This is a genomic window from Paenibacillus humicola, assembly GCF_028826105.1.
Taxonomy (GTDB): Bacteria; Bacillota; Bacilli; order Paenibacillales; family Paenibacillaceae; genus Paenibacillus_Z; species Paenibacillus_Z humicola.
Genome location: NZ_JAQGPL010000001.1, coordinates 5,564,377 through 5,621,471, shown reverse-complemented (window position 1 = coordinate 5,621,471; position 57,095 = coordinate 5,564,377). Strand labels below are relative to the sequence as shown.

At 59.1% G+C, this 57,095-nt stretch carries 55 protein-coding genes (2 of these 55 only partly in view); 33 read left to right on the top strand and 22 right to left on the bottom strand.

Annotated elements, in window-relative coordinates:
- A protein-coding gene (hmpA, locus tag PD282_RS25785; RefSeq protein ID WP_274654507.1) for an NO-inducible flavohemoprotein crosses the window boundary here: on the bottom strand, positions 1-1,051 show its 5' portion. Its footprint begins 173 nt before the window's first position; only the first 1,051 of its 1,224 coding nucleotides appear in the window; its start codon is at positions 1,049-1,051; its stop codon lies beyond the left edge, outside the window.
- A gap of 186 nt (positions 1,052-1,237) precedes the next feature.
- Positions 1,238-2,398 carry a WD40/YVTN/BNR-like repeat-containing protein gene (locus tag PD282_RS25780; RefSeq protein WP_274654505.1) on the bottom strand — a complete coding sequence of 387 codons (1,161 nt, stop codon included), beginning with the start codon at positions 2,396-2,398 and terminating at the stop codon, positions 1,238-1,240.
- Between the two features lie 176 nt (positions 2,399-2,574).
- Here PD282_RS25780 and PD282_RS25775 point away from each other — a divergent pair, with 176 nt between their 5' ends.
- Entirely contained in the window at positions 2,575-2,781 is a 207-nt protein-coding gene (locus PD282_RS25775; protein WP_274654503.1) for a YwbE family protein, read from the top strand.
- A 73-nt stretch (positions 2,782-2,854) separates the two neighbouring features.
- Here PD282_RS25775 and PD282_RS25770 read toward each other — a convergent pair whose 3' ends face one another.
- Together PD282_RS25770 and PD282_RS25765 are read right to left on the bottom strand one after the other, a co-directional pair.
- On the bottom strand, positions 2,855-3,283 hold the full coding sequence (locus PD282_RS25770; RefSeq protein ID WP_274654501.1) for a DoxX family protein: 429 nt from the start codon (positions 3,281-3,283) through the stop codon (positions 2,855-2,857).
- Between the two features lie 37 nt (positions 3,284-3,320).
- On the bottom strand, positions 3,321-3,677 hold the full coding sequence (locus PD282_RS25765) for an ArsR/SmtB family transcription factor (RefSeq protein ID WP_274654499.1): 357 nt from the start codon (positions 3,675-3,677) through the stop codon (positions 3,321-3,323).
- A gap of 498 nt (positions 3,678-4,175) precedes the next feature.
- On the opposite strand from PD282_RS25765, the gene PD282_RS25760 reads away from it, so the two are divergent.
- Positions 4,176-4,727, top strand: coding sequence for a DinB family protein (locus PD282_RS25760; RefSeq protein ID WP_274654497.1), 552 nt, complete (start codon positions 4,176-4,178; stop codon positions 4,725-4,727).
- Positions 4,728-4,851: 124 nt separating this feature from the next.
- Here PD282_RS25760 and PD282_RS25755 read toward each other — a convergent pair whose 3' ends face one another.
- The gene (locus PD282_RS25755; RefSeq protein ID WP_274654495.1) at positions 4,852-5,166 is read right to left on the bottom strand and encodes an MGMT family protein; all 315 of its coding nucleotides are present in this window, start codon (positions 5,164-5,166) and stop codon (positions 4,852-4,854) included.
- Positions 5,163-5,858, bottom strand: coding sequence for a DNA-3-methyladenine glycosylase family protein (locus PD282_RS25750; protein ID WP_274654494.1), 696 nt, complete (start codon positions 5,856-5,858; stop codon positions 5,163-5,165). The genes PD282_RS25755 and PD282_RS25750 overlap by 4 nt, the downstream gene beginning before the upstream one ends.
- A 178-nt stretch (positions 5,859-6,036) precedes the next feature.
- Between PD282_RS25750 and PD282_RS25745 the strand changes: the two genes are divergently transcribed.
- Complete coding sequence (locus PD282_RS25745) at positions 6,037-6,492, top strand: SRPBCC family protein (protein WP_274654492.1); 456 nt, start codon at positions 6,037-6,039, stop codon at positions 6,490-6,492.
- Positions 6,493-6,510: 18 nt separating this feature from the next.
- Complete coding sequence (locus PD282_RS25740) at positions 6,511-7,071, top strand: DUF1697 domain-containing protein (protein ID WP_274654490.1); 561 nt, start codon at positions 6,511-6,513, stop codon at positions 7,069-7,071.
- Positions 7,072-7,096: 25 nt separating this feature from the next.
- On the opposite strand, the gene PD282_RS25735 is transcribed toward PD282_RS25740, so the two are convergent.
- The gene (locus PD282_RS25735; protein ID WP_274654488.1) at positions 7,097-7,915 is read right to left on the bottom strand and encodes a helix-turn-helix domain-containing protein; all 819 of its coding nucleotides are present in this window, start codon (positions 7,913-7,915) and stop codon (positions 7,097-7,099) included.
- A gap of 148 nt (positions 7,916-8,063) precedes the next feature.
- Here PD282_RS25735 and PD282_RS25730 point away from each other — a divergent pair, with 148 nt between their 5' ends.
- From PD282_RS25730 to PD282_RS25710, 5 genes are all read left to right on the top strand, one after another.
- Positions 8,064-8,234, top strand: coding sequence for a hypothetical protein (locus PD282_RS25730; RefSeq protein WP_274655491.1), 171 nt, complete (start codon positions 8,064-8,066; stop codon positions 8,232-8,234).
- A 77-nt stretch (positions 8,235-8,311) separates the two neighbouring features.
- Positions 8,312-8,806 carry a CcdC family protein gene (locus PD282_RS25725; RefSeq protein WP_274654486.1) on the top strand — a complete coding sequence of 165 codons (495 nt, stop codon included), beginning with the start codon at positions 8,312-8,314 and terminating at the stop codon, positions 8,804-8,806.
- Positions 8,807-9,129: 323 nt separating this feature from the next.
- A complete protein-coding gene (locus PD282_RS25720) occupies positions 9,130-10,185 on the top strand; it encodes a Gfo/Idh/MocA family protein (RefSeq protein WP_274654485.1) in 1,056 nt (351 codons plus the stop codon).
- Positions 10,182-10,946, top strand: a complete 765-nt coding sequence (locus PD282_RS25715) for a sugar phosphate isomerase/epimerase family protein (protein WP_274654483.1) — start codon at positions 10,182-10,184, stop codon at positions 10,944-10,946. The genes PD282_RS25720 and PD282_RS25715 overlap by 4 nt, the downstream gene beginning before the upstream one ends.
- Before the next feature lie 287 nt (positions 10,947-11,233).
- A complete protein-coding gene (locus PD282_RS25710) occupies positions 11,234-11,716 on the top strand; it encodes a hypothetical protein (protein ID WP_274654482.1) in 483 nt (160 codons plus the stop codon).
- A gap of 227 nt (positions 11,717-11,943) precedes the next feature.
- Here the strand turns inward: PD282_RS25710 and bioB are convergent, their stop codons facing one another.
- Complete coding sequence (gene bioB, locus PD282_RS25705; RefSeq protein WP_274654480.1) at positions 11,944-12,939, bottom strand: biotin synthase BioB; 996 nt, start codon at positions 12,937-12,939, stop codon at positions 11,944-11,946.
- Positions 12,940-13,306: 367 nt separating this feature from the next.
- Here bioB and PD282_RS25700 point away from each other — a divergent pair, with 367 nt between their 5' ends.
- The 3 genes from PD282_RS25700 to PD282_RS25690 all read left to right on the top strand — a co-directional run bounded on the left by PD282_RS25700 (position 13,307) and on the right by PD282_RS25690 (position 16,472).
- Positions 13,307-13,807, top strand: coding sequence for a glutathione peroxidase (locus PD282_RS25700; RefSeq protein WP_274654479.1), 501 nt, complete (start codon positions 13,307-13,309; stop codon positions 13,805-13,807).
- Between the two features lie 197 nt (positions 13,808-14,004).
- Positions 14,005-15,054, top strand: coding sequence for an adenosine deaminase (add, locus tag PD282_RS25695; RefSeq protein WP_274654477.1), 1,050 nt, complete (start codon positions 14,005-14,007; stop codon positions 15,052-15,054).
- 101 nt (positions 15,055-15,155) lie between these two features.
- The gene (locus PD282_RS25690; RefSeq protein ID WP_274654475.1) at positions 15,156-16,472 is read left to right on the top strand and encodes a deoxyguanosinetriphosphate triphosphohydrolase family protein; all 1,317 of its coding nucleotides are present in this window, start codon (positions 15,156-15,158) and stop codon (positions 16,470-16,472) included.
- A 142-nt stretch (positions 16,473-16,614) separates the two neighbouring features.
- On the opposite strand, the gene PD282_RS25685 is transcribed toward PD282_RS25690, so the two are convergent.
- Positions 16,615-17,046 carry a cupin domain-containing protein gene (locus PD282_RS25685; protein WP_274654473.1) on the bottom strand — a complete coding sequence of 144 codons (432 nt, stop codon included), beginning with the start codon at positions 17,044-17,046 and terminating at the stop codon, positions 16,615-16,617.
- 398 nt (positions 17,047-17,444) lie between these two features.
- Here PD282_RS25685 and PD282_RS25680 point away from each other — a divergent pair, with 398 nt between their 5' ends.
- The 6 genes from PD282_RS25680 (at position 17,445) to PD282_RS25655 (ending at position 21,905) form a co-directional block, all read left to right on the top strand.
- On the top strand, positions 17,445-17,585 hold the full coding sequence (locus PD282_RS25680) for a helix-turn-helix transcriptional regulator (RefSeq protein WP_274654471.1): 141 nt from the start codon (positions 17,445-17,447) through the stop codon (positions 17,583-17,585).
- 471 nt (positions 17,586-18,056) lie between these two features.
- Positions 18,057-18,668: a YIP1 family protein gene (locus PD282_RS25675; RefSeq protein ID WP_274654469.1), complete on the top strand. Its 612-nt coding sequence runs from the start codon at positions 18,057-18,059 to the stop codon at positions 18,666-18,668.
- Positions 18,669-18,681: 13 nt separating this feature from the next.
- Complete coding sequence (locus PD282_RS25670) at positions 18,682-19,764, top strand: efflux RND transporter periplasmic adaptor subunit (RefSeq protein WP_274654467.1); 1,083 nt, start codon at positions 18,682-18,684, stop codon at positions 19,762-19,764.
- Positions 19,761-20,453 (top strand): ABC transporter ATP-binding protein, encoded by a 693-nt coding sequence (locus PD282_RS25665; RefSeq protein WP_274654465.1) that lies wholly within the window; start codon positions 19,761-19,763, stop codon positions 20,451-20,453. Before PD282_RS25670 ends, PD282_RS25665 begins: the two co-directional genes overlap by 4 nt.
- Entirely contained in the window at positions 20,450-21,658 is a 1,209-nt protein-coding gene (locus PD282_RS25660) for an ABC transporter permease (protein ID WP_274654463.1), read from the top strand. Before PD282_RS25665 ends, PD282_RS25660 begins: the two co-directional genes overlap by 4 nt.
- The gene (locus tag PD282_RS25655) at positions 21,651-21,905 is read left to right on the top strand and encodes a hypothetical protein (protein WP_274654461.1); all 255 of its coding nucleotides are present in this window, start codon (positions 21,651-21,653) and stop codon (positions 21,903-21,905) included. The genes PD282_RS25660 and PD282_RS25655 overlap by 8 nt, the downstream gene beginning before the upstream one ends.
- Before the next feature lie 75 nt (positions 21,906-21,980).
- Here the strand turns inward: PD282_RS25655 and PD282_RS25650 are convergent, their stop codons facing one another.
- The 3 genes from PD282_RS25650 to PD282_RS25640 are packed head-to-tail and all read right to left on the bottom strand — an operon-like array spanning position 21,981 to position 26,198.
- The gene (locus PD282_RS25650) at positions 21,981-23,969 is read right to left on the bottom strand and encodes an ABC transporter ATP-binding protein (RefSeq protein ID WP_274654459.1); all 1,989 of its coding nucleotides are present in this window, start codon (positions 23,967-23,969) and stop codon (positions 21,981-21,983) included.
- The gene (locus tag PD282_RS25645; protein WP_274654458.1) at positions 23,966-25,690 is read right to left on the bottom strand and encodes an ABC transporter ATP-binding protein; all 1,725 of its coding nucleotides are present in this window, start codon (positions 25,688-25,690) and stop codon (positions 23,966-23,968) included. The genes PD282_RS25650 and PD282_RS25645 overlap by 4 nt, the downstream gene beginning before the upstream one ends.
- Before the next feature lie 16 nt (positions 25,691-25,706).
- A complete protein-coding gene (locus tag PD282_RS25640) occupies positions 25,707-26,198 on the bottom strand; it encodes a MarR family winged helix-turn-helix transcriptional regulator (protein WP_274654456.1) in 492 nt (163 codons plus the stop codon).
- A gap of 228 nt (positions 26,199-26,426) precedes the next feature.
- On the opposite strand from PD282_RS25640, the gene PD282_RS25635 reads away from it, so the two are divergent.
- A complete protein-coding gene (locus PD282_RS25635; RefSeq protein ID WP_274654454.1) occupies positions 26,427-28,088 on the top strand; it encodes a glutamine--tRNA ligase/YqeY domain fusion protein in 1,662 nt (553 codons plus the stop codon).
- A gap of 82 nt (positions 28,089-28,170) precedes the next feature.
- Here PD282_RS25635 and PD282_RS25630 read toward each other — a convergent pair whose 3' ends face one another.
- Together PD282_RS25630 and PD282_RS25625 are read right to left on the bottom strand one after the other, a co-directional pair.
- Positions 28,171-29,274: a copper amine oxidase N-terminal domain-containing protein gene (locus tag PD282_RS25630; RefSeq protein ID WP_274654452.1), complete on the bottom strand. Its 1,104-nt coding sequence runs from the start codon at positions 29,272-29,274 to the stop codon at positions 28,171-28,173.
- Positions 29,275-29,396: 122 nt separating this feature from the next.
- The gene (locus PD282_RS25625; protein WP_274654450.1) at positions 29,397-30,260 is read right to left on the bottom strand and encodes a helix-turn-helix transcriptional regulator; all 864 of its coding nucleotides are present in this window, start codon (positions 30,258-30,260) and stop codon (positions 29,397-29,399) included.
- A gap of 136 nt (positions 30,261-30,396) precedes the next feature.
- Between PD282_RS25625 and PD282_RS25620 the strand changes: the two genes are divergently transcribed.
- A complete protein-coding gene (locus PD282_RS25620; protein WP_274654449.1) occupies positions 30,397-32,376 on the top strand; it encodes a glycoside hydrolase family 127 protein in 1,980 nt (659 codons plus the stop codon).
- A gap of 168 nt (positions 32,377-32,544) precedes the next feature.
- Here PD282_RS25620 and PD282_RS25615 read toward each other — a convergent pair whose 3' ends face one another.
- Both PD282_RS25615 and PD282_RS25610 read right to left on the bottom strand, forming a co-directional pair.
- Complete coding sequence (locus tag PD282_RS25615; RefSeq protein ID WP_274654447.1) at positions 32,545-33,318, bottom strand: SDR family NAD(P)-dependent oxidoreductase; 774 nt, start codon at positions 33,316-33,318, stop codon at positions 32,545-32,547.
- Between the two features lie 96 nt (positions 33,319-33,414).
- Positions 33,415-33,930, bottom strand: coding sequence for a GrpB family protein (locus PD282_RS25610; RefSeq protein ID WP_274654445.1), 516 nt, complete (start codon positions 33,928-33,930; stop codon positions 33,415-33,417).
- Between the two features lie 419 nt (positions 33,931-34,349).
- Between PD282_RS25610 and PD282_RS25605 the strand changes: the two genes are divergently transcribed.
- The 3 genes from PD282_RS25605 to PD282_RS25595 are packed head-to-tail and all read left to right on the top strand — an operon-like array spanning position 34,350 to position 37,940.
- Positions 34,350-35,336, top strand: coding sequence for an ABC transporter permease (locus PD282_RS25605; RefSeq protein ID WP_274655471.1), 987 nt, complete (start codon positions 34,350-34,352; stop codon positions 35,334-35,336).
- 15 nt (positions 35,337-35,351) lie between these two features.
- On the top strand, positions 35,352-36,263 hold the full coding sequence (locus PD282_RS25600; protein ID WP_274654443.1) for a carbohydrate ABC transporter permease: 912 nt from the start codon (positions 35,352-35,354) through the stop codon (positions 36,261-36,263).
- Between the two features lie 48 nt (positions 36,264-36,311).
- Positions 36,312-37,940, top strand: coding sequence for a type 2 periplasmic-binding domain-containing protein (locus tag PD282_RS25595; RefSeq protein ID WP_274655469.1), 1,629 nt, complete (start codon positions 36,312-36,314; stop codon positions 37,938-37,940).
- Between the two features lie 62 nt (positions 37,941-38,002).
- On the opposite strand, the gene PD282_RS25590 is transcribed toward PD282_RS25595, so the two are convergent.
- A complete protein-coding gene (locus PD282_RS25590; RefSeq protein ID WP_338045231.1) occupies positions 38,003-40,252 on the bottom strand; it encodes a helix-turn-helix domain-containing protein in 2,250 nt (749 codons plus the stop codon).
- A 152-nt stretch (positions 40,253-40,404) separates the two neighbouring features.
- Here PD282_RS25590 and PD282_RS25585 point away from each other — a divergent pair, with 152 nt between their 5' ends.
- On the top strand, positions 40,405-41,283 hold the full coding sequence (locus tag PD282_RS25585) for a sugar phosphate isomerase/epimerase family protein (protein WP_274654439.1): 879 nt from the start codon (positions 40,405-40,407) through the stop codon (positions 41,281-41,283).
- A gap of 22 nt (positions 41,284-41,305) precedes the next feature.
- A complete protein-coding gene (locus PD282_RS25580; RefSeq protein ID WP_274654438.1) occupies positions 41,306-42,340 on the top strand; it encodes a glycoside hydrolase family 18 protein in 1,035 nt (344 codons plus the stop codon).
- 320 nt (positions 42,341-42,660) lie between these two features.
- Here the strand turns inward: PD282_RS25580 and rocD are convergent, their stop codons facing one another.
- Complete coding sequence (gene rocD, locus PD282_RS25575) at positions 42,661-43,881, bottom strand: ornithine--oxo-acid transaminase (protein WP_420832328.1); 1,221 nt, start codon at positions 43,879-43,881, stop codon at positions 42,661-42,663.
- A 345-nt stretch (positions 43,882-44,226) separates the two neighbouring features.
- Here rocD and PD282_RS25570 point away from each other — a divergent pair, with 345 nt between their 5' ends.
- Positions 44,227-44,895, top strand: coding sequence for a molybdenum cofactor guanylyltransferase (locus PD282_RS25570; protein WP_274654437.1), 669 nt, complete (start codon positions 44,227-44,229; stop codon positions 44,893-44,895).
- A 111-nt stretch (positions 44,896-45,006) separates the two neighbouring features.
- Here the strand turns inward: PD282_RS25570 and PD282_RS25565 are convergent, their stop codons facing one another.
- From PD282_RS25565 to PD282_RS25550, 4 genes are all read right to left on the bottom strand, one after another.
- Positions 45,007-47,247, bottom strand: coding sequence for a molybdopterin oxidoreductase family protein (locus PD282_RS25565; RefSeq protein ID WP_274654435.1), 2,241 nt, complete (start codon positions 47,245-47,247; stop codon positions 45,007-45,009).
- 54 nt (positions 47,248-47,301) lie between these two features.
- Positions 47,302-47,442 carry a hypothetical protein gene (locus PD282_RS25560; RefSeq protein WP_274654433.1) on the bottom strand — a complete coding sequence of 47 codons (141 nt, stop codon included), beginning with the start codon at positions 47,440-47,442 and terminating at the stop codon, positions 47,302-47,304.
- A 14-nt stretch (positions 47,443-47,456) separates the two neighbouring features.
- On the bottom strand, positions 47,457-48,686 hold the full coding sequence (locus tag PD282_RS25555) for a nitrate/nitrite transporter (protein WP_274655466.1): 1,230 nt from the start codon (positions 48,684-48,686) through the stop codon (positions 47,457-47,459).
- Positions 48,687-49,035: 349 nt separating this feature from the next.
- A complete protein-coding gene (locus PD282_RS25550) occupies positions 49,036-49,593 on the bottom strand; it encodes an ANTAR domain-containing response regulator (RefSeq protein ID WP_274654431.1) in 558 nt (185 codons plus the stop codon).
- A gap of 311 nt (positions 49,594-49,904) precedes the next feature.
- Here PD282_RS25550 and nirB point away from each other — a divergent pair, with 311 nt between their 5' ends.
- From nirB to PD282_RS25515, 7 genes are all read left to right on the top strand, one after another.
- Positions 49,905-52,331 (top strand): nitrite reductase large subunit NirB, encoded by a 2,427-nt coding sequence (gene nirB / locus PD282_RS25545; RefSeq protein ID WP_274654429.1) that lies wholly within the window; start codon positions 49,905-49,907, stop codon positions 52,329-52,331.
- Positions 52,332-52,408: 77 nt separating this feature from the next.
- Positions 52,409-52,738: a nitrite reductase small subunit NirD gene (nirD, locus tag PD282_RS25540; RefSeq protein WP_274654427.1), complete on the top strand. Its 330-nt coding sequence runs from the start codon at positions 52,409-52,411 to the stop codon at positions 52,736-52,738.
- A 29-nt stretch (positions 52,739-52,767) separates the two neighbouring features.
- Positions 52,768-53,652 carry a uroporphyrinogen-III synthase gene (locus tag PD282_RS25535; RefSeq protein ID WP_274654425.1) on the top strand — a complete coding sequence of 295 codons (885 nt, stop codon included), beginning with the start codon at positions 52,768-52,770 and terminating at the stop codon, positions 53,650-53,652.
- A gap of 43 nt (positions 53,653-53,695) precedes the next feature.
- Complete coding sequence (cobA, locus tag PD282_RS25530) at positions 53,696-54,454, top strand: uroporphyrinogen-III C-methyltransferase (protein WP_274654423.1); 759 nt, start codon at positions 53,696-53,698, stop codon at positions 54,452-54,454.
- A 273-nt stretch (positions 54,455-54,727) separates the two neighbouring features.
- Positions 54,728-56,176 carry a beta-N-acetylhexosaminidase gene (nagZ, locus tag PD282_RS25525; RefSeq protein ID WP_274654422.1) on the top strand — a complete coding sequence of 483 codons (1,449 nt, stop codon included), beginning with the start codon at positions 54,728-54,730 and terminating at the stop codon, positions 56,174-56,176.
- Between the two features lie 173 nt (positions 56,177-56,349).
- Positions 56,350-57,000 (top strand): TetR/AcrR family transcriptional regulator, encoded by a 651-nt coding sequence (locus PD282_RS25520; RefSeq protein WP_274654420.1) that lies wholly within the window; start codon positions 56,350-56,352, stop codon positions 56,998-57,000.
- A protein-coding gene (locus tag PD282_RS25515; RefSeq protein ID WP_274654418.1) for an MFS transporter crosses the window boundary here: on the top strand, positions 56,997-57,095 show its 5' portion. 1,197 nt of this gene lie beyond the right edge of the window; the window shows 99 of its 1,296 coding nt (coding positions 1-99); the start codon lies at positions 56,997-56,999; the stop codon falls past the right edge of the window. The genes PD282_RS25520 and PD282_RS25515 overlap by 4 nt, the downstream gene beginning before the upstream one ends.

Genomic DNA, 57,095 nt, shown 5'->3' with positions numbered 1-57,095 from the left:
GGCCTTCCTTGTCGAAGACGCCTCCGGCGCGGTCCTCGTCCGTGGGCTCGCTGTAACAGAAATACGCGCGGACCCGGCTGCAGCGTTCCGCGATCCGGCGAACGTCTTCGCGGAACGCATGCACCCGGCCGTTTGCGGCCGCATGAATGAACGTAACCGGCCGTTCGCTCTGCGCGGCGGTCAGATGCAGCAGCATGCTCATCATCGGCGTCAAGCCCACGCCGCCGCTCAGCAGGACGACCGGCCTCAGCGGATGCGATTCGTCCAGCACGAAATCTCCGGCCGGTGCCGACAGCAAGAGCGTATCGCCTTCGCCGGCCGAATCGTGCAAGTAATTCGAGACGATTCCGTCCGGGCGTTCGCCGGCATGCGTTTCGCGTTTAACCGAAATCCGGTAATGCGGCTTGCCGGGCGCATCGGACAAGCTGTACTGGCGGATATGCGTATTCGCCTGCCCGGGAATATCCGCTTTGACGCTTACGTACTGGCCGGGCTTGAAGGAAGCGAGCGGCCCGCCGTCCGCCGGCGACAGATAGAACGATGTGATGGCGCCGCTCTCTTTGACCCTGCGCCGGATCGTAAACGGCCGGAATCCGGCCCATCCGCCCGGCTGGGCTTCCGCTTCGCGGTACATCCCGGCTTCGACGCCGATGAAGGCATCCGCGATAACCCCGTACGCCTCCGCCCATGCCGCGAGAATCTCGTCCGTAGCCGCATCGCCGAGCACGTCTTTGATAGCGGCAAGCAGCGTCTCCCCGACGATGGGATAATGCTCCGGCTTAATGCCGAGGCTCCGGTGTTTGTGCGCGATTTGCCGGACGGCGGGCAATATTTCGTGCAGCCGGTCGATGTGGGCCGCCGCCGCGTAAACGGCGTTTGCGAGCGCCGCCTGCTGGCGGCCCTGCTTCTGGTTGGCGTGGTTGAAGACGTTCAGCAGCTCGGGGTGCCCGGCGAACAGCAGCTCGTAAAACCGTTTCGTAATGGCCGTTCCTTTCGTTTCGAGAACCGGCACCGTCGATTTGATGACCGCAATGGCAGAATTGTTCAGCATTTTAAAATCCCTCATTTCCATCATTTTCGTTCTTCTTACCTGCAGTGTACCGGAATAAGCGCGGCAGCGTTGTGATTACGATCACTCCGGATAAGAAGGATTTGTGAATGAAGGGTATGAAAGGCGGGGCAACATCCATGCAAAATAAGCCCCCGGCGCAGCCGGGGGCTTGGGGTACGGATCAGATTACGGCGTTGTCGGAAGCGAAAATTTCTTCGTCCACGTCTTGCCGCCGTCGGTCGTGCCGAATACGGAAGGATATAACGAGTCCGTCACGGCCAAATAGCCGTTATTCGGCGACGTAAACGAGATTTTCGCGTCGCTGCCCGTTACGGACGAAAGATTGGTCCACGTTTTGCCGTCGTCAACCGAGTGTCCGAAGAAGGTTTGCTCGTACCCGGGGCTGCCGGCCGCCAGGAATGCCGCGCTGCGGCCAAAAACCTGCATATCGTCGGGACGGCCCGTCGGTCCGACAAGCGTCCCCGCCTTCGCCTTCGGTCCCGGAGCCGGGCCGCCGCCCGCCGTCGGGTTCGAAATGACCTGCTGCCAGCTCGCGCCCGCATTCGTCGTATGGAAGACGGAATACGAGGTTTGCGTCATGCCGGAGCCGCCAAGCAGGACGACCCAGACGTCTTCGCTGTCCGTACCGTAGATCGAACCGCCGAAGCTGTCCTCGGCTTTGACGGTCAGCGTGTTCGTCCAGTGAAGCCCGCCGTCGGTCGTCTTCTGCACCTGGTAGCCGCCTCCGACCAGGAAGACGACCGCCCAGCCCTTGGTCGGTGTAATGAACTGCGTATACCGGGTGTTGGCCGGCGTCTGCACCTTGGTCCACGTCTGCCCGCCGTTTGTCGTTTTATACGCCCCGTTCCAGGTATAGCCGAAGCCGGTCTCCTGCGTGAAGAAGCGGACGCGGCCGAACGGATGATTGCCGGTCGGAATCCATTTGTACGTCGAACCGCCGTCGGCCGTGCGGAGCAGCGTATTGACCGGTTTGGTCGGGTCCGTCTGCACGAGCACGTAGCCCAGTTTGTTGGTCAGGAACTGCATCTGCGTGAAGACGTATTTGCCTTCGTTATTGATCGCCTGCCAATGGCAGCCGGCGTCCGAGGTCCCGAGCATAAAGCCGTTGCCCGCGGCGCGTCCGATGTTGACGCTCAGGAATTGGACGGACTGGAAATGCGGATTCCCGGTATCGGCGACGGTCTTCAGATCCAGCCCGTTGTCGTCGGCACGGCAGCCGGCGGTAACCGCAGTATCGGCGGAGGCTTGCCCCGGCATATAAGATACGCCTCCAAGCAATGCGCCCGACAGCAGAACGGCGAGTGCAAGGTTTGCCCATTTTTTCATGTAAAGTCACCTCATCTTCTTATTACCCTGTTGCGGATTTCCTTCTCTTGTTAGACGAGGAATATGGTTGTTTTGTTGCGCTGACCGCAGTATTTTTTTAAGCTATAAGAAAGCCTGAAGCGGGCATCACGTGCCGGCACGCAAGCGAACATCAGATGGAAAGCGGGTGAACAAGCATGGACGGAAGAGTGCGTTCCCAGGTCCGGCCGGGCCAGACTGTCGAGATCGTGCTGAAGAAGGATCAGCCGACGGGGAAGACGACGCGCGGCGTCGTCAAAGATTTATTGACGAATTCGCCTACCCATCCGCACGGCATCAAAGTCAGGCTGACGAGCGGCGAGGTCGGCCGGGTGAAGACAATCGTAAGCGGCAGTCCGGAATAAGTCCGGTCATGCGAAAGCGAAAACGCCCGTTCGCGTATGAACGGGCGAAAGCTTTATTCACACATCTCCGAGATTACTCGGCGTATTTCGGATTTCCCGCCTGCAGGCGAAGCTCCCGGGCGCCGGCGCCGAATGAAGCGGCTTTCAGCCTTCTGTGATGGTAAATGTAGGAGCCGGCTATCATCGCGAACCCGAGCAGGAAGAACAGCGATCCGCCGACCGGCCCGCCGCTGGCCAAGGTGGAATACATCGCCCCCGCCAAATCGTAGACGAATCCGGCATACACCCACTCCTTCACCCGCGGAAATCCGGGGATGAACAGCGCGATCACGCCCAATATTTTGGCAACGCCCAGAAACGGGAGCAAATAAGCGGGATACCCCAATTGGTTAAACAATTCGACGGCATCGGGAGTGGAGAGAAGATCCGGAATCGAACCCGAGAACATGAACGCCGCCAGCAGCCCGGTAAACATCCAATACGGAATCGCGATTTTTTTCATTTTACGAACCCTCCGATTTTTTAATTTTCCTCAATCGTCATGACTTCCATCGTTTTGAAATCTTCGCCAGGTCTGCTTCGAAAATCACTGCGGGTCTTTGCAGATCGTGCAGGTAATCGTCCAGCCGGTCCAATCGATCGTCCCCTTCGGCAAGAAAAAGGTCGAGCCAATCGCCGAGCATGCCTAAAGCTCGCGGCTTCAGCTTATAAACGCGCCGGTTGGCGGCCGAATGCGCTTCGACGATTCCGGCAAGTCTTAGAATGCGAAGATGCCTGGCAGCGTGCGTCCGGTTCAGCCTGAGACGAGAGGCCATTGCCCCCGCGGTTAACGGGCCGCCTCTGCGGAGCAGCTCGAGCATGGATAACCGGGCTGGCTCGGCTAATACGGCGAGCATGATCCTGTTCATCGGAGAGTTCGGATAACAAGCTTCATCCTTGAAATCTCCTCCTTCTTACAATGTTTTCTTTGTCTTGCTCTAAATATACCCTTAAAGGAATATTCATGTCAACGTATATTTAAAATATTTCGGCGGATTTTTGTCTGCGCCTTCAACTGACGGTAAGTTACCAAGGAGATCAACCAGTAACCTTCGGCACCGAGGTGTCAAGGTTACAGAGTAAGATAAATCAGTAAACCTTGGCACCGAGGTGTCAAGGTTACAGAGTAAGATAAATCAGTAAACCTTGGCACCGAGGTGTCAAGGTTACAGAGTAAGATAAATCAGTAAACCTTGGCACCGAGATGTCAAGGTTACAGAATAAGATAAATCAGTACCTTGGCACTGGCATCAAGGTTACAGTATAAGAAAAACCTGTAAACCCTGACAGTTAGGTGTCAGTGGTACCCGGTTAAAATGAAACCTGTAGACCTTATGAAAAAAGGAGCGGTTTGAATGGACATTTACGCATTGATTGAGGCGTACAAAAGCGATCTGGAGCATTATACCCTGGAGCAGCTGCAGGCGGGTGCGAGCGAGGATAACTGGTCGCTGGGCCAGCTGTATCACCACCTGATCGGGGCGTCCCTGTTTATGCAGCTTCGGAATGCGGAGGCCTGCGCATCGGCGGACCGGGAGCAGCCGCTCGGCAAGACGGAGGCGGGCGAAGCGGTATTCAGGCTGGACGCCTTTCCGCCGGTCAAAATCAAGGTTCCGGCTTCGCCGCAGTATACGCCGAAAAATCCGGAGAGCAGGGAGGAGCTTGCGGCAGGGCTGGATCTGGTGAAGGTAAAGATGGAGGAGTGGGCGGGCAAGATTGCGGATGTGAACCCGAATATGAAAATGGAGCATCCGCGCCTGGGCTGGCTGAATGCGCAGGAGTGGTACCGCCTCGTGGCGATGCATTTCCGCCACCACTTGCGGCAGAAGGAGGAGCTGGAGCTGCGGCTCGGGCTGCCGGCGGACGTCCGGGCGAGGCTGGCGGCCGTGAAGGCGGCCGCGCAGTAGCGGAAAGGCCGGGCGCGGGCGGTTACCGTCCGCCGCCCGGTCTTTTCAGCTGAATAGGGCCCTGCGTCCGCCGCCCGGCACTTACAGCCGAATTCGGCTCACCGTCCGCCGCCCGGCTTCCGTCTCAGTCCGGCCCCGGAATGTACTGCCGGGCCGGCAGGTCCACGCGGCCCCGGTCGTCGACGGGGACGCCTTCGTCTCGCAGATACATCGCCTGCATCCTGCGTCCTTCCTCGTCCTGCAGGGCGATTTCGCCCTTGCTGTTGACGACCCGGTGCCATGGCAGGCCGTATTTCCGGCTCGAGGAATGCAAGATGCGCACGACCTGCCGCGCTCCCCTGCGGCTTCCCGCGAGCTCGGCGATTTGACCGTAGGTCATGACGGCGCCTTCCGGTATGCTCCGGATAATCTCGATCACGCGCATCGTGAAAGGGGTCATGCGCGGCCCTCCCCTCCGCCGCCGCGCGAACGCGCAGCGGCATCCGGCGATTGCCCGAACGGGCCGGCTCCGACATGTCCGCGGTTGATCGCCTCCCACAGATAGAGCGAAGCGATGCTGCGGTACGGCTCCCAGGTTCGTCCGAGCCGATCGAGCGCGGCGTCTTCCCCTCCGGGCGCATCTTTATACAGCCAGGCGGCAGCGCGCCGCAGTCCGGCATCTCCGAGCGACAGCACGTTTTCCCGGCCGAGCACGAAGATCAGAAACATCTCGGCCGTCCAGCGCCCGATCCCTTTCACCGTCGTCAGGGCGGCGACCGCTTCGGCGTCGTCCATGCCGCTGAAGCGCGCAAAATCGAGCTCCTGCCGCTCCGTCAGCCCGGCGAGCCCTTTGACATAGGCGATTTTCGGCTTCGATACGCCCGCGGCGCGCAGATTTTCTTCGGGGACGGCCAGCACGACGCCGGGCGTCAATTCGCCGCAATGCTGCAGGACGCGCCCCGTGATCGTCGCCGCCGCCTTTACGGAAAGCTGCTGCCCGATCAGCGACCGGACCAGGAACGCGAAGGCATCCGCCTGCGCCGGAACGGACAGCGGACCGATAAGACGGGCCAAATCGGCAAACCTGCTGTCGGCATCCCCCAGCCGGCGCACGCGCGCCTCGCCGGGATGCAAATCGAACAAAACGCTCATCGCCGCATCCCCCTCCTTTATAAAAAGACAAGCTCCTTTATGGACATTATGCCGGGGAAGCATGCGAAAAGGCAACGGGAATTGTCGCGTTTTTACAATACACCGTCGTTCGTTTCGTCTATAATGGGGAAAACTTGCTTGTACAAGCTCGATTATGCGGAAGGGATGGTGGACTGCTATGGAAGCTTTAACGTATGTGCTTTATATCGGAGCGAAGCCTGAGGACGTATGGAGGGCGCTCGTCTCGCCGGAAGGAACGAAAGCAGTCTTTTTCGGGTGCGTGCTGAATTCGACCTTCCAACCCGGCTCTCCTTACCAATATGTCGGGCCGGGCAATGACGGGGACGAAACGGTACACGTCTACGGGACGGTACTCGAATATGAGCCGCATCGACTGATGAGCTACACCGAGCATCCCGGACCCTCTTATCAAGAGCGGCACGCGGAGCTGGAAACGAGGGTGACGCTGACGCTTGAGACGGTGGGCGCCTGCACGAAAGTCACGCTCGTAAACGACCGCTGGCCGGAAGGTCACCCTTCCTACGAGCGCACGAAGGAAAGCTGGCCGATCATCCTGAGCAGCCTCAAATCGTATGTGGAAACGGGCCGTACGCTCGATTTCGGCTGGTCCTGAGCGAAGGCGGGGAGAAAAATGAGCATTTGGATCGCGCTGCTGCGCGGAATAAACGTCGGCGGCAAAAATAAAATCAAAATGTCCGAGCTGAAAACGGCGCTGGAGGACATCGGACTCGCCCGCGTGTCGACGTATATCCAGAGCGGCAACATTTTGTTCGAGTCCGAAGAAGAGGAGGCCGCGCTGCGCAGCCGGATCGAGGGGCAGATCGCCGCGGTATTCGGGATTTCGCTGACGGCCGTCCTGCGGACGGCGGAGGAGCTGGAAGGGATCGCGCACGGCTGCCCGTTCACGGCTGAAGTGCTGGCGGAAGCCGCCGCCAATACGGACGCGGAGACGCTTTATGCCGCGCTGCTGCCGGAGGCGCCTCCGGCGTCCGGCATCGCCAAGCTTGCAGCCGCGGACAACGGAGACGACGAGTACCGGATTGCCGGCCGCGACGTCTATCTGCTGTTCCGGCAGAGCGTGCGCAACGCCAAGCTCGCAGCCAATTTGCCGAAGCTCGGCGTGCCGGCGACGGTTCGCAACTGGAACACGCTGAGCAGACTCGTGGAGCTGGCGCAGGGTATGAAAAATTAAACGCATACGATGGCCGGCCCGGCGTTCAACCGGGGCCGGTTTTCGTGTTTTTGCGGATGTATTCCTCGGGAGAGAGACCCACGATGCTTTTGAAATCCTTGATCAGGTGGCTCTGATCGTAATATCCGAGCCGGGCGGCAAGCTGCGCCCAATCGACGGACTGCCCTTCGGCGAGCCGGTCGGCGGCTTCGAGCAGACGGTAGCGCCCGATAACCCACTTCGGCGAGATGCCCACATATTTGCCGAACATCCGCTGCAGCATGCGCGTCGACAGGCGGAACCGCTGCGCCGCGGCATCCACAGTCGCAATCGTGCGGTCCGCCGCGACGACGTCCACGATCGTCCTGACGAGCCCGGCCGTCTCATCGCGTTCCCGGGGCAGGCGCCCGCGCAGAAATCGTTCCGCAAGCGCGATCCGTGCGCTGTCGCTTTCGGCGGCGCGGACCGCCGCTTCCCACTCGGCCGTTTCGGGGCCGAAGACTTCCACGGCCGCGATGGACCGTCCGGTGAACGAACGGACGGGGACGCCCGTTAGCGGGTAAAAGGCGCCGGGCCGGAATTTGACGCCGAATACAAAGCCCCGGCCGCTCAGCTCGAACGAAAATTTCTCCTTGACGATCCCGACAACCCGGCATACCCCCGGCTCCACGACGAGATGGACCGAAGGATGAGGAAGATTTTCCGACAGGTAGGGCTCCCGTCCGCGCAGATCCCAGTTTACGATCCAATAATGCTCGACGTAGTCGTCCAGCTCGCCGGATGCCGAATACAGCGTCAGCGTGAAATGATCGTTCATCTTGTGAACATGGAGCAGTCCGCTCGGCTTTTTTGTGCTCGCTTCCATTTTCGAACTCCCTTCGCCGATCTTACAATTCCTTTTGTCCCGATTGGACGACAGACACATTTTAACACAGACACAATTTTGACATAAGTCGGCCGACCGCGGCATGTAGTTTAGAAGGAACGCACTGCAGCGGGGAGGCGTCGGAGCTTTGGGATTCGTGCTTTTGCTGTGGATGATATCGATTGTAGGCTTGTTCTGGGTATGGGCCGACGCGTCGGAGAAGCGGGGCGGCAATATCGGCTGCCTGTGGGCGCTCGTCGTCCTGATTTTGGGCCCGCTCGGCTTTATCGCGTATTTGATCGTCCGCAACATGGATTAAACATTTGCAACGCGGTTTGAAAATAGGTACGATAAAAGAAAACGCCTTATGCCGCTTGAAAAGGAGCTGCAATCCGCGTGAGCATTTTTCCGCCAACCGTTCATCTGACCCATATCGGTTCTCTGGTCGTGACGATTTTATCCGGGTTCGCCGTGGCGTTTCTGCGCCTTCGGGCGTCGAACCGGCCGACCAATCTGCGCAAAATCATCATTCCGCCGCTCGGCATGTCGTCCGGCTTCCTGATGTTTGTTGCGCCTTTCATGCGCATTCCGCTGCTGTGGGCGCTCGGCGCCTTCGCCGTCGGCGCGCTGCTGCTGGCCTATCCGCTCATCCGCACGTCGAAGCTCGAGCGGTCGGGCGGGGAAATCGTGCTGCGGCGGTCGAAAATGTTTATTTTTATCATTTTGATCCTGATCCTGCTCCGGCTGCTGCTGCATGAGGAGATCGAGCGGTACGTGACGATTCCGCAGACGGGCGCGCTGTTCTTCGTGCTTGCCTTCGGCATGATCCTCGTCTGGCGGCTCGCCATGCTGCGGGAATACCTGAAGCTGCAGCGGGAAAGCCCGGAATAGGAGGGGCCGCCACTCAGTCGCGGCACGGATTGTCCGCGTCTTAATGCAATGACGGGAACGGAAACAACCCATCCCTCGGCAACGGCAAGCATCCGCCGTCCCTGATGGCGGATACGCGACCGGCCGCAGATGCCACAAGCATCTGCGGTTATTTTCATTTCGCAGCGGGATCCTTCCTCCGCACGGCCGGAAAATCAAACGAGTCCATTTTTTTGAAGGTTCGCTCCATTGTTATTTTGGCGTGCGTTCTCAATAATTGAAATAGACGGACGTTCTATCGAACATTAAATGAAAACGCTTTAACGCCGAGAGGAGAGTGACCGATGAGCAAGACATACCGCGTAGCCTTTATCGGCTGCGGCAGACGCGCGCACGAGCATGCGGTCGGGGTCAAAGCCGATGCGAGGTGCGAAGTGGTCGCGCTGTCCGATATCAATGCGGAAGCCGCCGCCGCCCTGAATACCGAATTCGGCTTCGAGGGTGTTGTCTACACCGATTATAAGGAGATGCTGGCCAACGAACGGCCGGACGTCGTCATTCTCTGCCTGTGGACGCCGCTTCATCTCCCCGTTTTTCGCGATTGCGCGGAAGCGGGCGTCAAGGCGCTGCTGTCGGAGAAACCGATGGCGCCGACCTGGGGCGACTGCCAGGAGCTGGCGCGGATCGCGGAAAGGACCGGCTGCCAGCTGACGTTCTCCCATCAGCGCCGTTTCTCGTCCGGCAACCGGGCGGTGCGGAAGATGATCGGCGACGGGGTGTTCGGCAAGCTGCTGCGCATGGACCTGTTCTCGCCGCCCAATCTGCTCGACTGCGGCACGCATACGTTCGACCAGGCGCTCAGCTTCATGAACGAGTGCCCGGCCAAATGGGTGCTCGGCGCCGTCGACGCGAGCGAAACGTATAACTGGTTCAACGTGCCTTCCGAGTCGGTGGCGGCCGGCATCATCGTCTTCGAGAACGGCGTGCGGGCCAACATCCAGCTGGGCGGGCCGGACATGGACATCTGGGGCGGCGTCCGGGTCATCGGGGAGAAAGGCTTCATCGAGGTATTCTGGGACGGCGAATTCCGCCAAGCCGCCGTGTACGCTGATCCGTCCTGGAAGCCGCCCGTTATCGAGCTGCAGCCCGGCGAGCAGATGATCGGGCTTGTCCGCAATGCGCTCGACTGCCTGGAAACGGGCGAAGAGCCCGAGCTGTCCTACAAAAAGGCGCTGCGCGCGGCGGAAATTATTTTCGCCTTCTACGAATCGGTCCGCCGTCATGCCCGCGTGGCGCTGCCGCTTGAAGGCGTGACGGACAATCCGTTCATTACGATGCTGGAGAACGGGGCGTTCGCGCACTCCGCCGCTTACAAAATAAAGGAGGTACAATCGAAATGACAAGACCGAAGCTCGGCCTGATCGGACTCATTCATGAAGAAGTGAAGCAGGATTTATGGGGCACGCTGAAGCGGGTCGCGGAAATCGGATACGAGGGCATCGAAGGGGCGCATTACTTGCTGCAGGGCGACGTCAAAGAAAACGTCAAGCGGTTCCACGACCTCGGGCTGCGGGTCGCGACGCACAGCGCCGGCAAGGACGCGCTGCGGGAAGATCTCGACAAGATCATTGCGGACGCCCATGCGCTCGAAACGTCGCATGTGACGATGTGGTGGGCGACCTGCAACTCCCGGGAAGAGGTGCTCCGTGACGCCGAGCTGTACAACGCCGCGGGGGAGCGGCTGGCCCGCGAAGGACTGAAATTTTGCTATCATAACCACGATCACGAGTTCAAAACGACGTTTAACGGCGTATATGCGCTTGACCTTCTGGCGGAGTATACCGATCCCAAGAACGTGTTTTTCCGGCTTGACGTCGCCTGGATCGCGGTCGGCGGCGCGCAGCCGGCGCATATTTTGAAGAAAATGGCGGGCCGCGTTCCGGCGATCCACCTGAAGGACGTCTACGGGACGGACGAGGTCGGCAAATGGACGGCCGTCGGCACCGGCGTCGTCGACATCAAGGGCTCGATCCAGGCGGCGTGCGAGATAGGCGGCGTGGAATGGATGACGGTCGAGCAGGATAAGGTGCGCAACCTGACTCCGTTCGAGACGGTCACGGTCAGCTATTTGAACCTGAAGGAAGCCGGACTGCTCGGGTAACCGCGGAACAGTCGGAACCGCAAGCAAGCACGCGCTCGAAAACCTCCGGGGCTCTATAAAGGGTCCGGAGGTTTTTTCGTTTTCTTCACCGTGCGCGGCTCCCTATCCGCGGTGTTTCGCTGCATGAGAGCGCCGGTCGACCACGCGGAGATGCCCGCGGCAGGAGGGGCGGGTTAACCGGTCCCGCGGTGAATAGAGAAGCGAAACCGTTTCCATAATAAAGCGTAAGAAGGATTGTTTCCGCTATGCTATGATACGAAAGGAGAGAGAGCGAAAGGAGGGGTTCCGTGTTTGCGTTTATCCTTTTTATCGTGGGTGTCGTTGCAGTCAGCCTGATTTTCTTTATGGTCTCCGTCATTGCCGCCAAAAACAACAAGACAAACGCAGAGGGGGATGTTATGTTTCACAAAATTTATCAGTACCTGATTTTGTTCGTGACGCTGATGATGGTTCTTGGGGGAAGCGTTGGCGTGTTTATGGGGCTTGCCGATCTCGTCGCTCCTTCTTCGTATTACCAGACGTACGACGAATACAAGCAGATGCGCACCGGGATCGCGCTGGACGGCAAAGGCAATCCGAAGCCGGCGGACGGGCAGCAGCTGTCGGACGAACAGCTCAGGAAGGATTACGACCTGATGCTGTCGGAGCAGAGGGAGCGGACGGAGCGCCAGGCGGTCAACACGATGATCAAATCCTTGGGCTGGATCGTCGTTCCGCTGCCGGTATTCATCTACTTCAAACGCCGCTTGAATAAAGAGAAAAACGCCTGACCTGCCAGCCGCAGCCTCCGGACCGCTTTCCAAGTGCCGGAGGTTGTTTGTTTCGCTCGGCTGTTTGCAGGGGCAGGCGGCTGAAGGTACGAATTGTGCCTGATGAAGCCGCAAGATCCCATTCGATTTTTCTGAGGCTTCTCCCTTGAAAAAGGTTTGACCGCCGCCCGGGCCGGGGCCCGCGTCAGCGATCTTCCCCTCCGAAGCGCTTCGTCCCCTCATGTTTTCTACAGCGCGCACATTTCGATTTCAAACCCAAGATCTTCGATCATCCGATGGTCGGCGTCCGCTTTCTGACCTTCGGTCGTCAAATAGTCGCCGACGAACAGCGAATTCGCCGCATAAAGCGCCAGCGGCTGCAGCGAGCGCAGATTCACCTCCCGGCCGCCCGCGACGCGGATTTCCTTGGATGGGCAGACGAACCTGAACAGCGCAAGCACCTTCAATGCCTTCATGGCCGGCGTACGGCCGGCGTTCTCCAAGGGAGTGCCGGGAATGGCGTTCAAAAAATTGACCGGGATCGAATCCGCATCCAGTTCCCGGAGCGCGAAGGCCATGTCGGCGATTTCCTCGTGCGTCTCGCCCATGCCGATAATGACGCCGGAACAGGGGGACATGCCGGACCGTTTCGCTTTTTCCACCGTTTCTACCCGGTCGTCGTACGTATGGGTCGACGTGATCGACGGGAAGTTCGCTCTGCTTGTGTTCAGGTTGTGATTGTAGCGGTGAACGCCGGCCGCGGCCAGCTTCTCCGCCTGTCCGTCCTTCAAAATACCCAGGCAGGCGCAAATTTTAAGCGGCATCGTCTCGCGGATTTCCTTTACGGCCAGGGCAACCTGCTCCAGCTCCTTCTCGGTCGGACCTCTGCCGGACGCGACGATGCAGTATGTACCCGCTTTGCGGTTCATCGCCTCCCGCGCGCCGGCGAGCAGCGTTTCCTTATCGAGCAGCGAATATTTCGAGACCGAAGCCGAAGATACGGCCGATTGCGAGCAGTAGCCGCAGTCTTCGGGGCACAGGCCGCTTTTGGCGTTCATAATCATATTCAGCTTGACCTTCCTGCCGTAAAAATGCTTTCGTACCTGATAAGCCGCCTGTAAAATCGGCAGCACCTCGTCATTGTCCGCTTCCAGCACCGCAAGCGCTTCCGCCAAGTGAAGTCGCTCTCCGTCAAGCGCTTTATGCGCAAGCTTGAACCAGTCCGTCTTCGCCGTGATTGTCATGTCTCGCACCTCTCCCGATTTTATTTGCCGCCCCTACTTTCTTACGGCATGTATCCTATGGCCGCCAGGTCAGCTAGTTCCTGCAATCCCGCATAGTTGCGGCTGGGATGCTTTTCGCCGTGATTTCTGGACAGCGCCTGATTATTAATTGTTAACCTGAATTTGTTCATTATGGTTAACATATAAGGTGATGCCATTTTAGCAGGGGGCGCCTCGCATGTAAAGGAAAATTTAACAGTCTTTCCCTCCCGCGCGTCCTTGATGCTTGACTTCCCTGGAAGAAATCGCTACGTTTGAATCAAATGCTATCCGCCGGCCGATTGCCGGAAGCCGCATTCGAACGAATATTTGGAGGAGGTAACCGATCATGACCACGGTTTACGATTTTGAGGCGAATACGATTACCGGCGAGCCGAAATCATTGTCCGACTACAAAGGCAAGGTGCTGCTGATCGTCAATACGGCCAGCAAATGCGGCCTTACGCCGCAGTACGAGGGGCTTCAGGCGCTCTACGAGCAGTACAAGGGACAAGGCCTCGAAATTCTCGGCTTCCCGTCGAACCAGTTCGGCCAGCAGGAGCCGGGCACCAACGAAGAGGTGCAGTCCTTCTGCAAAATCAACTACGGCGTGACGTTCCCGCTGTTCGCAAAAACCGATGTCCGCGATGAGACGGCGCATCCGCTTTTTGCCTATCTGACGGAAGCGGCGCCGTATCAGGGCGAGGACGCGGCGGAGAGCGGCAACGACAACTCGATCCGCTGGAATTTCACGAAATTCCTGATCGGCCGCGACGGACAAGTCGTCGGCCGTTTCGAGCCGAGGGTCGTACCGAATGACATCAAGCCCTCGATCGAGTCGTTGCTGTAACGGAAGTTTTGAATGGCAGCCTGAAAATTTCGGCCGGCTGCTCCATGAAAATGGGGCATTTCGGCCGTTTTTGGTTTAGAATAAGATTACGCGGCTTGTCCGTGGCAAATCGGTGTGAATAAACCTCATTTAAAATGAGAGATCGGCGTCATAAGCCGCTTGACTTGAATACGATAATCGGAGGAGGGGGAGAATCGGTGTTGACGTCCGTTCATGAGGAGCAAAAGCGAAGAATGGCCGCATTTCCGAAGGTCGACCTTCATGTCCATCTGGACGGAAGCGTGCGGCCGGAAATGCTGCTGGCGCTTGCCCGGGAGCGGAAGCTCGCTCTTCCCGCCGACACTCCGGAGGCGCTGCTTGCCTATATGACCGTCCCGGACGACTGCGAAAGTCTGCGGGACTACTTGAAAACCTTCGATTTCGTGCTGCCGTTCATGCAGGACGGCGAGGCGCTGGAGCGCATCGCCTGCGATCTTGTCCGGCAGGCTGCGGAGGAGCGCTGCCTGTACATGGAGGTGCGCTTTGCGCCGCAGCTGCATACCGCTGGCGGCATGACGCCGGACGCGGCGATCGCCCATGTGCTGAGCGGTCTGCGGCAGGGCGAAGCGGAATTCGGCGTCGCGAGCCGGGCGATCGCGATCTGCATGCGGCATCACGATGCCGATGTGAACCGTCCGGTCGTGGAGGCGGCCGCCCGGTTCCGGGACCGCGGCGTTGTCGCCGTCGATCTGGCCGGGGACGAAGCGTCGTTCCCGGCATCGCGGTTCCGCGGCTTGTTCGGGCTGGCGGCCGGGCTCGGGCTCCCGGTCACGATCCACGCAGGCGAAGCGGCCGGGCCGGACAATGTCCGCGAGGCGGTGGAACGGCTGGGCGCCCGGCGGATCGGCCACGGCGTACGGCTGACGCAGGACCGGTCCGTGCTTGAGCTCGTCAAAGCGCGGCGCATCCCGCTCGAAATGTGCCCGGTCAGCAATCTGCAGACCAAGGCGGTGGAGCTGTGGAGGGACTACCCGCTGCCGGATTTTTTGCGCGAAGGGCTTGCCGTGACGGTCAATACGGACAACCGGACCGTCTCGGGCACGACGCTAACGCGCGAATATTTGACGCTCATGGAACGGTGCGGACTTGCCGAGCACGACATTGCCGGTCTGGTCCGCGGCGCGCTGGACGCGGCATTTGCCGGCGAGGACGTGAAAACGCCGCTGCGGCGAAAAATGAACGAAGCGTTCGTGGAGCTTGGGCTGTAATGCCGCCATGAGCTGCCCGGGCGCGGGCCCGGGCGGGCAAGCCGGCCGCGTGCAGACGCGTGCTCTCTCGCTCGCACGGCAGATCAGAAAGGAAGAAGCCGATGAATGTACGCAAATTGCGTTTATACGATACCGAAAATGTGCATTCCAGCGAGGATCGCGACGAATACGAGAAGGATTACGCCAGGCTGATCCAATCGCCGGCTTTTCGCCGTCTGCAGGGGAAATCGCAGGTATTTGGCGCGGGGACGGGCGACTATTACCGGACGCGTCTGACGCATTCGCTGGAAGTGTCGCAGATCGCCCGCGAAGTGGCGCGGCGCCTGAACAAGACGGAGCCCTTCCTGGCCAAAACCGCTCATCCGGGGCTGGTCATTCAGCCCGAAGTGGTCGAAATCGCCGCGCTTGCGCACGACCTGGGGCATCCGCCCTTCGGCCATAAAGGGGAAGAGGTGCTGAACCGGCTGCTGACCGCCGAGCACGGGCTGCCCTATGAGGGGAACGCGCAAAATTACCGCATTCTCATGTTTCTCGAGAAGCGGGCGGGCAGCGACAGCGGGCTCGATTTGACCGCCGCCGCGCTGCTGGCGATCAACAAATATCCGTTCAGCCTCGAGGAGCCCGGGCGGCTGAAGGGCGTGTATCCGAAGGAGTGGGAAGGCATCCGGTATTTGCGCGGGCTGTGGGGCATGCCGGAGGGCTGCGCGACGCTTGAGGCTCAGCTGATGGACCTGTGCGACGACATCGCTTATTCCACGCACGACATCGAGGATGGCATCCGCGCGGGCAAAATCCAGATGAACCGCAGCTTTTTCGAAGACGACCGGCTGGCGGCCCATCTCGTGCAGGAAATCGTGGAGGATACCGGCAATACGAACGTCGGCTGGGATCAGGTCGATATTTTGGCGATGGTTCGTTCGGTATGCGCGCGTTATTTGGAGCAGTGGGAGGCGGTCTACGCCGAAAGCGGCCGCGAGGCTTCGCGCGCCAGACGCGAAATGAAAGCCCGCTGGGTGAGCAAATTCGCCGGCAGGGTCGGCATTATCGACGATGCCCGCACCGGCTGGAAGCGGGTCACGTTCGTGGCGGACGGCCAGGAGGACCTGGAGCTGCTGCGGACGATGGAAATTTTGAAAAAGCTGGCGTGGGTGACGCTGATCAAAGATTTTCGCGTGCAGCGCCTGCAGAAACGCAGCGAAATCATGCTCCAACGGCTGTGGGAAACGTTCAAGCGTGAGGAGACGGGACGGCTCATCGTGCCGCCCGACTGGATCGAGAGCTTCGAGCGGCTGAAGGACAACTGGACGTGGCCGAGGCTCGTCGCCGACTACATCGCCGGCATGACCGACGCTTACGCCGAGAAAGTATACGGCGAGCTGTTCGCGAGCCGCACGGGCTCGATTTACGAGCGGGATTAGCAGACATGTGCGGGCAGAAGAACGGCGGAAATGGACCGGTTCTGCGAGAGGGAGCGGCTCCTCCGAGCGAAGAGCGCAGTGACCCTGCTGCAAACGAACGTTTGCGGCAATCAGCCGTTATCTTTAGGTGTCGATCCCTATGTCAGGGGCTGTGAATCAGCTCGGAATCAAACCGCTCGAACAGCCGCCTCATCGATTCCGGGTCCCGCTTGTCTGTGGCGTGAATGGCGTCAATCAAGGCACGGATCCTCGCGGTCATAATAATCAAATATCGCGCCGGCTCTTGTCTGGGATTCCAGTACGTGTGCGGTTTACCTCGCGGCGCGATTACCGCTCCGCCGGCGGAAGCCTCCACCGTTTCGTCCCCGATCCTGAAAGCAAGCGTGCCTTCAAGCACATACCATGCCTCGTCATCCGAGCGGTGGACATGGAGCGGCGCGATAAACTCCGGCTCTCGGTCCTGCGAGCAGCCGGGAGCGGTCCATTCCGCAAGCACCAGCTCCGCCTCATCCGGTGCGAGAGTGCATTCCGCAGCAGATGCCGCGAAGAAATCGAGCTTTTTGCGATCGAACAAAAGTACCGCCTCCTGTAATAAGCGTATTGAATTCGGAGCCCCTCCAAAGACTAACAATCGCATGCAGAATGGTAGGGATGATTCCCAGCTTCTTTACAATATTTCTTCTTACACTGTACTTAGTCTCTACATACAGTTCTAAAGATTAACAATTGTACTGTTCATCATGTGCAGGCAGCATCCCAAATGAAATCTCCGGCATCGGACCTTCAAATACCATCTCACTTCGATTCATATGTTACTCCTTCCCAATTTTGTAATCTCAATTATATAATAAGAATATTATGAATTGTAAATATCTATCTGCGGGATTAAGAAATAGGGCTGTTGATTATGGAATTCAGGAAAAGTTTCATTGTGCTGGGGGCGTTCATTTTTCCGATGCATACGGCTGGCTGATGAATTACAGTGTGCTGCGCATCGCTTCGGAAATGGGGATTGCCGAAGGGACGGTGCGCAGCTTGATCAAGAAGGTCTATGCGAAAACGAAAATCAGCAATAAGGGGCAGTTTATGCGGGTGTTCGGTTCATCCGTATAACCGGAAAATCTAGCGGCTCGGCGAAAGCGCATCCATCCGTCACAGCAGCCTGGTCAGCCAAATAATGATCAGTACCCATACCATTGCCGAAAATCCGATTGCGGCCAGCAGTCCCCAATTGAATCGTCTGAACATCGGTATCCCTCCCGGTTCCCCTTTAATAGTCAGTATGGACCGGTTTGTCCGCTATAAAACGCGGGTACGCTCTTTCTTCTATTATACGGGACCGCCTGACGATTTATCGCAAGAGAAATCGCCTGACGAGAGAAATTCCGTTGAAACCTCAGCCTCAGCCTCTCCGTAAAACAATCTGACAGGAAAATTTCCTCTGTGCATGAAAAAACATGCAGATTCTAAAGTTTTTATTAATGTTGACTCTATTTGTTGTCAGCCCTATGCAGGTCAACTATAATTTTTCCATAAATCCGATCGATCGGGAGGAAAAGGACGAGCCAACTATTCACCGTATTGGTGTCGCCCGAAGCGGCCTTCAAGAAATTGAAGGAGGGGGGCGGATGGTGGGTAATTCTCGTCATTATCGTCATGCTCGCCGCCGGTACGTGGCTGCAAATGCCCATCATTCATAAGACGGTTCACGAGCAGCTTCAGAAGGCGCCTGTTCAGGGCGTATCGGAATCCAGCGTCCTGCGCATCGCTGAGGTCGGGGCATACATAGGTTCAATCGTTTCGCTTATCGTCATCTTCTTCATCACGGGATTGCGGCTTAAGCTGGTGAACGCGCTGGTTCAAGGCGAAGCCAAATATATGCAGCTGGTGAAAACGGCCATATATGCTTCAATTCCGGGCGTTATCGGAGCTCTCTTAACCGGAATTCTGCTGAGGGCAACGGACGCCGGCAGTATAAACGACATCATCCTGAGTCCCGCCGCTTTGCTCCCGGTGAAGAAAGGGATCCTTTTTGTCATCCTGAACATTTTCAATCCCTTTTCGCTATGGGGACTTGGGCTTCAGGTCGTCGGAACGAAGGTCATGACCGGTGTCAGGTCCGGAAAAGTGACCGTCTATGTGATTGTGATTTGGCTGATTTTGACCGTTATTGGCGGTTTGATCGGCAGCAGATAGGGGGAAACGCTTCTTGAAGAAAAAAATCGGAATCGCGATTATCCTGGGCGCTTCCATTTTGCTTTTAATCGCCTGGAACTTGTTTCAAATCAATAAAAGCTTGAAGGTCGGCCTGACTTCGCCCAGCGAAGGGACGATATCGGCCAGCGTGTTCGCGAGCGGCAAGCTCGAGGCGGCCAAGACGTATACGGTTTACAGCCCGGTAACCGCCCCGATTCGGGATGTGGCCGTTCAGGAGTGGGATGCCGTCGAACAAGGACAGACGCTTCTGACCTTCAATATGGATGACATCAAGCTGCAATTAAAGCAGGAGCAAAATACGCTGAAATCGCTGGAGGACCAGAAAACGTCCGTGCTGAAGAAGCATTTCGACGACGTCAAAACGCAGTTTGCCAATCATGAGATCGATTCTGCCGCGGACGTTGAAAAACCGGATACCGCTTCGGTGGACATGCAGATTGCGAACGAGAAGCTGCTGATCGATTCGCTGCAGACGAAGCAGGAGGCCGCATCGCTTGCGGCAATCGGCAGCGGAACGATTGTGGAGCTGGATGCGGAGGCGGGCCAATCGATCGCTCAAGGGGCGAAAGTGGCGGTCATTACAAATACGAATCATCTTCAGGTCAAAGCTTCGCTGCTGGAGGTCGATGCTTCAAATGTGAAGCCGGGGATGGAAGCGGACATTACCGGCGACGCGTTTCCGCAAACCGTCAAAGGGAAGGTTACGGCCATCGCTCCGGTGGCGACAACCGCATCGGCGGACGCTACCGATTCGTCCGTACAGGTTGTCATCGAGGTGGACAATGCCGGAACCGATCAGCAGGCGAAGCCGCTGAAGCCGGGCTACGACGTGAATGTGGAGTTTGCTTTGCCGGGCGATCCGCATCTCTTGCTTCCGTTAAATGCCGTCGGCCGTGAAGGAGACCGTTCGTTCGTGTATAAAGTGACGGACGGCCGCGCCGTCAAGACGGAAATTACGGCGGGCCAGGACGATGGAGAACGGGTCGAAGTGCTGAAGGGGCTTACGGCTTCGGACCGGGTCGTGTCGGACGTATCCGGAAACATCAAGGACGGAACCAAGGTGAAGGCGTCGTGATTCGGCTGCAGGGCGTTTCCAAAAGCTACATCAACGGCGATATACAGGTTCAGGCGTTGAAGGCCACGGATTTGACGATCGGGGCAGGCGAATTCGTGGCGATTATGGGCCCTTCGGGCTCCGGTAAATCCACCGTCATGAATATTCTCGGATGCCTGGACGTGCCTACGGAAGGAAAATATTTTCTGGACGGCCGGGAAGTGCAGTCGCTGCAGGAAACAGAGCTGGCCGCCATCCGTAACCGCAAGATCGGTTTTGTGTTCCAGAATTTTAATCTCATGCCCAAGCAGAGCGTGCTGCGCAACGTCGAGCTGCCGATGGTTTACGGCGGAGTCGGCAGATCCGAGCGGAGAGCGAGAGCGGCCGAGCTGCTCCAAAGGGTAGGTCTCGGGGAGCGATTGTCCCACCGTCCGAACGAGCTGTCGGGAGGCCAGCGGCAGCGGGTGGCGATTGCCCGGGCGCTCGCGATGAATCCGACCGTTCTCCTGGCGGACGAACCGACCGGCAATTTGGATACGCAATCCTCGATCGACATTATGAAGCTGTTTATGCAGTTGAACGACGAAGGCGTCACCGTTGTCATCGTCACGCACGAACCGGATATTTCGGCCTATTCGAAACGAATCCTGCGCTTCACCGACGGTGCGCTGCTGGAGGATCGGTGGAACGAAGACAGGAGGCAGGAATGAATCTGCTCGAAAGCATTCTCGTATCTTTGGAAAGCTTGCGCGACAACAAATTCAGATCGTTTCTGACGATGATCGGTATCGTGGTCGGCGTGGCTGCGGTGGTAACCGTCGTTTCGGTCGGTCAGGCGGGGAAGTCCTCGATCGTATCGGATATCGATAATTATGGCGAAGGCTTCTTTATCGTGGTTCCGGACTCTTCGCAGGGAATCAGCACGAGCGAACGGCTGGTGCCGACGCTGGAGGATGTGAAGGCGCTGAGCCGAAATGCCGGAGTAGCGGCGATTTCCGGTCAAACGAACGCCGTCCTGGAAGGCAAAGCGAACAGGGACGACATCCGGTTCTCATTAAGTGCGACGACGGCGGACCGGGTCAAGGTGGAAAATATCAAGCTGACCGCAGGCCGCTTCTTTACCGGCTCCGAGGAGCGTTCCCGCCGCAAGGTGCTTGTCGTCGAATCGAATTATGCCGAGACTTATTTCGGCACGGACGAGCGGGCGATCGGCCGCAAAGTGCAGATGAACGGTTCCAATTACCAAATTGTTGGGGTGTATGAGACGCCAAAAGGCTTGTTTTCCATCCCGACAAAAAATCAATATTCGGCTTATGTTCCCATCGAAACGGTTTCCTCCGCTCTCGGAGGGGGCGTCAGTCGGCTGAGCACGTTATATGTGAGGGCGGATTCGGGCGACGCAGAGCTAATGGCCAGAGTGATCGATCAGGTGAAAAGCACGCTCGCCAGCCGTCATCAAACGACCGCCGCGGCTTATTTCTCGCAAACGGGGGAAGAAGCCCAGAATCTGGTCGGCTCCGTGTTCAGCATCCTGCAAATCATTATCGGATCGATCGCCGGCATCTCCTTGCTTGTCGGCGGAATCGGCGTCATGAACATCATGCTCGTTTCCGTCACCGAGCGGACCCGGGAAATCGGAATCCGCAAGGCGATCGGAGCGACGCCCGGCGTTATTCTGTGGCAATTTATCGTCGAGGCCGTGGTGCTTTGTTTTATGGGCGGCATATTAGGGGCCCTGCTGGGGCTTGGCGGCGCTTATTTGTTCTCGCTCATTACGAAATGGCCGTTCCTGGTTTCGTGGTGGGCCGTCCTGCTGGCATTCGGATTTTCCGCCGGCATCGGGCTGTTCTTCGGCATTTACCCCGCGAGCAAGGCTGCCCGCATGCAGCCGATTGAATCGCTTCGATATGAATAAAAGAGGCGCGGCCGTTCCGGCGGGCGGTCTCTTCGCCGACCGGCGCCCCGCCGAGCGGCGGCAAAAAAATCGCGTGCGACGTTCACGCGATTTTTTTTGTTATTGGAAAAGGCGAGCTGTTCGTTTTATTTTATTCCAAGTCGCCTTATCATCTCTATTTGAGGGAAAATATTGCATTTTTCCAAAGGCCGGTGTCAGCCGTTTCTTCTTGGAAGAGAAGAACGAATATCATCCGGCCTATCGTTGAACTTCAATTCTTAAGCAAAGAGACGGGTTTCGCCGCCAAAGGTCGGCGAAACCCGTCTCTGCTTGATTGGAGCGATCAAATCGCTTCCTGACGTTTGCGGCGGCTGAACTGGCTGTGATACAGGTCGGCGTAAAAGCCGTTCTTCGCCAGAAGCTGCTCGTGCGTTCCCTGCTCGATGACCGAGCCGTGATTCATGACGAGAATCAGGCCGGCGTCGCGGATCGTGGACAGCCGGTGCGCGATAACGAAGCTCGTGCGCCCCTTCATCAGCACGCTCATGGCTTGCTGGATGTGGATCTCGGTCCGCGTATCGACACTGCTCGTCGCCTCGTCGAGAATAAGGATTGCCGGATCGGCGAGTATTGCCCGGGCAATCGTGAGGAGCTGCTTCTGCCCCTGCGAGATGTTCGACGCCTCCTCGTTCAGTACCGTATCGTAGCCGTCCGGCAGCGTGCGGATAAAATGGTCCGCGTATGCCGCGCGCGCCGCCTGCACGACCTCCTCCTCGGTCACGCCCGTGCGGCCGTAGGCGATATTGTCGCGAATCGTGCCGTTGAACAGCCACGTATCCTGCAGAACCATACCGAACAAGCTGCGCAGCGAGCCGCGTTTGTAGGCGGTGATATCGGTGCCGTCGACCGTAATCCGGCCGCCGCTAAGCTCATAAAAACGCATGAGCAGGTTGATGAGCGTCGTTTTACCGGCGCCTGTCGGCCCGACGATGGCGATTGTCTGCCCGGACTTGACGTCGATATTCATATCCTCGATAAGCGGGGCGTCTTCCTTGTAACCGAACTTGACGTGCTCGAACCGGACGTCGCCATTCGGCGGTTTGACGGCATGCGCTGACGCTCCAACGGCGGAAACGCCGCCGCCGGCAGACGAACCGGCCGCAATTTCCTTTGCATCGGCCGCTTCCGGCACCTCCTCCGCTTCGTCAAGCAGCTCGAATACGCGCTCCGCCGAAGCGATCGTCGATTGAATGACGTTGGCGATTTGGGCCGTCTGCGTAATCGGCATCGTGAACTGGCGCGAGTAGGAGATGAACGCCTGCACGTCGCCGATCGTGATTTGCCGGTGCAGGACGAACAGGCCTCCGGCCACGCTGACAAGCACATAGCCGATGTTGCCGATGAAGCCCATAAGCGGCATGATCATGCCGGAGACGAACTGCGCCCGCCAGCCGGACTGATACAGCTGCTCGTTCACTTCATTGAAACGCGCGATCGATTTTTCCTCGTGCCCGAACGCCTTGACAATGCCGTGGCCGGTATACATTTCCTCGACGTGGCCGTTCAGCTCGCCGAGCGACTTTTGCTGCCCTTTGAAATACAGTTGGGACCGTTTGGCGATCATTTTGATCGCAACGAAGCTGAGCGGCAGCGTTACGATCGTGATGAGCGTCATGACCCAGCTGATCGAAAACATCATGATGACGACGCCGACCAGCGTGACAATCGACGTAATGAACTGCGTCAAGCTCTGCTGCAGCGTGCCGCTGATGTTGTCGATATCGTTGACGGCGCGGCTCATGATTTCACCGTGCGTGCGCGAATCGAAAAATTTGAGCGGCAGCCTCGCCAGCTTCTCGTTCACGTCCTTGCGCAGGCCGTAAACCGTCCGCTGCGCGACGCCGGCCATGACGTACTGCTGGATGAAGCTGAACAGCGAGCTGATCAAGTATAAGCCGGCAAGAACAACTAATATTTGCCAAATATAGGCGAAATCGATTTTCGCGCCGGGGACGCCGTTTATTTTCCCCATCAGTCCTTCGAACAGCGCCGTCGTCGCTTTGCCCATAATTTTCGGTCCGAGAATCGAGAACACGGTGCTGAGTGTCGCGGTCGCAAATACGACGGTAAGCGCCAATCGGTGAGGCTTCAGGTAGCCGATCAGGCGCCTGAGCGTGACTTTGAAATTTTTGGCCTTCTGGACGGGCATGCCGAGCCCGGCCGCACCGCCCCGGCCCGGGCCGAATCCGAAATTGGCCGGAGCCGGACCTCCTCCGCCCGGGCGCTGGCCCGGACCGCCCGCTCCCTGCGGGCCGCGCTGCTGCTCACTCATGCGATCTCCTCCTCCGACAGCTGAGACGCCACGATTTCACGGTAAATGGCATTCGTCGCCAGCAGCTCCTTATGCGTGCCGATGCCGGCGATTTTGCCTTCATCGAGCACGATAATGCGGTCCGCCTCCATCACGGTGCTGACCCGCTGGGCGACGATCAGCACGGTTGCGTCCGTCGTTTCGGAGCGGAGCGCCTCCCGCAGGTTGGCGTCCGTCTTGAAATCGAGCGCCGAGAAGCTGTCGTCGAACAAGTAGATCGAAGGCCGGCGGACGAGCGCCCGGGCGATCGACAGCCGCTGCTTTTGCCCGCCGGATACGTTCGTTCCGCCTTGGGCTATAATCGAGTCGAAGCCGTCCTTCATCCCGGAGACGAAGTCGCTGGCTTGGGCGACGGCTGCCGCATGCCGGACTTCCTCGTCGTCGGCGTCCTGCTTGCCGAACCGGATATTGTCCGCGACCGTGCCGGTAAAGAGCACCGCTTTCTGAGGGACAAGCCCGATGACGGAGCGCAGCCGCTCCTGCGTCATCTCGCGCACATCCACGCCGCCGATCCGGATTTGCCCTTCGGTCACGTCGTAGAAACGCGGAATCAGGTTTATCAGCGTCGATTTGCCCGAGCCGGTGCCGCCGATGATCGCGGTCACCTCGCCGGGGCCCGCTTTGAACGTAATGCCCGATATGGCCGGCATTTCCGCGCCCGGATAGCTGAACGAAACGTTGTCGAATTCGACCGTCGCGCTGAGATCCGCGCGTGATGGCGCCGACGGATCGTGGATGTCCGGCTTCATGTTCAGCACCTCGTTAATCCGGACCGCCGAAGCGGAGGCGCGGGGGATCATGACGAACATCATCGAGGCGAAAATAAGCGAGAACATGATCTGCCATGCATATTGAATGAAGGCGATGAGGTCGCCGACCTCCATATGGCCGGCATTGATCCGCTTGCCGCCGTACCAGACGATGGCGATGCTCGCCAGATTGAGCGTCAGCATCATGACCGGCATAAGCGAAGCCATGATCCGGTTGACTTTCACGGCGGTCTCAGTCAAATCCTGGTTCGCGTCGTTAAAGCGGCCCTGCTCGTGGGCGGTGCGGTTGAACGAGCGAATGACGCGGATGCCGGTTAAATTTTCGCGCAGCACGAGGTTCAGCCGGTCGAGCTTCGCCTGCATCGCCTTGAACAGCGGCACCCCTCTGCTGACGATGGAATAAATAATGAGGCCGAGCACCGGCACGATGGCGACAATGATCAGCGACAGCGCAGGGTCCTTGATGACCGCCATGATGATGCCTCCGAAGCACATCATCGGGGCCATGACCATAACGCGCATCATCATCGTCAGCACCTGCTGCACCTGCGTAATATCGTTCGTCGTGCGGGTGATGAGCGAAGCGGTGCCGATCTGGTCGAATTCGTGCAGCGAGAACTGCGAGACGTGCGAGAACACGCGGCTGCGCAAATCTTTACCGAAGCCGCCCGCCGCCTTGGCGGAAAGAAAGCTGGCGCCGACCGAGCAGGCCGCGCCAAGCAGCGCCACGAGCAGCATGAAGCTGCCGATGCGCCAAATATACGGGGTGTCGCCATGCACGACGCCCTGATCGACGATATTCGACATGAGCGTCGGCAGGTACAAATCCGTCAGCGACTGCAGCAATACAAACAGCAGCACGAACAGGACGGGAATGCGGTACGGCTTCAAAAAATGTAAAAGCTTCAGCATCGGTACGGAATCACCTTCATTCGTTTGGTTTCGGTTCCGGTTTCATGCAGGGGTCGGATTTACCATCCTTGGCGTCCAAAAACCGGTAAACGTCGGTCAGCAGCTCGGTCAGCTGCACGGTGCGATCCGTTCCGAGATAGCCGATAAGGTCCTGCATATCGCGATGCAGCTCATGCTCGGCAATCTCGGTCAAACGACGCCCCTCCGGCGTCAGCCGGACGAGTACGACCCTGCGGTCGCCCGGATCGGACGTTCGTTCGAGCAGACCGCGCGCCTCGAGAACGTTAAGCGACTGCGTAACGGTCGGCGAGGCGACGCGCATGAAATTCGAAAGCTCGGACGCTTTAACGCCCTCGGGCTTGTGTTCCGTCGTTCTGCGGACGACATACAGCATAATCGATTCGGCCGGCGTGCAGCCTTCGATCGGTTTCATGTTATGGCGCAGCAGGCGGCCAAGCTGGCGGATCGCTCGGATGAGCGCTTCGGTTATGTCGCGGTCTGGAGGCATTGTTGACGCATCACTCCTTCGGATTACGAAATATTTACTTAGCTAAACTAACTATATTCGCGCGAACAGGTAAAGTCAACGGCTTCTTTGAAATTTTTATGCGCAATTTCCGGCCTCTTCCGTAATCGATTGGCTTCTCTCTAAAATCTAGCGGCCGCTATTTATAAACCGGGGAGAAATTGTGTATTATAGTAGGATAATCATGTTATCCGGGAAAGGTTGGTCGCCTTGGACAATAAAACATCATCCTCCAACTTTATTAGAAATATCGTCGAGAGCGATTTGAAGGAAGGCAAAGTGAGCGAGGTCATCACGCGCTTTCCGCCGGAGCCGAACGGCTATCTGCATATCGGCCACGCCAAATCGATTTGCCTCAACTTCGAACTGGCGGACGAATTCAAGGGGCGCACAAACCTTCGGTTCGACGACACCAATCCGCTGAAGGAAGACACCGAGTTTGTAGAGGCGATCAAGGAAGACGTGCAGTGGCTCGGTTTTGAATGGGACGAGCTTCACTTCGCTTCGGATTATTTTGAGGAATTGTACAATCGCGCCGTGGTACTCATCAAGAAAGGCAAAGCGTACGTGTGCGACCTGACGGCCGACCAAATCCGCGAAATGCGCGGCACGCTGACCGAGCCGGGCCAAAACAGTCCGTACCGCGACCGCAGCATAGAGGAGAATCTCGATCTGTTCGCGCGGATGCGGGCCGGCGAGTTCAAGGACGGGGAAAAGGTGCTGCGCGCCAAAATCGACATGTCTTCGCCGAACATTACGCTGCGAGACCCCGTGCTCTACCGCATCGCGCATGCGCATCATCACCGCACGGGCGACTCCTGGTGCATCTACCCAATGTATGATTACGCACATCCGATCAGCGATGCGATCGAAGGGGTCACGCATTCGATCTGTACGATGGAATTCGAAGATCACCGTCCGCTGTACGACTGGGCGATCCGGGAAAGCGAGATGGAATCGGAGCCTCATCAGTACGAATTCGCGCGTCTGAATTTGACGAATACGATCATGAGCAAGCGGTATTTGAAAATGCTGGTCGATAACGGCATTGTCGACGGCTGGGACGATCCGCGCATGCCGACGATCAGCGGGATGCGCCGCAAGGGCTATACGCCCGAGGCGGTTCGCGCCTTTTGCCGCGAAATCGGCGTTGCCCGTGCAAACAGCGTCGTGGACGAACGGATGCTGGAGCATTTTATCCGCGAGGATCTCAAGCTGAAGGCGCCGCGCACGATGGCCGTGCTGCAGCCGCTGAAGGTCGTCATCACCAACTACCCGGAAGGGCAGGTGGAGATGCTCGAAGCCGAGAACAACGCCGAGAACGAAGCGATGGGCAGCCGCCAAATTCCGTTTTCGCGTGAAATTTATATCGAGCGGGACGACTTTATGGAGAATCCCCCGAGCAAATATTTCCGGCTGTTCCCGGGCAACGAGGTGCGGCTGAAATCGGCGTATTTCATTAAATGCGAAGAAGTCGTCAAGGACGCGGACGGCAACGTCACCGAGCTGCGCTGCACGTACGACCCGGAGACGAAGAGCGGAACCGGCTTTACCGGCCGCAAAGTAAAGGGAACGATCCACTGGGTCGAGGCGTCGCAGGCCGTTCCGGCGGAATTCCATCTGTTCGAGCCGCTCTTGCTGGACGATGCCGAAGGCGAGGACGACAAGCCGTTCCTGGAGCGGATCAATCCGAATTCGCTCGAGGTGCTGAAGGGCTTCGTGGAGCCGAACATGCAGGAAGCGTCCGGAAACGACAAATTCCAGTTTTTCCGCCACGGCTATTTCAATGTCGACCCGAAAAGCACGGACGCGGGCCGCATCGTGTTCAACCGGATCGTGTCGCTGAAGAGCTCGTTTGACGTGAAGGCATAAAGCCGCAGCGCATGCGTTACCGTCTCAAACCGCCCGGACCTGCATGCTGCAGGCGAGGGCGGTTCTTTTTGTCCTGTGGGAATCATACCTGCGTTAATGGAACGGTATAATTTTTCCCATCGAATTTGAACTGGAGGCCTTTTGTTGTTCGCGTAAAGTTCTGCAGCCTGACCGTTTGATCTGTTGTTGTCTTATAAACAAGCGCTTCGTAGTTATAGCTGCCGTCCGGATTTCCCGGAATCTGGCTTAACGAAACGTAGAGCCCGTCCTGTTGAACGATTCCGAAGGAATGAAAATATCCGCCCGCCGAATGAAAGGTTTCGATTTTTTTTCGGCTTTGAGGCTCCGTAACCTTCATCGCCCACGCCTGGGATTCAAACGCCTGAGCCATTCCTTTTCCGATCACGTAAGTGTGATAGATCACGTAATCCCCGACGCCGTATATTCCGTCCAGTATCGTATATTTGCCGTCTTCGGCTGCAGGCAGCGCAAACAGCTTTCTGGATTGATGGATATTCAGGCTGTGAATTTTCGGATCGCTCAAATAAAAGGTATAAGGTTCGTCCGGATAATAGACGGTCGGGTCTCTGAATTCGGATCGCTCGGGCGCGGGAGACCAGACGATGCCCTTCGATGTCGATGCGGCAAAGCTGTACCGTTTAAGTTCTTCACTGACGACCGGAATCGTATAATGGGAGCCGTCAATGATGATCTCGGCCGTCTGTCGGCGCGCGGCGGTCGGATGGCTTGTTTCGGCCGGAGAATCGACAGAAACGGTTTTTCGGGCGGAGTCCCAGGTGACGGCGGCGCCCGAAAGTTCGGCGACCGATCGGAGCGGGACCATGACCCGATTATGCCGGAGAGCAGCTGCAGCCGGCAGAGGGTAGGTTTGACTTTCGCCCGTGGCAAAGGCTTCGCCGACTTTCAGTTTCACTTGTTGTTTGTTCAGCGCTAACGTGACCGTCTTATTCGGATGATCCCACGATACAATCCGAACTCCTTTCAATTCCGCTATGACGCTTAAAGGAACAAGCGTCGTCCCCTTTGAAATATAGGGGGAAACGCCGGATGCGATCATGCTGCCGTTGACCCGAATTGGGATCCTTTCCGCCGCCAGCGCATGACTCGATGCAGCGACAGCAGCGACGGCAAAAAACAAGACGGCAAGCTTCGCCCTTTTCCTCACTTTTATCAACCCCTCTCAACGTGCTCATTGGATAGACGTCAGAGAAACTCCGGAAGTTTCAAGCGGGATCCGGACAGCACCGGCCGCTCCATACCGCGGTCCGGCGCCCGGCCCGCTTACCGCTATAGCGAATACTGCTTGCGAAAGCGCAGCGGCGGCATGCCGGCGTACTGCTTGAAGCGGCTGGAGAAATACGGCGCGTACCGGAAGCCGACTTCCTCGGCGATTTGCGCGACCGGCCACTCGGTCTTGATCAGCAGCAGCTTCGCCTGCTCTAGCCGGTATTCGTGCAAATATTCCATCGGCGTGCAGCGGTACACCTCCTTCATGCAGCGGACGATGTAGTTCGGGTGAAAATGCAGCGCCTCCGCCAGCGATTCGTTCGTCACCTCGGACTGGTAATGCTGGCGCAAATACGCCTCCGTCCGCTCGGCCAGCGCCGCGCCGGGGGCGCCGCCGCCCTCGCCGCGCAGGCTTTCCTCGAGCAGCCGCAGCAGCTCCATGAACAGCTGCTGCTCGCTCCAATAGGCGGCGGACCGGCGCTCGCCCGAGTTGGCCGCCATTTTGCGCAGGTGGCGCTCGGCCATCGCAAGCTGCGGAGGCTCGGCGTATTGCGGCAGCCGCAGCGTATACGGGTTGGCCCACGTCTGCCGGACCGGGTAAGACGGAGAAGCGGAGGCGTCCAGTGCGCTCCATTTTCCATGATAATCGAAGTGAATCCAATAAAAGGCGGTCTCGGTTCTGCATGGAGCGGCCGCATAATGGTAGCGGTCCGGCAGCAGCAGCAGCGTCTGGCCCTGCGAAACCTCCCACTGCTTGTCGTCTTCCCCGATGTACAGCGTGCCCCGCATGACCCACAGCAAATCGAAAATGCCGAGGCTGCGCCGGTTCGGATGCTGCTCGCCCGGCATATAAACGGAATGCCCCGTCGTAATGTAATACGGCAGCGGCGGCGCCTCCATTTCAATGACCGTCGTCTTGTCCACCGCCGGCCCTCCTTTCCCGAAACAGGGTGAAATCTTATAAAAACAGGTTCGGTTTATTCATAGTTTGTTCTTATTTACAAGGATAAACTGAGTGTGAACCATAATCAATCCGTATATTTCGGGAGGGGAAAAACGAATGAGTCTGTCAACCCGCGAACATGGCGGCAAGCAGGTACGAATCGAGGACGGATTTTGGAACGGATATACAAAACTGGTGCGCGAAACGGTCATTCCGTATCAATGGGACGCGCTGAACGATAAAATCCCGGGCGCGGAGCCGAGCTTCGCGATCCGCAATTTCCGGATTGCCTCCGGTCTCGAGGAAGGCGAATTCGGCGGTCTGGTGTTCCAGGACAGCGACCTGGCCAAATGGCTGGAGGCGGTCGGCTATTCGCTGGCAAGCCATCCGGACGCCGAGCTGGAGCGGATCGCAGATGACGTAATCGAGCTCATTGCCAAGGCGCAGCATGAAAACGGTTACTTGAACACGTATTTCACGATCAAGGAACCGGATAAGGCGTGGACAAACCTGCACGAGGCGCACGAGTTGTACTGCGCAGGCCATATGATGGAGGCTGCCGTCGCGTATTACGAGGCGACCGGCAAGCGGAAGCTGCTGGACGTCATGTGCAAATTCGCCGATCACATCGACAGCGTCTTTGGGCGGGAGGCCGGCAAGCTGCGCGGCTACGACGGCCACCAGGAGATCGAGCTGGCGCTCGTGAAGCTGCACCGGGTAACGGGCGAGGAGCGGTACCTGAAGCTGGCGCAGTTTTTCATTGACGAGCGCGGCCAGCAGCCGAATTTTTTCGTCGAGGAGTGCAAGCGCAGGGGCGGCTACAACCATTGGGCGAAGAAGGAGCTGCCAATCCCGACCGTCGAGCAGCTCTCGTATAACCAGGCGCACAAACCTGTACGCGAGCAGGAGACGGCTATCGGGCATTCGGTGCGGGCGGTCTATATGTACACGGCGATGGCCGACCTCGCCCGGCTCACCGGCGACAAGGAGCTGCTCGCCGCCTGCCGGCGCCTGTGGGACAACACGACGAAAAAGCAGATGTACATTACGGGCGGCATCGGCTCGACCCATCACGGCGAGGCGTTTACGTTCGATTACGACCTGCCGAACGATACCGTTTACGCGGAGACGTGCGCGTCGATCGGGCTGATCTTTTTCGCCCGCAGGATGCTGCAGATCGAGGCGAAGAGCGAATACGCCGACGTGCTGGAGCGGGCGCTCTACAATAACGTTATCGGCAGCATGTCGCTGGACGGCAAGCGTTATTTCTATGTCAACCCGCTCGAGGTTTGGCCGAAGGCGTCCGAGAAAAATCCGGGCCGGCACCACGTCAAGGCGGTCCGGCAAAAATGGTTCGGCTGCTCCTGCTGCCCGCCGAACGTCGCGCGCCTGCTCAGCTCCTTGAACGATTATATCTATACCGCCGCGGCGGAGGACAACACGGTGTATGCGCACCTGTTTATCGGCAGCGAAGCGAAGTTCGACCTTGCCGCCGGACAGGTGTCGCTGAAGCAGGAATCGCGCCTGCCTTGGGAAGGCTATGCCCGCTTCGAGCTGACCGGCGTTCCGGGCGGGGCCTTCTCGCTGGCGCTGCGCATCCCGTCGTGGTGCCGCGGCAAAGCCGCGATGATGATTAACGGGTCGCCGGCCGAATACGACGCCGTTGACGGGTACGCGGTCGCGACCCGCGCCTGGGCGCAGGGCGATGTCGTGGAGTGGCGGCCCGAGCTTGCGGCCGAGCTGATCGCCGCCCGCCCGGACATCCGGGCGAATGCGGGCAAAGCCGCGATTCAACGCGGTCCGCTCGTGTACTGCCTGGAGGAAACGGACAACGGCAGCCCGATGGCGTCGCTGTCGATCGTGCGTACCGCGAAGCTGGATTCGAGGTTCGACGAGGGGCTGTGCGGCGGAGCGGTCGTTATCGAAGCGGACGGGTGCGCGGACGACCGGGCCTCCTGGCCGGAGGACGCGTCTTACCGGCCGCTGGCGGAGGAAAAGGCGGCGGAGCCGGTCCGCCTGAAGGCCGTGCCGTATTATTTGTGGGGCAACCGGGAGGAAGGCGAAATGACCGTTTGGATCCGGACGGCGGCTCAGTAGCGGCATCCGGGACCGAACCGGCGGCTCTCGGCTCGGGGCGGGCAGATCACCTGCCGCCCCGGGCCGGGTTTCGACCGGCGAAATGCAAAAAACCATCCGTTCTTCGAGTCGGGAAGGCGGATGGTTTTTTGATTTTGCCTGGCGTGAAGACCGCCCGGCTTCCAAGCTTCAAATGGCGAAATGGGAGGCGCCTCCGTCGACGAGCAGGTTTTGCCCGGTCACGTAGCTCGAAGCGTCGGAGCAGAAGAACAGGACGGGCGCGATCAGTTCCTCCAGACGGCCGTACCGGCCCATCGGCGTGCGCCGCTCGATAACCTCCTTGACCTCTGGGTTGTCGAGATTTTTCTCGTTCAGAGAGGTCCGGAAAAACCAGGGACTGACGGCATTGACGGTGACGCCGGATTTGGCCCATTCCATCGCGAGCTGACGCGTCAGGTGGACGACACCCGCTTTGCTCGGACCATAAACGGTGGAAAAAGACAGCGTCAATTCGGAGGCGGCGGAAGCGATATTGACGATGCGCCCGCTTCCGCGCTCGACCATATGCCGGCCGGCCGCCCGAGACATGAGGAATACCGACTTGAGGTTCGTATCGACGATCAAATCCCATTCGTCCTCGCTCAGTTCGAAGGCGTTACTGCGGACGGTTGTCCCCGCATTGTTCACCAGGATATCGATTTTCCCGAACGTCTCCATCACCTGCCGCACGGCCGAATCGACGGCGGCGCTGTCCGAAACGTCGCAGGTTACGCCAAGCGTCCGCCGCCCGGTCGCAAGCCGGATTTCCTCCGCGGCCTTCAGCACCTCGGCTTCGGTCCGGGCGGTCAGCACGACGTCCGCGCCGGCGTGCGCCAAACCTTCCGCAACCGTTCGTCCGATCCCGCGTCCCGCGCCGGTCACGATCGCGACTTTACCCGTTAAATCGAAGCTGACTTGTGTCATTACATTATGCCTCCTAGAGTTTAATGGGGTTGATTAGGTACGTCCCTTCCAATTTTATAATTAATTTAAGTAAGAAGCTATACTTTTTTCTGTCGTTTATCGTTCCTGCCCCCAATTCAGCGCCTTTTCGACGAAGGGGCGCATCCGTTTTTCCTTCTCCTGCTGGTATTCGGTATGGGGATAGGCGGCGAGAATCTCCTGCTTTAACCGGCCGTACGCCGCGGCTTCCTCCGGGTGCTCCATTAGAAAAGCCTTGAAATGCAGATGCCTCCGTATCGATTCATTGCCGGTTTGAAAGACATGGACGTGATGCGTTCGCGGCGTTTCCCCTTTCGTAAAATAGCTACGTCCCGAAATGCCGTTCTCTCCGCGCGGCCGGTATCCGGCGTTCCTCATTTTGTCATGATACCCTTCCACTGCATTGATATTCCGGACGACAACTAAAATATCGATAATCGGCTTGGCCCAGCCGACCGCCGGCACGGACGTGCTGCCAATATGATGGATAGCCTCAAGCTCACCGCCGAATATCGCCCGCAGCATATCCGCTTCCTTCTCATACATCCGTGCCCAATTGCTTACCCACGGCACGACCTCCCAAGTTCTGGCCATCCCCCCGCCTCCGATCCGAATTCGTTCCGACAACTTCTCCATTTCTGGCGCTGAATCCTTCCCGTCCAAGCCGTAAACATGGAACCCGTTTCCAGCGGACACCGGTATGTTATTTTTGATAACATGAGAAAAACCGCTTCCAATAAGCCGTTCCGCTCATCCGATGGATAGGCCGAAATTGATCGAGGACGGCGTTTTGACCGCCTTACGGCAAATTTTACACATCGGCACGAATGTCTTTTGCTCCCTCACGCCTGCCTGCCCCGATTCGAATCCGATGAAGTTGTTTCGAATAAAGGAGATTTTAAACGGTGCAAGCGTTTCCGTACCGTCCGGAAATGACATATTTTCAAGGCGGCGGCTCGTCGGTTATGGTGGCGGTAAGGCGGAACAAGAAATCGACTGGAAGGGGGAGAAGCATGCAGGATGCCAAGAGCGTCTTGACAGGCGGCACGCTTCCGGAATTGCACAAGCTTCCGGAGCTGCGGAAACGAAAACAGCGTCACCTATTCAAACGCGTCTTACGGAATTGGGAGCTGTATCTGTTTATCGCGCCGGCCTTTTTTTACTTTTTAATCTTTGTGTACGGTCCGATGTACGGCATTCAGATCGCGTTCAAAAACTTCATTCCGGTCAAAGGGATTATCGGGAGCCCCTGGGTCGGCTTCGACCATTTCGTACGATTTTTCCATTCGTATTATTTTTGGGACTTGCTGTGGAACACGTTCAGCATCAGCCTGTACGGGCTCGCCGTCGGCTTTCCGATTCCCATCCTCCTTGCGCTTGCGTTCAATGAAGTGAAGGACGGCTTTTTCAAACGGGCGGTACAGACGGTCACTTATGCGCCGCACTTTATTTCGATCGTCGTCATGGCCGGCATGATCATTTCATTCCTGTCGCCCTCGACGGGGCTGATCCCGCACGCGATCAAATGGCTCGGAATCGATACCCCCGATTTCCTGACCGACCCGAGATGGTTCAAAACGATGTACGTGCTCTCGGATATCTGGCAGGGCGCGGGCTGGGGCACGATTATTTTCCTGGCTGCGTTATCCGGCGTCGATCCGGGGCTGCACGAAGCGGCGATCATCGACGGCGCATCGCGCTTCCAGCGCGTCCGCCACATCAATTTCCCGGCGCTCGTCCCGGCGATGACCATTTTGCTCATCCTGAATATGGGGACGCTGCTGGGCGTCGGCTATGAGAAAATTTTGCTGCTGCAAAATCCGCTCAATATGGAATCGTCGGATGTGATTTCCACCTATGTGTACCGGTCGGGGCTATTGGACGCGCAATACAGCTTTTCGACGGCCATCGGCGTGTTCAACTCGGTTGTCAATGCGATCCTGCTTGTGCTCGTCAACCAGATCGTGCGCCGGACAAATGAAAGCAGCAGCTTATGGTAGAAGGGAGGAACGGCTATGGCGGTTTCGGCCATTAAAGAAACGGGCAGGGACAGAGCTTATCTGATTTTCAATTACGCGATGTTAACCGTTGCGTTTGTTGTCGTGCTGTATCCGATGCTGTATATGATCAGCGCATCGGTCAGCGATCCGAAGGCCGTCAGCTCCGGCGAAATGTGGCTGCTGCCGAAGGGCATCACGTTCGACGGCTACCGGCGGGTGTTTCAGGACGCGGATATTTGGACCGGATACGCGAACGCGATCCTGTATACGGCGGTAGGCACGTTCATCAATTTGGCGGTAACGCTTCCGGCGGCATATGCGCTCAGCCGAAAGGATTTTGCCGGGCGCGGCTTTTTTATGGCGATGTTCATGGTAACCATGTTCTTCGGCGGGGGGCTCGTGCCGACTTATCTGCTGGTGAAGGAGCTGGGCATGATCAATACGATTTGGGCGATCGTCCTTCCGTCGGCCGCTTCGATCTGGAACATCGTCGTCTGCCGGACGTTCTTTCAGACCTCAATCCCGAAAGAGCTGCAGGAGGCCGCGCAGATCGACGGCTGCAGCAACTTCCGGCTGTTCGTGAAAATCGTCCTGCCGCTTTCGATGGCGATTGTCGCCGTGATGGCGCTTTTCTACGGGGTCGGCAACTGGAACAGCTACTTTCCGGCGCTCATTTATTTGAACGACAGCGCGAAATATCCGCTGCAGCTCGTGCTGCGCCAAATTTTGGTGCTGCAGGATTTGTCCACGCAGGCCGGCGTTTCGATCGATGCGACGACGGCGGAGGCGCTGAACAGCAAGGCGGAGGTTGCCGCGCTCGTGAAATATGCCGTGATCATCGTGGCGATCGTGCCCGTCATTGCCATTTATCCGTTTCTTCAGCGTTATTTTGTGCAAGGGGTTATGATCGGCTCCGTCAAGGGCTGATCTGCTCATATATTTTCACGGTAAGGGGAGAGGAATGTGGCGAAAGCAATGAAGAAAAGCGCCGCTTTGTCGGTATCGCTGACGCTGCTTGCGTCGGTGCTCGCCGCTTGCGGTTCCGACTCGGGCAAGGACGCCGGAAGCGCGGCGGCCGGAACGTCCGCTGCGAATAAGCCGGCGGCGGATGCGGCTTCGGATGTTAGCAAGGACGGTTTCCCGATCGTCAGCAAGCCGCTGACGCTGAAGATGATGTCGCAGGACATCGGCGTACAGGACTGGAACAAAATGCCCGTTCTGCAGGACATGGAGAAAATGACGGGCATCAAAATGCAGTACCAGAACGTGCCGACGGACAGTTTTTCGGCAAAGAAGAACCTGATCTTCGCAAGCGGCACCCTGCCGGACATCTTCTACGCGGCGGACCTGACGCCGGCCGAGCAGGTGACGTACGGCAGCCAGGGCGTGCTGCTTCCGCTGGAGAAGTACATTGACGGCGGCTACGCGCCGAACCTCAAGAAAATTTTCGACGAGCATCCGGATATCCGCAAGTCTTTCACGACGCCCGACGGCCATATATACGCGCTGCCGTATATCGATCTGTCCGCCGTCTGGTACCGCGGCCCGATGTGGTACAACGGCAAGTTTCTGAAGGCGCTCGGCGCTTCGGAGCCGAAGACGACGGATGAGCTGTACACGTACCTGAAGCGGGTCAAAAACGAGGACCCGAACCACAACGGGAAAAAGGACGAAATTCCGCTCACTTCCGTCAAGCTGGACGACCTGCGCATGTATTTCTTCGGCTTCTGGGGCATGTACAACGAGGATATTTACGCCGACAAGCAGGGCAAAGTTCACTACCCGTTCCAGGAAGAGGGCTACAAAGGCTACCTGACCTTCATGAACCGCCTGTGGAACGAGGATTTGCTGGATCACGATACGTTCTCGCAAACGGACGACCAGAAGAAAGCAAAAGGAAAGAATAACCAGATCGGGCTGTTCAACGACTGGTTTCCGAATTTTACGCTCGGCGGCGATTCGGACGAGAGCAATCCGCTCATGACACCGGTCAAGAGCGAGATCGCGGACTCGCCGGTTTACGGTAAGCATCCCGGCATTTCGGCCAATGGCACCTTCGCGATTTCGAGCACCAATCCGTCGCCGGAAGCTTCCATGCGCTGGGTCGATTATTTGTACAGCTACGACGGCGCGACCCTGTTCTCGCAGGGACCCGAGAACGTCCTTTGGAAATATAAGGACAAAACGAACCATGTGAAGGAATGGCTGCCGGTGCCGGGCGGCGGCAACCGCGACGATTACAGATCGAAGCTGACGCCGAATTATGGCATTGTGGCGCCGGGAATCAATACGAGCGATTTGACGAACGGGCTCCAGGGGGACTTCGACAAATGGCTGGATCAGCAAAACGCGACGAAGCTGCTGCCGATCGCCAAGGCGCCGTTCCCGAACGTCTATTTGACGAACGACCAGCAGTCGGAGGTCTCGGCGATCCGGTCCGACCTCGATACGTATGTAAAGCAGATGGAGGCCAAATTCGTCACCGGCCAGGAGCCGCTCTCGGGCTGGGACAACTATTTGTCGCAGGTGAAGAAAATGGGCGGCGACCGGCTGGTCGAAATTTATCAGCAGGCCTACGACACGTGGAATCAAACTGCCAAATAATCATCCGCGAGATGAAAAAACAATCAACATATCCCGTCCATTGTGACCGGATATGTTGATTTTTATCTGCCCTCGGTGCCGTCCGGCGAATCGTCCGTCTCGCCGGCGGAATCATAAAGCTTGCGGAACTGCCCCGGCGTCAGCCCCGTTTCTTTCTTGAAACGGCGGATGAAGTTCGGGGTATCCAGGTAGCCGACCCGGGCGATGATGTCCTTCAGCGGATCGCTTGTCGACGTTAATTGGCGCTTCACCTCTTCGAGCCGCTTCTGCCAGATATACTGGATGAAATTGAGACCGACCTTCTCCTTGAACGAACGGCTGACGTGCGACGGCGAGACGGCGAACTCGAAGGCGATTTTCTCGAGACTAAGCGTATGATCCGCATAATGCCGATCGATGTACGCCGCGATCCGGTCGATCTGGGAGTGCTCCTCGATCCGGTTTTTGCGTTCGACCTGGGCGCAGATGCGGGACGCGAGTCCAAGGAAGACGTTCTCCGCGTCCTCCCATGAACCGCCGGAAATCGCATGAGGCGCAATGTCGTGTATCGCGTCATGAAAGTCCAGCTCCGATGCGGTTCGCAGCATCGTATTCAGGATGTCGAAGCAGATGCACCGCGCGAGCAGATCGGACGGCCGTGACGTCTGCAGGCTCCGGACGGCCGTGCCGATCGTTTGCGCGGCCACGTCGTAGCTGCCCTGCTTCAAGCTCTGGGAAAGCTTCAGCAGCTCGCTGCCGGGAATCCAGGACGCGAGCTTCGGCTCATCGGACAGCTTCTCGAAGTAGGTGGCGGTGCCCGCGCTGCCTTCCGCCCGCAGCTCGAACGCGGAGCAGGCTTCGATATAGGACGGGTTCAGCTGCTCCGGCTTCGAATAGCAGGTGCCGACGCCGATCGCCGGAATGACGTCGAACAGCTCCCGCATCCTGCCGCGGACCGCCTCGACGATTTGCCGGACCTGAAGGAATTCCTCCGTCATACCGTCCGGGACGAAGCTGACGATCAGCGCAAGATGATCGGCCTGGGGAAGCTCCACGCCGTACGTGCAGGCGCCGAGCGCGGCGTATTCCGCCCGCGCAAGAAGCCTGCGCAGGCTCTCCGGGTCCTGCCGGCCGTCGTTCCGCGCGCCCCATCCCGTTACCATCGCGAAATGGCGGGGACGGTCGAACCGGAGACCGAACGCCTCCTGAAGCTCCGGCGTCAGGCTGTCCGTATTCCCGTATTTGAGCAGCATGTAGAGCACGTGGTTGCGGGCGTAAGGCTCCTGCAGATCCGCCAGCGAGCTGTATTCGCGAAGCGCAAAATGAATGCGTTCCAGCTCGTTGCCGCGCGGGGGCGAGCCGCCGGCCGTCCGCTTCGGATGATTCGCGTATTCCGCAAGCGAGGAGATCGGCTCGTACTGCATTCGGGCGAGCAGCAGCGCGATGAAGGCACCCGCGAGAGCGGCGATGCAGAGCAGCATGATGATGAAGCTGCGGACGTGCACGACGCTGCTGAAAAACTGGGTGCTTGGCATAACCGACAAATACGTCCAGCCGTTTTGGCCGGACTTGACGGAAACGACGGAGTGCGGAATGCCGTTCAGCGTCCGGCTGTGAATGCCGGGAGGCAGGTCGAACAAGGACCTGGCGTCCGCATCCCCGATCGATTCGCCCTGACGGTTGGCAGCTAAAATTTGGCCTTTATCGTCAAATATGTAGGACAATCCTTTATAATTGCCTAATATAGAATCTATCAGGCCGTTCAGCTCGGATTCTTCGATGAAATACAACACGGTGCCGTGCGGATTCGGGTTATTGGGGGTGATGGGAACCAGGTAGGCGAGAATCGATTTTTGCAGGTAGGTTTGCCTGACGGCGTCGGCCGGCCGCATCGTCGGATATTTCACGCCGTTCAAGTCCTTGACGAGCTCGGTCCGGTTCCAGCTGCGAAAGCTGTATTTGTCCGCGAACACGTCCAGACTCGACATGCCTTTGGAAGAATAGATCCGCTGATCCTTGTGAAAATACAAAAACAATTCGCCGATGATCGAGCTGGTCGCCTTGTATTGGTCCAGCGCCTGGATGGCGTCCCGGCTGTAATACGGGTCGTGAACGCGGCTCGGGGTCAGCCTGTCGTCGTAGGAGAGGCGGGACGCGATCTCGCCGAGCTCCTTCAGACGGGCGTCGATAATGTTTTTCGTCTGCGTCAACTGGTTGTAACGGGACTGCTCGATTTGAGAGCGGAGGCTGCTGACGGCATTTTGATAAATGAATAAGGTCGTCAGAATTAACGGAATCAGCAGGATAAACAAATAGGACCAAATATATTTCAAGAAAAGCCTGGATCTAAAATAAGACCATTTCAATTGCTTCTCCCCCGGCCGTCACATGATCTTAACAAATTTATACTAACAAAAATATCGCTGCGGAAATAGGGGACAGCGGTTTGCAAGTGATTCACATTTGAATGCGGAGGGATATGAAGATGAAAGTCGGACTTAGCTCGTACAGCTTGCTGAATGCGATTAAAGCCGGAGAAATGACGATTCTGGACGTCATCGAGTGGGTGGCCGCCAACGGAGGGGAGCATCTGGAGCTCGTCCCGTACGGGTTTACCCTGGTGGACAACCCGGAGCTGGCGGATGCCGTCCGGGAGAAAGCGAAGGAAGCCGGGATCGCGCTGTCCAACTATTCGATGCCCGCGAATTTCGTCCAGGAGACGGAAGAGCTGTTCGAAGCGGAGGTGGCCCGGGTCAAGGAGCACGTCGATCTCCTTCGCCGCCTCGGCATCAAGCACCTGCGCCACGACGTTACGGCCTTTACGATTCCCGAGGAGCTAATGAGCATCCGGTGGTTTGAGGACAATCTCCATCATATGGTGAGAGGCAGCCAGCACATCGCCGATTATGCGGCGCAGTACGGCATCACGACGACGATCGAGAACCACGGCTTCTCCGTGCAGGCGAGCGACCGGGTGCAGCGTGTCCTGCACGCCGTGAACCGCCCGAACTTCAAGACGACGCTCGACATCGGCAATTTTATGTGCGCGGACGAGAACTCGATTATCGGCGTGAAGAAAAACTTGCCTTACGCGTCGCTCGTTCATTTCAAGGACTTCTACTTCCGTCCCTACGACGAGCACCCGGGCGACGGAGCATGGTTCAAGACCGCGTACGGAAACTATTTGCGCGGGGCGATTATCGGGCAGGGCGATATCGAGATCCGGAAAATCGTCCGGCTGATCAAGGAATCGGGCTACGACGGGTACATCACCGTCGAGTTCGAAGGAATGGAAGAATGCAGGTCGGCCTCCCGCATCGCGATGGATAACCTGCGCCGGTTCTGGGACGAGTGCATCGTCTAAAGGCGGGGGAGTGAGGACAAGCGTGGAGCGAAACTATATTGTGGCCGGCTATGCGTCCGATGCCCATCTGCCGGACGTGAAGCCGGAGGATTTGCGGAAGCTGACGCATCTGAACATCGCGTTCGGGCATGTACGCGACGATGAAATTCGCACGGAGCATTTGAAGCAAACGGCGGCGCTGCGGACGATCAAGCGGGAGCATCCCGCGCTGAACCTCGTGCTGTCCGTCGGCGGATGGAGCGCGGGCGGTTTCTCGGAAGCCGCTTCGACGGAGGAGGGGCGAAGCCGGTTTGCCGCATCGGCGGTCCGTGTCCTGAGCGAATTGCCGCTTGACGGCATCGATCTGGACTGGGAATATCCGTGCTACGGCGAAGCCGGGATTGCGTCAAGCCCGGAGGACAAGACGAATTTCACGCTGCTGCTCGGTACTGTGCGGGAGGCGCTGGACCGCAAGGGAAAAGCGGACGGGCGCCATTATTTGCTGACCATCGCCGCGGGCGCCGATCAATACTACACCGACGGCACGGAAATGGACCGGGTGCAGCGGGTTCTCGATTTTGTCCAGCTGATGACGTACGATATGCGCGGCGGCTTTCAGACTTTGACGGGCCATCATACGAATTTGTATACGCCGGGCGGCGATTTGTTCCGCATCAGCGCGGACGCATCGGCCAAGCTGTTCATGCGGGCGGGCGTGCCGAAGGAGAAAATCGTGCTCGGGGCCGCGTTCTATTCCCGCCGCTGGGATCAGGTGCCGGACCGGAACAACGGGCATCTCCAAATGACCGGCACCCCGGGCGGCTACGGGCCGGACTTCACCGCGCTGACCGCCGAATACATTGGCAGGAACGGCTATACCCGGTATTGGGACGACGAAGCGAAAGCGCCATACCTGTTCAACGGCAGCAGCTTCATCTCCTATGACGACGAAGAATCGATCCGGCACAAATGCGAGTACATCCGGCGCAGCGGCCTTGGCGGCCTTATGTTCTGGGAGTACGGCTGCGACCGGACCGGACGTCTGCTGCATGCCATGTATGAAGGGCTCGGGCGGTAGCCCGGGCCGGCAAAACATCCCGGCTGCGGATGGCTCCGTCAGCCGGGGCGTGTCGGAGAAAATCGAAACGAGCGAAGGACCGTTTGGAGAGGTGCAGGCAATGCACCTCTTTTTTTTTTGTCACGCTGGGCCGGCGGAACCGGATCGCGCGCGGGGATATTCACGGCGGGCCGGAGCCCGGGCAAGAAGGTAAAGGCAAAGCCTTGTCGGCGGCCGGCTCAGAGGACGGTGGCTGGGGCGGGGCGATCCAGGCAATCGCGCTACAGGAGCCCGGGGCCGTACGCGGCGGTCCGCGAGAGCCCGCCACAGCGGGCGGCGCCTCAGCCGGAGGCGAAGGCCTCCTCGATTTTGTCCGCGGCGTAATCGAGCTCGGCTTCGCTGATGATAAGCGGCGGCGCGAAGCGGATCGTGTGCGTGTGCGTTTCCTTGCACAGCAGCCCGAGCCGCATGAGCCGCTCGCAGTACGGGCGGGCCGGCACGGTCAGCTCGATGCCGGCGAAGAGGCCGCAGCCGCGCACCTCCTTGATGTGCGCGTGGCGGATCGCGCGCAGCCGCGCCAGCAGGCGCCGGCCGAGCCGCTCCGACCGCTCGGCGAAGCGCTCGTCTTCGGCGACGGCGAGCGCCTCGAGCGCCACCGCGCAGGCGAGCGGATTGCCGCCGAACGTCGAGCCGTGCGAGCCGGGCTCGAACAAGCCGAGCGTATCGGCACCGCCGCACACGGCCGAGACCGGCAGGACGCCGCCGCCCAGCGCTTTGCCGAGCACGTACAGGTCGGGCCGGACGCCCTCCCGGTCGCAGGCGAACCGCGTTCCCGTGCGGCCGAAGCCGGTCTGGATTTCGTCGGCGACCAGCAGCGCGCGATGGCGGCTGCACAGCTCGCGGGCCGCCTTCAGGTATCCGTCCGGCGGAATGCGAATGCCGGACTCGCCCTGCACCGGCTCGACGAGAAAGGCGGCCGTCCGCGGCGACAGCGCCCGCTCCAGCGCATCCGCGTCGCCGTACGGGACCGTGACGAAGCCCGGCGTGAACGGCCCGAAATCGGCCTTGTATTCCGGCGCCGAGGAGAATGACGTGACTGTCAGGGTGCGGCCGTGGAAGTTGCCCTCGCACACGATAATCTCGGCCTCGCCGGCGGGCACGCCCTTGACGCGGTAGGCCCAGCGCCGGACCGCTTTGAGCGCGGTTTCGACCGCTTCCGCGCCGGTATTCATCAAGAGCGTCAGCGGCATGCCGGTCAGCCCGGCGAGCCGCTCGCACAGCGCGGCGAACGGCTCGTTGTGAAACGCGCGCGAGGTGAGCGTGAGCCGGTCGGCCTGGCTCTTCAGCGCGGCGACGATGCGCGGATGCCGGTGCCCCGCGTTGAGCGCGGAATAAGCGCTCAGCATATCCATGTAACGGTTTCCTTCCGCATCGGTCACCCATACGCCGCTCGCTTCGGTAATTGCGATCGGCAGCGGGTTGTAGTTGCGGGCGCTGTACCGTTCGGCGCGTGCGATCGTATCGGCGGAAGGCCGGTCTCCGCCGGTCGGCATGTTGGACATTGCAATCCCTCCTTGTTACAGCATATGCGGCAGGGTGGCACCGCCTCCATCTTTTCAAATCGGGCGATCCGCAAGCACCCCTAGCGGGACGACGCGGTGCGATAGTGCTGCCGTTGCCGCCGTGTTCCGTCCCGCGGACATGCGTCTCTTTTTTCGCCGCCGGGCGCCGCGGCCCCGAAATCGGCGCATGACCGAAGCGCCGGGACGTGCTACTATCAAGTAAAGGAAAGGATGAAGTATCTGTGTCCGGAGGGAACATGAAATTGACAAGCCATCGCGCGCCAGTACAGCTCGCTTGGGAGCAGCACGAGGTGCTGAAAAAAGAGTCAAGGGAGGTGCTTGAACATGCCGGATAAACGGGTCGCGGGGATCATTCTGGCCGGCGGCCAAAGCTTGCGCATGGGGACGGACAAGGCGCTGCTGCCGCTGGGCGGCCGCCCGCTGCTGGGGGTTCTTGCGGAGCAGATGCTCGCCCTGTGCGATCCGCTGATCGTCGCCGCCGGCGATAGCAGCCGCGAAGCGGCTTACCGGCAGGCGCTCAAAGGGCTTCCCGTCCGGGCCGAATTCGTGCCGGATGTGTATGCGGACTCCGGCCCGCTGGCAGGGCTGCACGCGTCGCTCGGCGCGGCACCCGAAGGGTATGCGTTCGTCATGGCCTGCGACATGCCGTTCGTCGCGGAGACGCTCGCCAGGCGGATGCTGGAGCGGATTGCGCGGCATGACGGATGGGCAGGCACGGGAGCGGAAACAGGCGGAGCCGCCGAACCGCCGGAAATCGTTCATGTGCCGGGGCAGCCGTTCCACGCGCTGTACCATACGCGGGCGGCAGCGGAAATCCGGCGGATGCTGGAGCAGGGCGATTATCGCCTGATGGGGCTGCTGAAACGGTTGTCCGCTGAGACGGTCGAGCCGGATGATGAGGAAAGGCGGGCTTTTTCGAACCTGAATACGCCGGAGGCGTTCGAGCGGTTCCTTGGGGAGCGCCGGCAAAATGAAAACCGGCACGACCGATAGCGAGGGCTATCGATCGTGCCGTTTCTCGTTTGCGGGCACGGGCGGCGCATCGGAGGAGACGGAGTGGTCGGGGCGTCTCCCCGTTTGCCGCGCGCCACGCGCCCGCCGCGTTCAGATTCGCACGGGGTGTCCCGCCGCGTTCGGAATTTCGCCTCCGCTGGCCTTCTCCTTCGCCTTGGCTGCAGGTGCAGCCGCTGCCGCGGCTTCCGCTTCCGCACCGAGCGCTTCGCGCTCGACGCGCTCGAGGCGCACGGCGCATACCTTGAACTCGGGCATGCGGCTGATCGGGTGCAGCGCATCGTTCGTCAGCGCGTTCACCGCGTGATCGCCGCCGAAGTGAAACGGGACGAAGACCGTTGTCGGATGAATGTCGCTCGAGATTTTGACGTCGAACACGAGCGAGCCGCGGCGCGTCGTCAGCCGGAGCCGGTCGCCGAAGCGCAGCCGGATTTTCTCGGCCGCCGACGGATGGATTTCCGCGATCGGCAGCGGCGCTTTCTTGTTCAGCGCGGCGGTGCGCCGCGTCTGCGCTCCGCTTAAATAATGGCTGCCGAGTCTTCCCGTCGTCAAAATGTACGGATACTCGCGGTCCGTCGTCTCCGCCGGCTTCCCGGGCACGATGCCGTGCAGCTTCGCGCGGCCGCCGGGCAAATAAAATTGGCTGTTCTCGAACATGCGCGGCGTACCCGGATGGTCTTCGGAAGGGCAGGGCCAGAACAGGCCGTGCTGCTCCTTGATCCGGTCGTAGGTCATGCCGGAATAATCGGCTTTGCCGCCGGCCGAAGCTCTGCGCAGCTCGTTGAACACGTCCTTGGGCGAATGGAATTGAAAATATTGCCCCCGCCCGAGTCGTTCGGCCAGCAGCCGGATCAGCTTGTAGTCCTCCATCGCTTCACCCGGCGTATCGAATGCCCGGGGCCGGTGGAAGACGCGGCCCTCCAGGTTCGTCAGCGTGCCTTCCGCTTCGAGGAAGGACGAGCCGGGCAGCAGCCAATGGGCATATGCAGCCGTCTCCGTTTCGAACATATCGACGACGACGAGCAGCTCGAGCTTCTGCAGCGCCGCGGCGACCCGGGCGTTGTTCGGACTGGAGACGAGCGGATTGGAGCCGAGGACGATCATCGCTTTGATCTCGCCCTCTTCGATTTTGCCGAACAGCTCGTAAGCCGACACGCCTTTGCCCGGCAATTCGTCCGGATCTACGCCCCACACGGCGGCGACGTGCTCCCGCGCCTGGGGATCGTCGATCATCCGGTAGCCCGGCAGCTGGTCGGCCTTCAGCCCGTGCTCGCGCCCGCCCTGGCCGTTCGCCTGCCCCGTGACCGCGCCGAAGCCGCAGCCCGGCCGGCCGATTTTGCCCGTCAGGAGACACAGGTTGATGTAATTGAGCGTATGCTCGACGCCGTTCACCTGCTGCTCGAGCCCGCGGGCCGTCAGCACGATGCCGGTTTCCGCTTTGGCGAAGCCCCGGGCGATCGTGCGAATGACTTCCTTCGGGATGCCCGTATAGACCGAGACGGTATCCGGGGAAAAATGGCGCACCGCTTCGCGCACCTCGTCAAGCCCGGCCGTATGCGCTTCGACGAACGCTTTATCGTACAGCTCTTCGTTCACGATGACGTGCAGCAGGGCATTGACGAAGACGGAGTCGAAGCCGGGCTGCAGGTTGACGTGAATGTCCGCCAGCTTCGAGGTCATCGTCTGCCGCGGATCGATCGTGACGATAATCGCCTTCTGCTTCTTCGCCGCGAGCAGGTAGGGCACCATCGTGGGCTGGCATTCCGCAATGTTCGTGCCGGCCAAAATAATGTATTTCGCCATCGGGATATCGTCGAGCGGCACGTTCATGCCCCGGTCGACGCCGAAGGCGCGCGATTGCGCGGCGGCCGCCGACGACATGCAGTATCTGCCGTTATAGTCGATATATTTCGAGCGAAGGCCGACACGGGCGAATTTGCCGAGCAGATAACAGACTTCGTTGGTCAAGGAGCCGCCTCCGAAAATCGATACCGCGTCGCGGCCGTACTGCGACTGAATCCGGCGAATGCGGGCGGCGATATCGTCGAGCGCCTCGTCCCAGCCGGCTTGACGCCACGGTTCGCCGGGCAATGCGGCGTCCGTCCTGCGCAGCGGCGTCAGCAGCCGCCCCGGGTGCACGACATGGCCGAGACTGTTCAGTCCCTTCTGGCAGAGCCGGCCCGTCGCCACCGGGAAATGCTGGCTCGGCTTGACCTCCCAGCCGGCTTCGCTGCCGCTCCGAACAAGATCGATTCCGCACTGCATGCTGCAGTAGCAGCAGTGGGAATGGAGCCGGTCCGCATCTGGCTTGACGGCGATGGGCGAAACGGCCATGGTAAATCCCTCCGTTTTAGGTTCAAATCGTGTGTTTCGCGTTCGGCCGGCCGATCATACCGCTTCGGCGCCGGCTTCGGGTCGTTTGTCGTCCGCTGCGCGGTGCTTCCGGGATGCGGGCTCGGGCTCCGGCCCCCACCAATCCATCGCATCGAGCAGCTCGTATATGTCCATCGGGTCGAAGGCGTCCATCATGCCGCGGACTCCGCTCAGCTGCCGACGGCGGCGTCGGCGCCGCGCGCCTTGCCGCCGCTGCCGATCCAGGAGCGCTTCCAGGAGCCCTGGAAAGCGAAGATGACGATGATACAGAGGAGCGCGATCCCGCTCAGAATCAGAAAGCCCGGCGTGTACGAGCCGACCGATTGTTTGAGATTGCCGAGAATTTTCGGCAAAATGTAACCCCCGAGACCGCCGGCCGCGCCGACGATGCCGGTGATGATGCCCACCTCGTGCTTGAAGCGCAGGGGGACAAGCTGAAAGACCGAGCCGTTGCCCATGCCGAGCCCCATCATGCCGATGAAGAGCAGCACCGTGATCAGCGCCAGCGGCGGAAGCGTGGAGACGCACGCCATCATGATGGCGACGACGCCGTACAGCAGCATCAGCATCCGCAGGCCGCCTAGCTTATCGGCGAGCCAGCCGCCGACCGGGCGGAAGAAGCTTCCCGCGATGACGCACAGCGTCGTAAAGTCGGCGGCGCGCACCGGGTCGAGCCCATATTGGGTATTAAAGAAAATGGTCAAATAGTTCGACATCCCGACGAAACCGCCGAACGTGACGCTGTAGAACAGGCAGAACAGCCACGTATCGCGCTGCTTCAGCACTCGCCCGTAATCGGCCAGCCTGCGCGGTGCGACCTGGGTCGGGCCGTCCTTGGCCGTAAAGGCGAAAATCAGGAACACGATCAAGAGCGGGATAATGGCGATGCCGAAGACGACATGCCAGCTGCCGAAATGCTGCGCGATCCGGTTGGCGAACAGCGTGGCGAAGACCGTGCCGCTGTTGCCTGCTCCGGCGATGCCCATCGCCAGTCCTTGATACTCCGGCGGGTACCAGCGGCTCGCGAGCGGCAGCGCGGCGGCGAACGAAGCGCCGGCAATACCGAGCATCAGGGCGACGATATAGAGCTGGCTGAGGGAAGAGACTGCGAGCCAGCCCCAGACCAGGGGAATGAACGTAAGCGCCATGCCGATCATGCCGGTCCGTTTCGGGCCGAACCGGTCGGTTAAATAACCGAGCACAAGCCGCAATACCGACCCGCCGAGCACCGGCAGCGCGACGAGATTCGCCTTCTGCGCGGCGTCCATCGGGTAATCGTTCATTATAATGACCGCAAGCGGTCCGAGCAGGTTCCATATCATAAAGCTAACGTCAAAGTATAGAAAACCGCTGATCAGCGACGGCATATGGCCGCTTTTCAAAAAACTTTTCCGATCCATCATATCCGGTAAACTCCTCTCCAAATGAACGATCTGTTCTCTCTCTGTCTGTTTTGCTCTGTCTGTTTTACTCTGTCTGTTCCGGGTTTCTCTGTTTTTCTCCGGCGCTCTACTTGCTGGTCGGGCTCGTTAGCTTCATCGTAAACAAATAAAAGGCCGCACCGCAGTCATAGTTCCACTGCAATCCGGCCTCTTTGCCATCGGCGGCACGTCGGTGTGCCTTGCCGAAAAATATTCGAACACGTCGTTGTGATCTTAGTTGCATTATATGCGAGCGGGAAAGTCCATGTCAATATATCTGACACCAAATGTTTTTTGCATTATTGACCTCTCATGGCCGTCACTCGCATTAACCGTGGATCAGCTGATACACTTTGACGATTGACGCGGCGATATCGCCGATCCTCTTGCGCTCGTTCATCGCCTGCTTGCGCAGAAAATCGTAGGCCTCCGCTTCGGAGATGCCTTTGATTTCGCAGAGGACGGCTTTCGCCTGGTCGATCCATTTGCGTTCCTCGAGCCGCTGCAGCAGCTGGTCGCGTTCCTCGGCCCACCGCTTGTGCTGCTGAAAAACGCGCATTCCCCATTTGAGCGCGATATTCATTTCGATCGATGTCATGGATCCGAATAAAATCCCGTCCAGCGTAAAGCCCCAGTCGATTTCCTTCGGCGCCTCGTTTTCGGTGCAGAGCCACAGGATCGGGAGCTTGCGCATCTTGGTGAGCGCCGACTGCCAGTCGACGATCAACCCGGCCGGCATATGGAGAACGGCTGCGTCAACGACGCTGATCAGGCCCTTTGCCTCCTCCCGAGTCGAAACGCGGTGCAGCGTACGGCAGTTCTGCTGCAGACTGTGCATGGATATGAGGCGGGCTTCGTCCTCAACCAGCAAAATCGATTTTAACAAGAACCGTTCACCTCAATGCAAGCAGTATAGGTGTAATAAAATATAACACAGCATCGCATGGGGTGTCGACGGCAAAAAGATGGAGAATGCGCCTGGCGGCATGCCTTAAAAATATTTTAAAGCGTGTCAACATTATTGACATCGTCGGCTATCCCCATTATACTGGTGCCATAAAGCAAACTTGTCGGCACAACGGCGTGCCGCATTTTCATCGGCAACGGAGCCCATTCCGCCAGTCTGTCAGGACGGCGGGACGGGCTTTTTATGTTTTTATTTCGGAAATCGCGAGAAGAAGAGGAGAGAAGAATGGCATGAAAAGAAAACTCGTCATGATCGGCAACGGCATGGCAGGCGTCTCGTTCGTCGAACAGCTGCTCAAGCTGAACCCGCACCGGTACGATATTACGATTATCGGCGCCGAGCCGCATCCCAACTATAACCGGATTATGCTTTCGTCGGTTTTGGCCGGCGACGCCAACATGCAGGATATCGTGCTCAACGACTGGGACTGGTACCGCGACAACAACATTCTGCTCCATGCGGGCCAGACGGCCGCCCACATCGACACGGAGAAACGCACCGTAACGACGGACAAAGGCATCGCCGCTTCCTATGACGATCTTGTATTCGCCACCGGCTCGCTGCCGTTCATGCTGCCGCTGCCGGGCGCCGACAAGGAAGGCGTCATCGCCTTCCGCGACATTAAAGACTGCGAGACGATGATCGAAGCATCGAAAAACTACCGCAAGGCGGTCGTGATCGGCGGCGGTCTGCTCGGCCTCGAAGCGGCGCGCGGCCTGCTCAATCTGAAAATGGAAGTCGATGTCGTCCATATTTTCGACAACCTGATGGAGCGTCAGCTCGACCGGACGGCGTCGAAGCTGCTCCAGGCGGAGCTCGAGCGCCAGGGCATGAATTTTCTGCTCGAGAAGCAGTCCGATTCGATCATGGGCAAGAAACGCGTCACTGGCCTGAAATTCAAGGACGGCACGCATGTCGACGCCGATCTGGTCGTCATGGCCGTCGGCATCAAGCCGAACGTGCAATTGGCGAAGGACAGCGGCATCGAAGTGAACCGCGGCATCGTGGTCGATGACTATTTGCAAACGAGCCTGCCGAATGTATATGCGGTCGGCGAATGCGCCGAGCACCGCGGCATCGCCTATGGCCTCGTCGCTCCGCTTTACGAGCAGGGCGCGATTTTGGCCAAAAAGCTGGCGGGCGTCGACAGCGAAGGCTACCAGGGCTCGGTCGTTTCTACGAAGCTGAAGGTATCCGGCGTCAACGTTTTCTCGGCGGGCCGGTTTAACGACGAGCCCGGAACGAAGGCGGTCCGGGTGCAGGACGATATCGACGGGATTTATAAAAAAGTTGTATTCGATCAGGGCAAGGTGATCGGCGCCGTACTGTTCGGCGATACGGGCGACAGCTCGCGACTGTTCTCGCTCATCCGCAGCGGCGAAGACTTCGCGGGCCGGGAGAAGGAAGTGCTGCTCGGCTCCTCCGGCGGACAGATGGCCAGCACGGGCGACCTCGTGGCGGCGATGAGCGGCGACGAAATCGTCTGCGGCTGCAACGGCGTCACGAAGGATACGATTCTTGAATCGATCACCGAGAAAGGCTGCGTCAGCGTCGGCGAAATCCGGGCCTGCACGAAGGCGTCCGGCGGCTGCGGCGGCTGTAAGCCGCTGGTCGAGGCGATTTTGACGTCGGCGCTTGGCGAAGACAACGTCGCCGCCGTCAAGGAAGGCATCTGCGGTTGCACCACGCTGTCCCGCGACGAGGTGGTCGACGCGATCAAGCGGATGCACCTGACGACCTCGAAGGAAGTCATGCACGTGCTGGAGTGGGCCAATCCCGAAGGCTGCACGAAGTGCCGCCCGGCGCTCAACTATTATCTCGGCATGGTTTACCCGGATGAGCACGAGGATGAGCTGGAATCGCGCATCGTCAACGAGCGCAGCCACGCCAACATCCAGAAGGACGGCACGTTCTCGGTCGTTCCCCGGATTTACGGCGGCGTGACGACGCCGGCCGACCTGAAGAAAATCGCAACGGTGGCGGAGAAGTACAACGTACCGCTCGTGAAAATCACCGGCGGACAGCGGATCGACCTGCTCGGCGTGAAGAAAGAGGATCTTCCGGGCATGTGGGGCGACCTCGATATGCCGTCCGGCTACGCCTACGGCAAGGCGCTGCGCACGGTCAAAACCTGCGTCGGCTCGACGTTCTGCCGCTTCGGCACGCAGGACTCGATCAAGATGGGCATCGATTTGGAGAAGAAGTTCGAGCGGCTGGATACGCCGCATAAAGTGAAGCTTGCCGTTTCCGGCTGCCCGCGGAACTGCGCGGAAGCGACGATCAAGGATTTGGGCGTCGTGGCGATTGACGGCGGCTGGGAAATTTACGTGGCGGGCAACGGCGGAACCCGCGTAAGGGCGGCCGACCTGCTCGTGAAGGTGAAGACGGAAGAGGAAGTGCTGGAATGGACCGGCGCTTACCTGCAGTACTATCGCGAAACGGCCAACTGGAACGAACGGACGAGCGAATGGGCGCAGCGCGTCGGGCTCGATACGGTTAAGAAAGCGCTGGAGAGCAAGGAAGACCGCGACGCGCTGTGCGAGCGGATCGACAAAACGCTCGGACTCGTGAAGGATCCGTGGAAGCAAATCGTCGAGAATGCCGAGCTGAGCAAGGCGTTCGACGCTTTGACGGCGCCGGCGGAAGCGAAAGTTTAGAGCTTGAAAGCAGAACGGGGCTTACCCAATAACGAAAGGCCCCAGGCGGGCGAGATAACGAAAGGGGAACGAGAACAATGAATGAAGTGATCGTAGGACATATTTCCGAATTTACGGACCGGCGCGGACGCGTATTCCGGCTTGGCGAGCTTGAGCTTGCGCTGTTCAAGCTGTCGGACGGCGAAGTCAAGGCGGTTGAGAACAACTGCCCGCACAAGAACGGCAAGCTTTCGGAGGGAATGGTGTGCGATCACCACGTCTATTGTCCGCTCCACGATTGGAAAATCGATTTGAACGACGGGCTTGTGCAGGCGCCGGATGAAGGCTGCATTCAGACGTACCCGGTCTTCGTCGACGATAAAGGCAACGTCGTGCTGCAGCTTGCGATGCAGTCGAAGGTTTCTTAAGGAATCGGTAGAACAAGGAGGCGGCGGCCATGGCTCGTCTGGAAGGCAAAATGATTGCCGTAACCGGCCCGCGCAAAGCGGAGGAACTGAGCCGCATGGTCGGCAAATTCGGGGGAGAAGCCGTGCTCCGGCCGGCGCAGGGCACCGTATTCGTGGACGATACGCGGATCGAAGGCCAACTGCATGCGCTCATCGCGCGTCCGGCCGATTGGTTCGTGCTGACGACAGGCGTCGGACTCGAGGCGCTGCTGGAGGCGGCCGGCAAGCTCGGGCTGACCGAGCGGTTCATTGAAGCGCTTCGCCGCATGCGTCTGGCGGCGCGCGGCTACAAGACGGTGAACGCGCTGCGTAAAATCGGGCTCGTGCCGGAGGTCCGCGACGGCGACGGCACGACGGCCGGGCTGCTCCGGGAGCTTGAGCCTTACGATATGCACGGCGCGCGGGTGGCGCTGCAGCTGTACGGCGATCCCGCCCCGCGCCTGAACGGCGCGCTGGCGCAGCGGGGCGCCGTATGCGAGGAGCTGCTGCCGTACCGTCATATCCCGCCGGAGAACGACGTCGTGGAGCTGCTGATCGACGAAATTGCCGCCGGCGAAGTCGACGCGGTGACGATGACCAGCACGGTGCAGGTCCGCTATGTGATGGGATGCGCCGCCCGCCTCGGCAAGCTGGAAGCGGTTCGACAGGCGTTCGAAGGCCCGGTGCTGGCGGTTGCCGTCGGGAAGGTGACGGCGGAGACGCTGCACGAGGAAGGCCTCCGGCGCGTGCTGTATCCGGAGGAAGAGCGGCTGGGCAGCATGGTGGTAGCGATGAGCCGGTATTTCGACAGCCGGTATGAATCGATTCCCAAGCTGGCGGCGGTGCCGGTTTCGAAGCCGGCGGATGGTTCAAGCTTCGCCGCCGCCGCGGAGTGACGGCGGCAACAAACGAATCGTGTAAAGCGGGGAGCGTGAACGCATGTACGGGAAAGTCTATTTGACCGGCGCGGGCCCGGGCGACCCGAAGCTGATCACGCTGAGGGGGCTGGAAACGATCCGGCTGGCCGACGTCCTCATTTACGACCGGCTTGTGGCGGAGGAGCTTGTCGAGGAAGCGAGCCCGTCGGCGGAGCTGCTGTATGTGGGCAAAGCGTCGGGGCATCATACGATGAAGCAGGAGGAGATCAACGCGCTGATCGCGGACCGCGCCATGAAAGGCTGCACGGTCACCCGCCTGAAGGGCGGCGACCCGTTCGTATTCGGTCGCGGCGGCGAAGAAGCGCTGTACCTGTCCGCGCTCGGCGTCGAATTTGAGATCGTGCCCGGCATTTCCTCCTGCATCGCGGCTCCGGCTTATGCCGGCATTCCGGTCACTCACCGCAAGCTCGCGGCATCGTTCGCCGTTATTACCGGCCACGAGTGCGTGGATAAAGACGGCGCGGGCGTCGACTGGAACTGGGCGGCCGGAGCGGAGACGCTTGTCGTGTTGATGGGGCTTCAGCAGCTTCCGGTCATCGTCCGGCGACTTCTGGAAGCCGGCAAGGACGCGTCCGTGCCGATCGCGCTGATCCAAAGCGGCACGCGGGAGACGCAGCGGATCGTAACCGGCACGCTGGCCGATATTACGGCCAATCCCGAGACGGCCCATCTTGTAAGCCCCGTCGCCATCGTCATCGGACCGGTCGTTACACTGCAGGACAGCCTGGCCTGGCGCAAAGTCGAAGCCGTCGTTTCGTAGTCTGCCGCATATGAAAAAATTCGAGTGCCATCGTTGTCATCTATCCGTTTCAAGTTGTTCATCTACCCGCTTTAAATAGAAGGGTTCGGCTGCTTCGCGGCCGAACCTCTTTTCGTTTTTAACGATAAGCCGCCGGCCAATAAACGGAAGGATATCGGACAAGAGCAACCTTTTGCTCCGTCCATTCGTTGTATGATAAAGTAAGGCAGTCTGGCACACAATGAAAATTGACGCGTCCATGGACTGACATCAGGTATAGGCGGTGGTGTTTGGATGCATAAAGGCAAATACGGGCTTGCCGTGCTTGCGATGCTGCTTATCTTCGCATCGGGCTGCTCCGGGCAAAAGAGCGATTCGGGGCAGCAGGCTGCAGGCGGCGCAGGCCAAGAGATGAGCAATGGCGGAACGAATCAAGGCACGGCGGACGGCGGCGCAAGCGGCGGTCAGCAAAACGCCGCAGCGGGCGGCACGGATACGAGCGGCGGCGCCGGCGGGACGTCAGAAGGGGCGGGAGGCGGCGCAGACGGTTCGCCCGGAGCCGGAACAAGCGGGAATACGGGCGGCTCGCAGAATGGAGACGGGGCGGGAGCAACTTCCCCGGATACCGGTTCGGGGCTTCCCGCTCCGAGCGCGAACGTACTGCGCCAGCTGCAGTCGATGACGCTGGACGAAAAGCTGGGCGAGATGATCGTCGCCGGCATGGACGGAAACACGCCGACAAGCCGGACGAAAACGATGATTCAGCAGCAGCATGTGGGCGGCGTCATTTTCTATAAAAACAATGTGACCGATCCGAAGGGCCTTGCGGCATATGTCAATCAGCTGAAAGCGTGGAACCGGGACAATCCGTCGGCGCTGTTCCTCTCCGTCGACGAGGAAGGCGGGACGGTCAGCCGGCTCCCCGGTCTGGAGAAGTTTCCGGACGCCTGGGACGTCGGTAAAACGAAGGATACCGGCTACGCTGCGGATATGGGAGGTTTTCTGGGAGCGGCGAGCAGCGCGATGGGCATGAACGTCGATTATGCCCCGGTGCTGGACATCAACTCCAACCCGAACAACCCGGTCATCGGCGTCCGTTCGTTCGGAGCGACGTCCGATCTCGTCTCGCAGATGGGACTTCCGGTCATGAAAGGGATTCAAGCGCAGGGCGTCATTTCCGTCGTGAAGCATTTTCCGGGGCATGGCGATACGTCGGTCGATTCCCATCTCGATCTGCCCGTCGTGAACAAGAGCCTTAAGCAGCTTCAGCAGTTCGAATGGGTGCCGTTCGCGGACGCCATTCGCGAAGGAGCGGATGCGGTGATGGTCGCGCATATCCTGTTTCCGAAAATCGACCCTAAATACCCGGCATCGCTTTCGAAAACGATTATTACGGACGAACTGCGCGGGACGCTTGGCTTCCAAGGCGTCGTCATAACCGACGATCTGACGATGGGCGCAATCGGGAAGCATTTCGGCATCGGCGAAGCTGCCGTGCAGAGCGTAAAAGCCGGCGCGGATATTATGCTCGTCGCACATGGCTACGACGATGTCGTTACGGTGATCGACGCACTGAAGAAAAGCATCTCGCAGGGCGGCATCTCCAAGAAACGGATCGACGAAAGCGTGACGCGCATTTTGACGCTGAAAGAGAAATACGGGCTGTCCGACCGCAAGACGGTGCAGACGCCGAATCTGACCAGCCTGAACGCCGAAATTCGCAAGGCGATTGGGGCGCATTAACCGCCCGTCCCGGCATGCCGCGGGCGGCGAAGAACGAAGGCTCGCAGCGTTTTACCATGAAAGGCCGATTCCAACGGAATCGGTCTCTTTAATTTTGATGCGGCTTATTTACAGCGACACACATGTCGTTTATAATAACGACATAAATGTCGTTTTTAAGGGAGGTTCAGAGCATGTCGCCGAAGGTATCGGAAGCGCATAAGGATTCGAAACGGGCGGAAATCGTGGAGGCCGCAAAACGCGTATTTATCCGGAAAGGCTACCAGGCGGCCACGATGAAGGATGTCGTGGAAGAATCGGGCATGAGCAGGGGGGGCGTCTACTTGTATTTCTCCTCCACGGAAGACATGATGCTGGAAATCGTGGCGGAGTCCGAGGAGGAGGATGAACAGTGGGTGCGGACGGCGCTTGAATCGGGGGGCTCAGTCTGGGAATCGCTGAAAGAGCTGTTTTACCGGGTCGAACAGGAAGCCGAACGGATTTCGGAGACGATGATTCCGGCCACGATCGAATTTTTCGTCATCGCCCGCCAAAGCGGCAAGTTTGCCGGTCTGATGCAGCAGCGCTACGAGCGGGCCGTGCGGCTGTTGGGGGAGCTGGTTAAGCGGGGAGTGGAGACGGGCGAGTTCCGGCCGGTCGTGCCGGCGGAAGCGGCGTCGAGAGCGATTATCGGCTTCAGCGACAGCCTGATGATCGGCGCCGCGCAGGTCGGTTACGAAGCGGCGGCGACGCATATGCAGACCGGGACAGTCCTGATTTCGCTGGAGCATTTGCTGCAGGTCCAGAAGCTCGGAAGCGGCACGAAGGGGGAGCGGAGCGAATGAAGGAGCTTTTTCGCAACGGCGTGTTTGTCAAGCTGTTCGCGGCGTCGTTTGCTTCGCAAATGGGCGCGACGATCGGGAATATGGCGTTCGCCTTC

Coding starts and splice junctions, on each gene's coding strand:
- PD282_RS25780 (WP_274654505.1), bottom strand. CDS start 2,398: ATGAAAAAATGGGCAAACCTTGCACTCGCCGTTCTGCTGTCGGGCGCA.
- PD282_RS25775 (WP_274654503.1), top strand. CDS start 2,575: ATGGACGGAAGAGTGCGTTCCCAGGTCCGGCCGGGCCAGACTGTCGAG.
- PD282_RS25770 (WP_274654501.1), bottom strand. CDS start 3,283: ATGAAAAAAATCGCGATTCCGTATTGGATGTTTACCGGGCTGCTGGCG.
- PD282_RS25765 (WP_274654499.1), bottom strand. CDS start 3,677: ATGCTCGCCGTATTAGCCGAGCCAGCCCGGTTATCCATGCTCGAGCTG.
- PD282_RS25760 (WP_274654497.1), top strand. CDS start 4,176: ATGGACATTTACGCATTGATTGAGGCGTACAAAAGCGATCTGGAGCAT.
- PD282_RS25755 (WP_274654495.1), bottom strand. CDS start 5,166: ATGACCCCTTTCACGATGCGCGTGATCGAGATTATCCGGAGCATACCG.
- PD282_RS25750 (WP_274654494.1), bottom strand. CDS start 5,858: ATGAGCGTTTTGTTCGATTTGCATCCCGGCGAGGCGCGCGTGCGCCGG.
- PD282_RS25745 (WP_274654492.1), top strand. CDS start 6,037: ATGGAAGCTTTAACGTATGTGCTTTATATCGGAGCGAAGCCTGAGGAC.
- PD282_RS25740 (WP_274654490.1), top strand. CDS start 6,511: ATGAGCATTTGGATCGCGCTGCTGCGCGGAATAAACGTCGGCGGCAAA.
- PD282_RS25735 (WP_274654488.1), bottom strand. CDS start 7,915: ATGGAAGCGAGCACAAAAAAGCCGAGCGGACTGCTCCATGTTCACAAG.
- PD282_RS25720 (WP_274654485.1), top strand. CDS start 9,130: ATGAGCAAGACATACCGCGTAGCCTTTATCGGCTGCGGCAGACGCGCG.
- PD282_RS25715 (WP_274654483.1), top strand. CDS start 10,182: ATGACAAGACCGAAGCTCGGCCTGATCGGACTCATTCATGAAGAAGTG.
- bioB (WP_274654480.1), bottom strand. CDS start 12,939: ATGACAATCACGGCGAAGACGGACTGGTTCAAGCTTGCGCATAAAGCG.
- PD282_RS25700 (WP_274654479.1), top strand. CDS start 13,307: ATGACCACGGTTTACGATTTTGAGGCGAATACGATTACCGGCGAGCCG.
- PD282_RS25690 (WP_274654475.1), top strand. CDS start 15,156: ATGAATGTACGCAAATTGCGTTTATACGATACCGAAAATGTGCATTCC.
- PD282_RS25680 (WP_274654471.1), top strand. CDS start 17,445: ATGAATTACAGTGTGCTGCGCATCGCTTCGGAAATGGGGATTGCCGAA.
- PD282_RS25660 (WP_274654463.1), top strand. CDS start 20,450: ATGAATCTGCTCGAAAGCATTCTCGTATCTTTGGAAAGCTTGCGCGAC.
- PD282_RS25655 (WP_274654461.1), top strand. CDS start 21,651: ATGAATAAAAGAGGCGCGGCCGTTCCGGCGGGCGGTCTCTTCGCCGAC.
- PD282_RS25650 (WP_274654459.1), bottom strand. CDS start 23,969: ATGAGTGAGCAGCAGCGCGGCCCGCAGGGAGCGGGCGGTCCGGGCCAG.
- PD282_RS25645 (WP_274654458.1), bottom strand. CDS start 25,690: ATGCTGAAGCTTTTACATTTTTTGAAGCCGTACCGCATTCCCGTCCTG.
- PD282_RS25640 (WP_274654456.1), bottom strand. CDS start 26,198: ATGCCTCCAGACCGCGACATAACCGAAGCGCTCATCCGAGCGATCCGC.
- PD282_RS25620 (WP_274654449.1), top strand. CDS start 30,397: ATGAGTCTGTCAACCCGCGAACATGGCGGCAAGCAGGTACGAATCGAG.
- PD282_RS25615 (WP_274654447.1), bottom strand. CDS start 33,318: ATGACACAAGTCAGCTTCGATTTAACGGGTAAAGTCGCGATCGTGACC.
- PD282_RS25610 (WP_274654445.1), bottom strand. CDS start 33,930: ATGGCCAGAACTTGGGAGGTCGTGCCGTGGGTAAGCAATTGGGCACGG.
- PD282_RS25605 (WP_274655471.1), top strand. CDS start 34,350: ATGCAGGATGCCAAGAGCGTCTTGACAGGCGGCACGCTTCCGGAATTG.
- PD282_RS25600 (WP_274654443.1), top strand. CDS start 35,352: ATGGCGGTTTCGGCCATTAAAGAAACGGGCAGGGACAGAGCTTATCTG.
- PD282_RS25595 (WP_274655469.1), top strand. CDS start 36,312: ATGAAGAAAAGCGCCGCTTTGTCGGTATCGCTGACGCTGCTTGCGTCG.
- PD282_RS25585 (WP_274654439.1), top strand. CDS start 40,405: ATGAAAGTCGGACTTAGCTCGTACAGCTTGCTGAATGCGATTAAAGCC.
- rocD (WP_420832328.1), bottom strand. CDS start 43,881: ATGTCCAACATGCCGACCGGCGGAGACCGGCCTTCCGCCGATACGATC.
- PD282_RS25570 (WP_274654437.1), top strand. CDS start 44,227: ATGCCGGATAAACGGGTCGCGGGGATCATTCTGGCCGGCGGCCAAAGC.
- PD282_RS25565 (WP_274654435.1), bottom strand. CDS start 47,247: ATGGCCGTTTCGCCCATCGCCGTCAAGCCAGATGCGGACCGGCTCCAT.
- PD282_RS25560 (WP_274654433.1), bottom strand. CDS start 47,442: ATGATGGACGCCTTCGACCCGATGGACATATACGAGCTGCTCGATGCG.
- PD282_RS25555 (WP_274655466.1), bottom strand. CDS start 48,686: ATGGATCGGAAAAGTTTTTTGAAAAGCGGCCATATGCCGTCGCTGATC.
- nirB (WP_274654429.1), top strand. CDS start 49,905: ATGAAAAGAAAACTCGTCATGATCGGCAACGGCATGGCAGGCGTCTCG.
- nirD (WP_274654427.1), top strand. CDS start 52,409: ATGAATGAAGTGATCGTAGGACATATTTCCGAATTTACGGACCGGCGC.
- PD282_RS25535 (WP_274654425.1), top strand. CDS start 52,768: ATGGCTCGTCTGGAAGGCAAAATGATTGCCGTAACCGGCCCGCGCAAA.
- cobA (WP_274654423.1), top strand. CDS start 53,696: ATGTACGGGAAAGTCTATTTGACCGGCGCGGGCCCGGGCGACCCGAAG.
- nagZ (WP_274654422.1), top strand. CDS start 54,728: ATGCATAAAGGCAAATACGGGCTTGCCGTGCTTGCGATGCTGCTTATC.
- PD282_RS25520 (WP_274654420.1), top strand. CDS start 56,350: ATGTCGCCGAAGGTATCGGAAGCGCATAAGGATTCGAAACGGGCGGAA.